Source organism: Ectorhizobium quercum (assembly GCF_026552795.1).
Lineage (GTDB): Bacteria > Pseudomonadota > Alphaproteobacteria > Rhizobiales > Rhizobiaceae > Ectorhizobium > Ectorhizobium quercum.
In genome coordinates this window covers 566,285-622,693 of sequence record NZ_JANFPI010000002.1, presented here as the reverse complement: position 1 = coordinate 622,693, position 56,409 = coordinate 566,285, and the positions used below count along the sequence as shown (strand labels likewise).

General features: G+C 65.9%; 50 protein-coding genes and 2 riboswitches (2 of these 52 only partly in view). Of the genes, 23 read left to right on the top strand and 27 right to left on the bottom strand.

Going from position 1 to position 56,409, the window contains the following annotated elements:
- Positions 1–350, top strand: the end of a protein-coding gene (locus tag NOF55_RS07605; RefSeq protein WP_306410739.1) for a bifunctional diguanylate cyclase/phosphodiesterase. 2,335 nt of this gene lie to the left of the window's left edge; the window shows 350 of its 2,685 coding nt (coding positions 2,336–2,685); its start codon lies beyond the left edge, outside the window; its stop codon occupies positions 348–350.
- 86 nt (positions 351–436) lie between these two features.
- Here the strand turns inward: NOF55_RS07605 and NOF55_RS07600 are convergent, their stop codons facing one another.
- Positions 437–1,378, bottom strand: a complete 942-nt coding sequence (locus tag NOF55_RS07600) for a LysR family transcriptional regulator (RefSeq protein ID WP_306410738.1) — start codon at positions 1,376–1,378, stop codon at positions 437–439.
- A gap of 222 nt (positions 1,379–1,600) precedes the next feature.
- Here NOF55_RS07600 and NOF55_RS07595 point away from each other — a divergent pair, with 222 nt between their 5' ends.
- The 12 genes from NOF55_RS07595 (at position 1,601) to NOF55_RS07540 (ending at position 15,419) form a co-directional block, all read left to right on the top strand.
- Positions 1,601–2,809: an ABC transporter substrate-binding protein gene (locus NOF55_RS07595; protein WP_306410737.1), complete on the top strand. Its 1,209-nt coding sequence runs from the start codon at positions 1,601–1,603 to the stop codon at positions 2,807–2,809.
- An 11-nt stretch (positions 2,810–2,820) separates the two neighbouring features.
- The gene (locus NOF55_RS07590) at positions 2,821–3,606 is read left to right on the top strand and encodes an ABC transporter ATP-binding protein (protein ID WP_306410736.1); all 786 of its coding nucleotides are present in this window, start codon (positions 2,821–2,823) and stop codon (positions 3,604–3,606) included.
- A 1-nt stretch (position 3,607) separates the two neighbouring features.
- Positions 3,608–4,309 carry an ABC transporter ATP-binding protein gene (locus NOF55_RS07585; protein WP_306410735.1) on the top strand — a complete coding sequence of 234 codons (702 nt, stop codon included), beginning with the start codon at positions 3,608–3,610 and terminating at the stop codon, positions 4,307–4,309.
- Between the two features lie 3 nt (positions 4,310–4,312).
- A complete protein-coding gene (locus tag NOF55_RS07580; protein WP_306410734.1) occupies positions 4,313–5,200 on the top strand; it encodes a branched-chain amino acid ABC transporter permease in 888 nt (295 codons plus the stop codon).
- Positions 5,201–5,280: 80 nt separating this feature from the next.
- A complete protein-coding gene (locus NOF55_RS07575) occupies positions 5,281–6,210 on the top strand; it encodes a branched-chain amino acid ABC transporter permease (RefSeq protein WP_306410956.1) in 930 nt (309 codons plus the stop codon).
- 76 nt (positions 6,211–6,286) lie between these two features.
- The gene (locus NOF55_RS07570) at positions 6,287–7,882 is read left to right on the top strand and encodes a GMC family oxidoreductase (RefSeq protein ID WP_306410733.1); all 1,596 of its coding nucleotides are present in this window, start codon (positions 6,287–6,289) and stop codon (positions 7,880–7,882) included.
- A 10-nt stretch (positions 7,883–7,892) separates the two neighbouring features.
- On the top strand, positions 7,893–8,777 hold the full coding sequence (gene mmsB, locus NOF55_RS07565; RefSeq protein WP_306410732.1) for a 3-hydroxyisobutyrate dehydrogenase: 885 nt from the start codon (positions 7,893–7,895) through the stop codon (positions 8,775–8,777).
- The gene (locus NOF55_RS07560) at positions 8,774–10,729 is read left to right on the top strand and encodes an acetoacetate--CoA ligase (RefSeq protein WP_306410731.1); all 1,956 of its coding nucleotides are present in this window, start codon (positions 8,774–8,776) and stop codon (positions 10,727–10,729) included. The genes mmsB and NOF55_RS07560 overlap by 4 nt, the downstream gene beginning before the upstream one ends.
- A gap of 3 nt (positions 10,730–10,732) precedes the next feature.
- Positions 10,733–11,524 carry a 3-hydroxybutyrate dehydrogenase gene (locus tag NOF55_RS07555; RefSeq protein WP_306410730.1) on the top strand — a complete coding sequence of 264 codons (792 nt, stop codon included), beginning with the start codon at positions 10,733–10,735 and terminating at the stop codon, positions 11,522–11,524.
- 538 nt (positions 11,525–12,062) lie between these two features.
- Positions 12,063–13,430, top strand: a complete 1,368-nt coding sequence (locus NOF55_RS07550) for a sensor domain-containing diguanylate cyclase (RefSeq protein WP_306410729.1) — start codon at positions 12,063–12,065, stop codon at positions 13,428–13,430.
- A 187-nt stretch (positions 13,431–13,617) separates the two neighbouring features.
- Positions 13,618–14,517 (top strand): amino acid ABC transporter substrate-binding protein, encoded by a 900-nt coding sequence (locus NOF55_RS07545; RefSeq protein WP_306410727.1) that lies wholly within the window; start codon positions 13,618–13,620, stop codon positions 14,515–14,517.
- Positions 14,514–15,419 carry an amino acid ABC transporter substrate-binding protein gene (locus NOF55_RS07540; protein ID WP_306410726.1) on the top strand — a complete coding sequence of 302 codons (906 nt, stop codon included), beginning with the start codon at positions 14,514–14,516 and terminating at the stop codon, positions 15,417–15,419. The genes NOF55_RS07545 and NOF55_RS07540 overlap by 4 nt, the downstream gene beginning before the upstream one ends.
- 92 nt (positions 15,420–15,511) lie before the next feature.
- Here NOF55_RS07540 and serA read toward each other — a convergent pair whose 3' ends face one another.
- Entirely contained in the window at positions 15,512–16,750 is a 1,239-nt protein-coding gene (serA, locus tag NOF55_RS07535) for a phosphoglycerate dehydrogenase (RefSeq protein ID WP_306410725.1), read from the bottom strand.
- A complete protein-coding gene (locus NOF55_RS07530) occupies positions 16,747–16,974 on the bottom strand; it encodes a hypothetical protein (RefSeq protein ID WP_306410724.1) in 228 nt (75 codons plus the stop codon). The genes serA and NOF55_RS07530 overlap by 4 nt, the downstream gene beginning before the upstream one ends.
- A 25-nt stretch (positions 16,975–16,999) precedes the next feature.
- Positions 17,000–17,102: riboswitch (TPP riboswitch) on the top strand.
- A gap of 118 nt (positions 17,103–17,220) precedes the next feature.
- Here NOF55_RS07530 and NOF55_RS07525 point away from each other — a divergent pair.
- The gene (locus NOF55_RS07525) at positions 17,221–17,964 is read left to right on the top strand and encodes an ABC transporter permease (RefSeq protein ID WP_306410723.1); all 744 of its coding nucleotides are present in this window, start codon (positions 17,221–17,223) and stop codon (positions 17,962–17,964) included.
- A 28-nt stretch (positions 17,965–17,992) separates the two neighbouring features.
- Positions 17,993–18,931 (top strand): ABC transporter substrate-binding protein, encoded by a 939-nt coding sequence (locus NOF55_RS07520; RefSeq protein ID WP_306410722.1) that lies wholly within the window; start codon positions 17,993–17,995, stop codon positions 18,929–18,931.
- 79 nt (positions 18,932–19,010) lie between these two features.
- On the opposite strand, the gene NOF55_RS07515 is transcribed toward NOF55_RS07520, so the two are convergent.
- The 8 genes from NOF55_RS07515 to NOF55_RS07480 form a co-directional block, all read right to left on the bottom strand.
- Positions 19,011–20,624 (bottom strand): GMC family oxidoreductase, encoded by a 1,614-nt coding sequence (locus NOF55_RS07515; protein WP_306410721.1) that lies wholly within the window; start codon positions 20,622–20,624, stop codon positions 19,011–19,013.
- 13 nt (positions 20,625–20,637) lie between these two features.
- Positions 20,638–21,456, bottom strand: a complete 819-nt coding sequence (locus NOF55_RS07510; RefSeq protein WP_306410720.1) for a shikimate dehydrogenase family protein — start codon at positions 21,454–21,456, stop codon at positions 20,638–20,640.
- A gap of 46 nt (positions 21,457–21,502) precedes the next feature.
- Positions 21,503–22,312: a 3-oxoacyl-ACP reductase FabG gene (gene fabG, locus NOF55_RS07505; protein WP_306410719.1), complete on the bottom strand. Its 810-nt coding sequence runs from the start codon at positions 22,310–22,312 to the stop codon at positions 21,503–21,505.
- Position 22,313: 1 nt separating this feature from the next.
- A complete protein-coding gene (locus tag NOF55_RS07500; RefSeq protein WP_306410718.1) occupies positions 22,314–23,018 on the bottom strand; it encodes an ABC transporter ATP-binding protein in 705 nt (234 codons plus the stop codon).
- Entirely contained in the window at positions 23,005–24,822 is a 1,818-nt protein-coding gene (locus NOF55_RS07495; RefSeq protein ID WP_370868940.1) for a branched-chain amino acid ABC transporter ATP-binding protein/permease, read from the bottom strand. The genes NOF55_RS07500 and NOF55_RS07495 overlap by 14 nt, the downstream gene beginning before the upstream one ends.
- A gap of 8 nt (positions 24,823–24,830) precedes the next feature.
- Positions 24,831–25,718, bottom strand: a complete 888-nt coding sequence (locus tag NOF55_RS07490; protein ID WP_306410717.1) for a branched-chain amino acid ABC transporter permease — start codon at positions 25,716–25,718, stop codon at positions 24,831–24,833.
- A gap of 94 nt (positions 25,719–25,812) precedes the next feature.
- Positions 25,813–27,015, bottom strand: coding sequence for an ABC transporter substrate-binding protein (locus NOF55_RS07485; protein ID WP_306410716.1), 1,203 nt, complete (start codon positions 27,013–27,015; stop codon positions 25,813–25,815).
- 78 nt (positions 27,016–27,093) lie between these two features.
- Complete coding sequence (locus tag NOF55_RS07480) at positions 27,094–28,095, bottom strand: NAD(P)H-quinone oxidoreductase (protein ID WP_306410715.1); 1,002 nt, start codon at positions 28,093–28,095, stop codon at positions 27,094–27,096.
- 403 nt (positions 28,096–28,498) lie between these two features.
- Here NOF55_RS07480 and NOF55_RS07475 point away from each other — a divergent pair, with 403 nt between their 5' ends.
- Positions 28,499–29,215, top strand: coding sequence for a GntR family transcriptional regulator (locus tag NOF55_RS07475; protein WP_306410714.1), 717 nt, complete (start codon positions 28,499–28,501; stop codon positions 29,213–29,215).
- An 18-nt stretch (positions 29,216–29,233) separates the two neighbouring features.
- Here NOF55_RS07475 and NOF55_RS07470 read toward each other — a convergent pair whose 3' ends face one another.
- A complete protein-coding gene (locus NOF55_RS07470; protein WP_306410713.1) occupies positions 29,234–30,187 on the bottom strand; it encodes a KpsF/GutQ family sugar-phosphate isomerase in 954 nt (317 codons plus the stop codon).
- Between the two features lie 217 nt (positions 30,188–30,404).
- On the opposite strand from NOF55_RS07470, the gene NOF55_RS07465 reads away from it, so the two are divergent.
- On the top strand, positions 30,405–31,382 hold the full coding sequence (locus NOF55_RS07465) for a threonine ammonia-lyase (protein ID WP_306410712.1): 978 nt from the start codon (positions 30,405–30,407) through the stop codon (positions 31,380–31,382).
- 2 nt (positions 31,383–31,384) lie between these two features.
- Here the strand turns inward: NOF55_RS07465 and NOF55_RS07460 are convergent, their stop codons facing one another.
- Positions 31,385–32,134, bottom strand: coding sequence for an SDR family NAD(P)-dependent oxidoreductase (locus NOF55_RS07460; RefSeq protein WP_306410711.1), 750 nt, complete (start codon positions 32,132–32,134; stop codon positions 31,385–31,387).
- Between the two features lie 134 nt (positions 32,135–32,268).
- Here NOF55_RS07460 and NOF55_RS07455 point away from each other — a divergent pair, with 134 nt between their 5' ends.
- On the top strand, positions 32,269–32,730 hold the full coding sequence (locus NOF55_RS07455; protein WP_306410710.1) for an Lrp/AsnC family transcriptional regulator: 462 nt from the start codon (positions 32,269–32,271) through the stop codon (positions 32,728–32,730).
- An 81-nt stretch (positions 32,731–32,811) separates the two neighbouring features.
- Here the strand turns inward: NOF55_RS07455 and NOF55_RS07450 are convergent, their stop codons facing one another.
- The 6 genes from NOF55_RS07450 to NOF55_RS07425 all read right to left on the bottom strand — a co-directional run bounded on the left by NOF55_RS07450 (position 32,812) and on the right by NOF55_RS07425 (position 42,520).
- Entirely contained in the window at positions 32,812–34,068 is a 1,257-nt protein-coding gene (locus NOF55_RS07450) for a D-amino acid dehydrogenase (RefSeq protein ID WP_306410709.1), read from the bottom strand.
- A gap of 14 nt (positions 34,069–34,082) precedes the next feature.
- On the bottom strand, positions 34,083–35,234 hold the full coding sequence (alr, locus tag NOF55_RS07445; RefSeq protein ID WP_306410708.1) for an alanine racemase: 1,152 nt from the start codon (positions 35,232–35,234) through the stop codon (positions 34,083–34,085).
- Positions 35,235–35,391: 157 nt separating this feature from the next.
- Positions 35,392–35,871 (bottom strand): chemotaxis protein CheW, encoded by a 480-nt coding sequence (locus tag NOF55_RS07440; RefSeq protein ID WP_306410707.1) that lies wholly within the window; start codon positions 35,869–35,871, stop codon positions 35,392–35,394.
- Between the two features lie 159 nt (positions 35,872–36,030).
- On the bottom strand, positions 36,031–40,194 hold the full coding sequence (locus NOF55_RS07435; protein WP_306410706.1) for a translocation/assembly module TamB domain-containing protein: 4,164 nt from the start codon (positions 40,192–40,194) through the stop codon (positions 36,031–36,033).
- A 28-nt stretch (positions 40,195–40,222) separates the two neighbouring features.
- Complete coding sequence (locus NOF55_RS07430; protein WP_306410705.1) at positions 40,223–42,148, bottom strand: autotransporter assembly complex protein TamA; 1,926 nt, start codon at positions 42,146–42,148, stop codon at positions 40,223–40,225.
- A 105-nt stretch (positions 42,149–42,253) separates the two neighbouring features.
- Positions 42,254–42,520, bottom strand: coding sequence for a YMGG-like glycine zipper-containing protein (locus NOF55_RS07425; protein ID WP_306410704.1), 267 nt, complete (start codon positions 42,518–42,520; stop codon positions 42,254–42,256).
- Between the two features lie 377 nt (positions 42,521–42,897).
- On the opposite strand from NOF55_RS07425, the gene hemA reads away from it, so the two are divergent.
- Positions 42,898–44,112: a 5-aminolevulinate synthase gene (gene hemA / locus NOF55_RS07420; RefSeq protein ID WP_306410703.1), complete on the top strand. Its 1,215-nt coding sequence runs from the start codon at positions 42,898–42,900 to the stop codon at positions 44,110–44,112.
- Between the two features lie 48 nt (positions 44,113–44,160).
- Here the strand turns inward: hemA and dxr are convergent, their stop codons facing one another.
- Positions 44,161–45,333 (bottom strand): 1-deoxy-D-xylulose-5-phosphate reductoisomerase, encoded by a 1,173-nt coding sequence (gene dxr / locus NOF55_RS07415; RefSeq protein ID WP_306410702.1) that lies wholly within the window; start codon positions 45,331–45,333, stop codon positions 44,161–44,163.
- 143 nt (positions 45,334–45,476) lie between these two features.
- Here dxr and NOF55_RS07410 point away from each other — a divergent pair, with 143 nt between their 5' ends.
- Complete coding sequence (locus NOF55_RS07410) at positions 45,477–46,178, top strand: META domain-containing protein (protein ID WP_306410701.1); 702 nt, start codon at positions 45,477–45,479, stop codon at positions 46,176–46,178.
- Between the two features lie 30 nt (positions 46,179–46,208).
- Here the strand turns inward: NOF55_RS07410 and NOF55_RS07405 are convergent, their stop codons facing one another.
- Both NOF55_RS07405 and ftsH read right to left on the bottom strand, forming a co-directional pair.
- Entirely contained in the window at positions 46,209–46,400 is a 192-nt protein-coding gene (locus NOF55_RS07405; protein WP_306410700.1) for a hypothetical protein, read from the bottom strand.
- 113 nt (positions 46,401–46,513) lie between these two features.
- The gene (ftsH, locus tag NOF55_RS07400) at positions 46,514–48,328 is read right to left on the bottom strand and encodes an ATP-dependent zinc metalloprotease FtsH (protein WP_306410699.1); all 1,815 of its coding nucleotides are present in this window, start codon (positions 48,326–48,328) and stop codon (positions 46,514–46,516) included.
- A 191-nt stretch (positions 48,329–48,519) separates the two neighbouring features.
- Here ftsH and NOF55_RS07395 point away from each other — a divergent pair, with 191 nt between their 5' ends.
- Positions 48,520–49,281, top strand: coding sequence for a siderophore-interacting protein (locus NOF55_RS07395; protein WP_306410698.1), 762 nt, complete (start codon positions 48,520–48,522; stop codon positions 49,279–49,281).
- 190 nt (positions 49,282–49,471) lie between these two features.
- On the opposite strand, the gene NOF55_RS07390 is transcribed toward NOF55_RS07395, so the two are convergent.
- The 5 genes from NOF55_RS07390 to NOF55_RS07370 form a co-directional block, all read right to left on the bottom strand.
- Complete coding sequence (locus NOF55_RS07390; RefSeq protein ID WP_306410697.1) at positions 49,472–50,908, bottom strand: NAD-dependent succinate-semialdehyde dehydrogenase; 1,437 nt, start codon at positions 50,906–50,908, stop codon at positions 49,472–49,474.
- A gap of 252 nt (positions 50,909–51,160) precedes the next feature.
- Entirely contained in the window at positions 51,161–51,988 is an 828-nt protein-coding gene (gene thiD / locus NOF55_RS07385) for a bifunctional hydroxymethylpyrimidine kinase/phosphomethylpyrimidine kinase (RefSeq protein ID WP_306410696.1), read from the bottom strand.
- Positions 51,985–52,623, bottom strand: coding sequence for a thiamine phosphate synthase (gene thiE, locus NOF55_RS07380; protein ID WP_306410695.1), 639 nt, complete (start codon positions 52,621–52,623; stop codon positions 51,985–51,987). The genes thiD and thiE overlap by 4 nt, the downstream gene beginning before the upstream one ends.
- On the bottom strand, positions 52,620–53,432 hold the full coding sequence (gene thiM / locus NOF55_RS07375) for a hydroxyethylthiazole kinase (RefSeq protein ID WP_306410694.1): 813 nt from the start codon (positions 53,430–53,432) through the stop codon (positions 52,620–52,622). Before thiM ends, thiE begins: the two co-directional genes overlap by 4 nt.
- A gap of 56 nt (positions 53,433–53,488) precedes the next feature.
- Positions 53,489–53,590: riboswitch (TPP riboswitch) on the bottom strand.
- A 61-nt stretch (positions 53,591–53,651) separates the two neighbouring features.
- On the bottom strand, positions 53,652–54,767 hold the full coding sequence (locus NOF55_RS07370) for an acyl-CoA dehydrogenase (protein WP_306410954.1): 1,116 nt from the start codon (positions 54,765–54,767) through the stop codon (positions 53,652–53,654).
- Between the two features lie 175 nt (positions 54,768–54,942).
- Between NOF55_RS07370 and NOF55_RS07365 the strand changes: the two genes are divergently transcribed.
- Positions 54,943–55,866, top strand: coding sequence for a LysR family transcriptional regulator (locus tag NOF55_RS07365; RefSeq protein WP_306410693.1), 924 nt, complete (start codon positions 54,943–54,945; stop codon positions 55,864–55,866).
- Positions 55,867–55,946: 80 nt separating this feature from the next.
- Positions 55,947–56,409 carry the start of a serine hydrolase domain-containing protein gene (locus tag NOF55_RS07360; protein WP_306410692.1) on the top strand. Its footprint extends 722 nt past the window's final position, so the window shows 463 of its 1,185 coding nt (coding positions 1–463); its start codon is at positions 55,947–55,949; the stop codon falls past the right edge of the window.

The window sequence follows — 56,409 nt, the reverse complement described above, 5'->3', positions numbered from 1 at the left end:
GCATCGAGATCGACGATTTCGGAACCGGCCACGCCTCCATCGTCAATCTTCTCGATCTGGCGCCGGACAGGCTGAAGATCGACAGGAAGCTGGTCGCCTCCGTCGAGGCGTCCGGCGCGCGCTGCCGGCTCGTCGCCTCGATCATCGAAATGGGACGGGCGCTCGGCATCGGCACCGTGGCCGAGGGGGTGGAAACCATGCCGCAGGCGAAGGTGCTCGGCGATCTCGGATGCGACGCCTTGCAGGGCTATGCGCTTGCGAAACCGATGCAGGCCGAAGACCTCTACCATTTCGTGGTTGGCGGCGAGGCCGTTTCGCTGAAGGCTGTTGCCGGCGGTTTTTCCGTTTAGAGCATTTGCGGTGAAACGGGATCATCTCCAATGCTCTATCTGTTTGTTTTTGCGCAATTCCGGATGCTCTAGCCGGGCGCGGGCGATCACGATTGCGGACGAAGGCTTGCGGGGGTCGTCGCCTGCGCCGGCGGCATGAACAGGCGCTCGTTCTCCCGGGTCGTGGTCAGGATGAAATCCATGATGGTGCGGATGCGCGGCACATCGGCGAGATCCTGATGGCAGGTCAGCCAGTAGCCGCGCCGCAGCTCGACGTCGCCGGGCAGCACCATTTCCAGTTCGGGAAAGCGCTCGGCGATGAATTTCGGCAGGATGCACAGGCCCCGCCCGCCGCGGGTCGCCGTCAGCTGCGCGAAGATGCTCGACGACTGGAAGCTCGCCCGCAGGCCCGAATGCACGTCGCGCAGATAGTCGAGGCCGGGCGAGAAGATCAGGTCCTGCACGTAGCCGATGAAGAAATGGCCGAGCAGGTCCTCCCGCTGCCGGATCGGCGGACGGCTGGCGAGATAGGAGCGCGTCGCATAGATATGCAGCGTGTAGTCCATGATCCGCTCGCTGATATAGGGTCCGGCCTTGGGCGGATCGAGCGTGACGGCCACATCCGCCTCCTTGCGCGAGAGCGCCATGATCTGCTGGATGATGATGAGTTCCACCGTGACCTGCGGATGGGTGAGGGCAAGCTCCTTCAGCTTCTCCACGAAGAAGAAATTGGAAAAGCCCTCCGGCGCGGTCAGCCGCACCACGCCGCGCAGCAGGCTGCCCACGGAACAGATGTCGGCTTGCAGCCGGTCGGTTTCCGCCTCTATGCGTTCGGCCATTTCCACCAGGCGCCGCCCCACGGTCGTCAGTTCGTAGCCGCGCGGGTTGCGCTCGAACAGCTTCACCTTCAGCATGTATTCCAGCCGATCTATGCGGCGCGAGACGGTGGCGTGGCTGGTGCGCAGCGAACGGGCGGCGCCCGAAAGCTGGCCGGTGCGCGCCACGGCAAGAAAATGTTGCAGGTCGTCCCAGGTGAATGCGCTCGTCATGATCCCGTCTGTTCAGAAATGAACGAAGCCTGTTCGCAATTTGATGATGCCCCGCTCTTGTGTCAACGCCGGATTTCCTGAACTCTAGGCGTTGGATGCGCTGCTTTGAGGAGGGTGGCGCTCCACCCGGTTGCCTTGGCGCGGATGCCCCGGATCGGGCATCCGTGCGCAATCGCACCGATCGGATTTTTTGCACGCAATCGATCTCTGGGAGGAGAAGTCATGCGTAACGGTATTCTATTGTCCACGGCCATCGCTCTGGCCGCGGGAACCGCTGTCCATGCCGCCGAAATTTCGGACGGCAAGGTGAAGATCGGCATCCTGAACGACCAGTCCGGCGTCTACGCCGACTTCGGCGGCAAATATTCCTACGAGGCCGCGCGCATGGCGGTCGAGGACTATGGCGGCACGGTTCTCGGCGCACCCGTCGAGGTGGTGACGGCCGACCACCAGAACAAGGCCGACGTCGCGGCCAACATCGCCCGGCAATGGTACGATACCGAACAGGTCGATTCCATCATGGAACTCACCTCGTCGTCGGTTGGCCTCGCCGTGCAGGCGCTTTCGGGCGAGAAGAAGAAGATCACCATCAACACGGGTGCTGCGACGACCGAACTGACCGGCAAGCAATGCACGCCCTACGGCTTCCACTGGGCCTACGACACCTATTCGCTCGCCGTCGGCACCGGCGGCGCGCTGGTGAAGGAGGGCGGCGACAGCTGGTATTTCCTCACCGCCGACTATGCCTTCGGCTATTCACTGGAAGAAAACACCGGCGATTTCGTCAAGGCGAATGGCGGCACGGTGCTCGGCGCGGTGCGCCATCCGCTCGGCACCACCGACTATTCGTCCTTCCTGTTGCAGGCCCAGTCTTCCGGCGCGAAGGTCATCGGCCTGGCGAATGCCGGCCTCGATACGTCCAACGCCATCAAGCAGGCGGCGGAATTCGGCATCGTCGCCGGCGGCCAGCGGCTTGCAGCCCTTCTCTTCACGCTGGCCGAGGTGCATGGGCTCGGTCTCGAGGCCGCGCAGGGCCTGACGCTGACGGAAGGCTTCTACTGGAACCGCGACGACGAGTCCCGCGCCTTCGGCGAGCGCTTCAAGGAACGCACGGGCGCCATGCCGAACATGGTGCATGCCGGCACCTATTCCGCCGTCCTGCATTACCTGAAAGCCATCGAGGCGGCCGGCACGGACGATGCCGACGCCGTCGCCAAGGCCATGAAGGAGGCGCCGGTCAACGACGTCTTCGCCAGGGACGGCAAGGTGGCCGCCAACGGCCGCATGATCCACGATATGTACCTCATGGAAGTGAAGAAGCCGGGCGAGAGCGAGACCCCGTGGGACTACTACACGGTTCTCGCGACGATCCCCGGCGACGAAGCCTTCATGGACCCGGCCAAGAGCGGCTGCCCGCTGGTCACGCAGTAAAAGAGGCCGCCATGACGATCGCTCCCGTCCTTCGCACCGAAGAGGAACCCCGGGTCGTACTTGCCGCCCGCGGTCTTTCCAAGAGTTTCGGCGCCTTCGCTGCCGTGAAGAACGTCGATCTCGACGTCCGTCATGCAAGGGTGCATGCGCTGATCGGTCCCAACGGGGCCGGCAAGACCACGGTCTTCAACCTCTTGACCAAATTCCTCCAGCCGACGGGCGGGACGATCACCCTCATGGGGACCGACATCACGAAAACGCCGCCGGACAAGGTGGCGCGCATGGGTCTCGTGCGCTCCTTCCAGATTTCGGCGGTGTTTCCGCATCTCACCGTGCTTGAGAACGTGAGGGTCGCGCTTCAGCGGCCCAACAACCTCGCCACCCAGTTCTGGCTGCCCATGTCCTCGCTCGACCGGCTCAACGCCCGCGCCGAGGAACTGCTGGCCGCCGTCGGGCTGTCGCGCGAGAAGCATGCGCTGGCCGCCGATCTGTCCTATGGCCGCAAGCGCGTTCTGGAAATCGCAACGACGCTCGCCCTCGATCCCGAGGTGCTGCTGCTCGACGAGCCGATGGCCGGCATGGGCGGCGAGGACGTCGCCCATGTCTCGGACCTGATCCGCGAGGTGGCGAAGACCCGCGCCGTGCTGATGGTCGAGCACAATCTGACGGTCGTCGCGGATATCTGCCATCACGTCACCGTGCTCCAGCGCGGCGAAATCCTCGCCGAGGGCGATTATGCCGAGGTCGCGGCCGATCCGCGCGTGCGCACCGCCTACATGGGCACGGAGGAGGCCTGACATGAGCGCGCTTCTCGAAGTTTCCAATCTCGAAGCCTGGTATGGCGAAAGCCAGGCGCTCCACGGCGTCGACCTGACGGTCGGCGAGGGCGAGACGATCACCATTCTCGGCCGCAACGGCGTCGGCAAGACGACGACGCTGCGCACCATCATGGGCCTCATCCGCAGCCGCAAGGGAACGATCCGCCTTGCCGGCAAGGACCTGATGCCGGTGCCGCTGCACAGGACGGCGAAATACGGCGTGGGCTTCGTGCCGGAGGAGCGCGGCATCTTCGCGACGCTGACCGTCGAGGAAAACCTGATGCTGCCGCCGGTGGTGGCGCCCGGCGGCATGAGCCTCGACGAGATCTACGAACTCTTCCCGAACCTTCACGAGCGGCGCGGCAGCCCTGGCACAAAGCTTTCCGGCGGCGAGCAGCAGATGCTGGCGATGGCGCGCATCCTGCGCACCGGGGTGAAGGTGCTGCTGCTGGACGAGCCGACCGAGGGGCTTGCGCCCGTCATCGTGCAGCGCATCGGCGAGGTGCTCGGCAAACTCAAGAGCCGCGGCATGACCGTGGTTTTGGTCGAGCAGAATTTCCGTTTCGCCAGTCGCATTGCGGATCGCTTCTACCTGATGGATCACGGCCAGATGGTCGGCGACTTTCCGGTGGGCGAGCTTTCCGACCGCATGGGCGATCTCAACAGGGTGCTGGGGGTTTAAGCGATGACCATGATCTTCGGCATTCCGGTCCAGGCGCTTCTCGGGCAATTGCTGGTCGGTCTCATCAACGGCTCCTTCTATGCCATGCTGTCGCTGGGGCTGGCCGTCATCTTCGGCCTGCTGCGCGTCATCAATTTCGCCCACGGCGCGCAATACATGCTGGGCGCCTTCGTCGCCTATATCGGCTTGCAGCATTTCGGCATGAATTTCTGGGTGGCGCTCGTCGTCACGCCGATCGTCGTGGCGATCCTCGGCGCGATCGTCGAGCGGCTCCTGCTGTCGCGGCTCTACAAGGTCGATCCGCTCTACGGCCTGCTGTTCACCTTCGGGCTGGCGCTGGTCATCGAGGGTACGTTCCGCTGGATCTACGGTGCGGCGGGGCAGCCCTATTCCGTGCCGGCGGCGCTTTCGGGCGGAACCAATCTCGGTTTCATGTTCCTGCCGAACTACCGCGCCTTCGTGGTCGTCGTCTCGCTTCTCGGCTGCATCGCCACCTGGGTGCTGATCGAAAAGACCCGGCTCGGCTCCTATCTGCGCGCGGCCACCGAAAACCCGACGCTGGTGCAGGCCTTCGGCATCAACGTGCCGGTGCTGCTCACGCTGACCTACGCGCTGGGGGCGGGTCTCGCCGGCTTCACCGGCGTGCTGGCCGCGCCGATCTACCAGGTCTCGCCGCTGATGGGCATGAACCTCATCATCGTCGTCTTCGCGGTGGTGGTGGTCGGTGGCATGGGCTCCATCATGGGGGCCATCGTCACCGGCTACATGCTCGGCATCGCCGAGGGCCTCACCAAGGTCTTCTATCCGGAAGCCTCCAACATCGTCATCTTCGTCATCATGGCGATCGTCCTGCTCATCCGCCCCGCCGGCCTGTTCGGAAAGGACGCCTGATCATGTCCAAAGCCATCGATACCAATCCGTCCCGCGCCATCGTTCCCGCCGAGGCGCCCGCCGGCTTCGGCCCGGTGAAGATGGTGCTCATCGGCGCGGGGCTCGCAGCGCTGATCGCCGCGCCGATGTTCATCTACCCGATCTTCATCATGAAGGTCCTGTGCTTCGCGCTGTTCGCCTGCGCCTTCAACCTCCTGATCGGCTATACGGGGCTTCTTTCCTTCGGCCATGCCGCCTTCTTCGGCGGCGCGGCCTATTTCACCGCGCATGCGGTGAAGGTCTGGGGCGTTCCGCCGGAGATCGGCATCCTGATCGGCATGGCGGGGGCGGCCGCGCTCGGCCTGGTCATCGGTTTCGTCGCGATCCGCCGACAGGGCATCTATTTCGCCATGATCACGCTGGCCTTGTCGCAGATGTTCTATTTCTTCTGCCTGCAAGCCCCCTTCACGCACGGCGAGGACGGCTTGCAGTCGGTGCCGCGCGGCCACCTGTTCGGCTTCATCGACCTCAACGTACAGACCAACATGTACTACACGGTTCTGGCCGCCTTCGTGATCGTGCTTCTGGTCATCCGGCGCTTCGTCCACTCGCCCTTCGGCATGATCCTGAAGTCGATCCGTGAGAACGAGCAACGCGCCGTCTCGCTCGGCTACAGCGTGCAGCACTACAAGCTCGGCGCCTTCGTGATGTCGGCGACGCTCGCCGGTCTCGCCGGCGGGCTGAAAGCGCTGGTCTTCCAGTTCGCCACGCTGACGGACGTGACCTGGCAGATGTCGGGCGAGGTCATCCTGATGACGCTGCTCGGCGGCATCGGCACCATGATCGGCCCGATTTTCGGCGCGGGTCTGGTGGTGACGCTCCAGAACTACCTCGCCACCTCCGATTTCCCGGTCACGATCATCACCGGCCTCGTCTTCATGGCCTGCGTGCTGGTGTTCCGCCGGGGGCTGGTCGGCGAATTCTACGCCTCGCGGCTGGGGCGGAAGCTCGGCTTCGAACACCGCAGGTAACGTTGCAGGACATGGAGCGCCCGACCCGCGTCCGGCGACCCCGGAACGCGGGCACGGCACCCTCCCGGAGAAGAACATGGGCGACTACGACTACATCGTCATCGGAGCGGGCAGTGCAGGCTGCGTTCTGGCAAACCGGCTGTCGAAGGACCCGAACAACCGCGTGCTGCTTCTCGAAGCGGGCGGCAGCGACAACTACCACTGGGTCCATATCCCGGTCGGCTATCTTTACTGCATCAACAATCCGCGCACCGACTGGTGCTTCACGACGGTCGAGGAGCCGGGGCTGAACGGCCGCTCGCTCCTCTACCCGCGCGGCAAGGTGCTCGGCGGCTGCTCGTCCATCAACGGCATGATCTACATGCGCGGCCAGGCGCGCGACTACGACCAGTGGCGGCAGATGGGCTGCGAGGGGTGGGGCTGGGATGACGTGCTGCCGTGGTTCCTCAAGTCAGAGGATTTCTATCGCGGCAAGAGCGACGTGCACGGCACGGGCGGAGAATGGCGCGTGGAAAAGGCCCGCGTGCGCTGGGACGTGCTCGACGCCTTCCAGAAGGCGGCGGCGGAGGCGGGCATTCCCGCGACCGAGGATTTCAACGGCGGCGACAACGAGGGCGCCGGTTACTTCGACGTCAACCAGCGCTCCGGCTGGCGCTGGAACACGGCGAAGGCGTTCCTGAGGCCCGCCCGCAACCGGGCCAATCTGACGGTGCTGACCAAGGCGCATGTGAAGCGGCTCATCATCGAGGACGGCGCGGTCAAGGGCGCCGAGTTCCACCATGACGGCACGTTCAGGACGGTCAGGGCGCGCCGGGAAACCGTGCTTTCGGCCGGCGCCGTCGGCTCGCCGCATATCATGGAACTGTCCGGCGTCGGCCGGGGGGACGTGCTGCAAAAGGCGGGCATCGAGGTCCTGCACGAGGTCGGCGGCGTTGGCGAAAACCTTCAAGACCATCTGCAATTGCGCATGGTCTACAAGGTCGCCGGCGTGCCGACGCTCAACGAGCAGGCCTCGACGTTGTTCGGCAAGGCGCGGATCGGCTTCCAGTATGCGCTGAGACGGTCCGGGCCGATGTCGATGGCGCCCAGCCAGCTCGGCGTCTTCACCCGTTCCTCGCCGGAAAAGGAGACGGCGGACCTCGAATATCACGTCCAGCCGGTGTCGCTCGACAAGTTCGGCGATCCGGTCCACGCCTTCCCGGCCATGACGGCGAGCGTCTGCAATCTCCGGCCGGAAAGCCGCGGTTCCGTGCATGTGAAGGGCGCCGATTTCGCCATGCAGCCGGATATCCGGCCCAATTATCTTTCGACGGAGAGCGACCGGCAGGTGGCGGTCAACGCCATCCGTCTCACCCGCCGCATCGTGGCCCAGCCCTCCTTCGCCTGCTTCGATCCGCAGGAATACAGACCGGGCCCGGCCTATGAAAACGACGAGGACCTGATGCGGGCCGCCGGCGACATCGGCACGACGATCTTCCATCCGGTCGGCACGATGCGGATGGGCTCGGACGAGGAGAGCGTGGTCGATCCGCGCCTGCGCCTGCGCCGCCTGAAGGGGCTGCGCGTGGCCGACGCATCCATCATGCCGACGATCACGTCCGGAAACACCAATTCGCCGACCATCATGATCGCGGAAAAGGCCGCCGACATGATCCTCGCGGACAATCGATAGGGAGGCTCTCATGCGCAACATCGCTTTCATCGGTCTCGGAAACATGGGCCTGCCGATGGCGGCCAATCTCACCCGTGCCGGCTATGCCGTAAAGGGGTTCGATCTTGCCGAAGCGAGCCGCCGCGCGGCTGCGGCCGAAGGGGTGACGGCCGCCGCGACGCTGGAGGCGGCGGTCGCCGGCGCCGATGCGGTGGTGACGATGCTGCCGAAGGGCGAGCATGTGGTCGCGGTTCACGGCGACCTCGTGAAGCTCGTGCCCGAGGGCACGCTCCTGATCGACTGCTCGACCGTTGACGTCGCAAGCGCCCGCAAGGCGCACGGCCTTGCCGCCGCGCTGCGCTGCCTGTCCGTCGATGCACCGGTTTCCGGCGGCACCGGTGGTGCGAAGGCCGCGACGCTGACCTTCATGTGCGGCGGTTCGCAGGCCGCCTTCGCGGCGGCGACGCCGATCCTCGAGACGATGGGCCGGAAGATCGTGCATTGCGGAGGCGCGGGTGCGGGACAGGCGGCGAAGATCTGCAACAACATGATCCTCGGCATCTCGATGATCGCCGTTTCCGAGGCCTTCGTGCTCGGCGAGCGTCTGGGGCTTTCGCATCAGGCGCTGTTCGACGTGGCCTCCACCTCGTCCGGCCAGTGCTGGGCGCTCACCTCCTACTGCCCGGTGCCGGGGCCGGTGCCGACGACGCCCGCCAACAGCGGCTACCGGCCGGGCTTCGCCGCGGCGCTGATGCTGAAAGACCTGAAGCTTGCCCGCGAGGCGGCCTCCGCCTCCGGGGCGATGACGCCGCTCGGCGCCGCGGCGGCCGGTCTCTACGAGACGTTCATCACCGGCGGCAGCGGCGACCGCGATTTTTCCGCCATCGTCGAAATGCTGAGGGGAGGCGGGACATGAATGTGCTGGCGCCCTCCGATATTCTCTGGACGCCTTCCCGCGGGCGCCTCGAAGCCTCGGCGCTTTACGCCTTCGCGCAACGGACGGCGCGGTTGCACGGCGTGCGGCCGGACGACTATGCGGGGCTTCTGGACTGGTCGATTCGCGAGCCCGATGCCTTTCACGCCCTGCTGTGGGACGAACTCGGCATCGTCGGCGAGAAGGGCGTGGCGGCCTTCGCGCCGGGGGAGACGATCCGCCAGGCCGATTTCTATCCCGGCGCGCGGCTGAACTATGCCGAGAACCTGCTGCGCGACGCCGACGAGCGGCTGGCCGTGATCGCGCACCGCGACGACGGCACGCGCCGTACCATCACGCGCAGTGGGCTCTACGACGCGGTTTCGCGCATGGCGCAGGCGCTGGAGGCGGTGGGGGTGCGGGAGGGCGACCGGGTCGGCGCCATCGTCACCCACGATATCGAGGCGATGACCGGCTATCTGGCGACAAGCGCCATCGGGGCGATCTGGTCGTCCTGCTCGCCGGACTTCGGCCCCACAGCAGCCTCCGACCGGCTGTCGCAGGTCGCGCCGAAGGTGCTGATCGCCGTTGCGGAATACGGTTATGCCGGCAAGCGCATCGACGTCGCGCCAGCCATCCGGGCGGTCGCCGAAAGCGCGGGCCCTGAACGGATCGTGCTGATCGGGGAGGGCGTGCCCGAGGCGCTCGCCGATCTCGGCTGCGTCACGCTCGATGCGTTCCTCGCGCCGTTCACACCGGGGCGGATCGCGTTCAACCGCCTGCCGTTCAAGGCGCCGCTGGCGATCCTCTATTCATCCGGCACCACAGGCAAGCCGAAATGCATCACCCATTCCGGCGGCGGGCTGCTCCTCCAGCACATGAAGGAGCAGAAGCTGCAATGCGACATCCGCGAAGGCGAGCGCTTCTTCTACTTCACCACCTGCGGCTGGATGATGTGGAACTGGCAGGTCTCGGGTCTGGCGCTCGGCGCCACCCTCGTCACCTATGACGGCAATCCCGGCTATCCGGCGCCGGCGCGGCTGATCGACCTGATCGATGCCGAAGGGATCGCCACGTTCGGCACCTCGGCGAAGTTCATCGACGCCTGCCTGAAGGCGGGCGTGAGACCGCGCGAAAGCCACGATCTTTCGAGCCTGCGCACGATCCTATCCACCGGCTCGCCGCTGATCGGTCCGTCCTTCGACTATGTCTACCGCGACTGGAAGGCCGATGTGCATCTCGCCTCGATTTCCGGCGGCACGGATATCTGCGCCTGCTTTCTCGGCGGCAACCCGCTCCAGCCGGTCAGGCGCGGCGAGTTGCAGGGGCCGATGCTCGGCATGGATATGGACACGCTGGACGACGAGGGTCGTTCCGTTTCGGGCCTGCCCGGCGAGCTCGTCTGCCGCAACGCGCATCTGTCCATGCCGGTGAAATTCTGGGGCGACGCGGGCGGTTCGCGTTACCGAGCCGCCTATTTCGAGCGCTTCCCCGGCCTGTGGGCACATGGCGACTTCGCCGAGAAGCGTCCTTCCGGCGGCTATGTCATCCACGGGCGGTCCGACACGACGCTCAACCCCGGCGGTGTGCGCATCGGCACGGCGGAAATCTACCGTCAGGTCGAGACGGTGGAGACGGTCGAGGAGGCGATTGCCGTCGGGCAGGACATCGGCGGCGACCAGCGCGTCGTTCTGTTCGTGCGGCTGAAGGACGGCCGGGCGCTGACAGAGGAGCTGGAAAAGACGATCCGCGCCCGCATCCGCGCCGGTGCGACGCCGCGGCATGTGCCGGCGAAGATCGTTGCGGTACCGGCCATTCCGCGCACCCGTTCGGGCAAGATTTCCGAGATCGCCGTCAGGGATACGATCCACGGGCGGGCGGTGAAGAATGCCGGGGCGCTGGCCAATCCCGAATCGCTCGACTTCTTCCGCAACCTGCCGCAATTGAGGGACTAGATCATGGCGGACGCACCGGAACCCAAAATCGTGCTGGTGACGGGCTCGACGAGCGGAATCGGCCTCGCCATCGCCCGCCGCTACGCGCAGGCGGGCCATGTCGTGGCCGTCAACGGCATCGAGACGCCCGACGGGGCGGGTGCCGCCCTGGCGGAGATCGGAGCCGGTGCGCAATACGCACCGGCCTATTTTCCCGCCGATCTGGCCGATGGCGACCAGAGCGCGGCCCTTGCCCGGTCCGTCATCCAGCGGTTCGGCCGCATCGACGTGCTGGTCAACAATGCCGGCATCCAGAAGGTCGCGGCCATCGAGGACATCGCGCCGGCGGATTTCGCCCGCATCGTGTCGGTGTCGCTGGACAGCGCCTACCATACGATCCGCCTTGCCCTGCCGGGCATGAAGGCGCGCGGCTGGGGCCGCATCGTCAATGTCGCTTCCGCGCACGGGCTGCGCGCCTCGCCCTTCAAGGCCGCCTATGTCGCTACCAAGCACGCCGTCGTTGGCCTGACGAAGAGCGTGGCGCTGGAAGTGGCCGAGCATGGAATCACCTGCAATGCGATTTGTCCCGGTTATGTCTGGACCCCGCTGGTCGCCGCGCAGGTCGCCGATCAGGCGCGGGTCCACGGCATGAGCGAGGACGAGGTGATCAGGACGGTCATGCTCGCCCCGCAGCCGACCCGGCGCTTCGTGCAGACGGAGGAAATCGCCGAAATGGCGTTCTATCTGGCGGGCGATCCGGCGCGGTCGATCACCGGCACGACGATTTCCATCGACGGCGGCTGGACGGCGAAGTGAGGCCTTGCGCCGGCTGCCGTCTTCGCCGGTGGGATTCGGGTCGTCAGGGCAGGCGTATATGTGTTACGGCCGTCCCGGTTTCGCCACATTCGAGGCCTGCCTGTTGCGACGCATCGAAGCAATGCGCACGGAGGTTGTCCTGAAAGAGATCGGGCGTTTCCGGCCTGCCTGCCGGCTGCACGACCGGTTGCACCCGGTGTTTCGCCAACGATTCCTGCATCTTGCGGGAGATCGGTGCGCAAAGTCCCGTTAAAATCTGATATTAATCAAATTACGACTTAACGAGTCATCAACCAATGGTTATGGTTGCGGTGCGTCGAAATGGTTGTAACAATATTCTCCACCGACGTTAAGCGCTATGAAATGTGTGACGCCGCATGATGGTGAGGCGAGTGAACCCAGAGACGCATCAGGGCCGCAAATCATGAAGAGTGAGGCAGCGAAGGCTGCGGGCAACCCGCCTGAAAGCACACGCCCTGACAATGATCGGGCCGCGCCGCATTGGCGTCATTCCCTGCTTGGCAAGGCGGCAGTCTTCATGCTGCTCGGCGTCTTCGTCGCCTATGGCGCGGGCGCCGCCGCCGGTTTCCTGATGCTGGAACGCGGCATGCGCGAACAATGGCGCAACCAGGCGGAAATGAATGCGCAGATCGTCAGCTCGGTCATTCGCGGCATCTACACCGCGCTCGTCGTCGAGGCCGACGCGGAAGGGCAGGTCGTGCGCATCGTCAGCGAACTGCCGATCGGCGACGAGACCTCGATTCTGAGCACCGGCTTCAACCCGGTCGACGTGCTGGCGCTGGCCGCCGCGCAGACCCGCAACGAGGTCTGGCTGTTCCAGAAGAACGAGGACGGAAGCGGTTTCGTCTCCACCGCCGGGTCGGGCGACAATCATGCCGGCGTCCTCATCACCTTCGACGATTCCGACGCGCCGTCGCCGGATCGGGCCTCGTTCTTCGTCGGTTTCGCAACGGTGGACGGCGTGCAGCATCTCGTCAGCGCGCTGCCGGTCGTGGCCAGCAGGGGCGAGGTGCATGGGCTCGTCGTTTCCAGCATCGGGCAAAGCGCCGCTCTGTTCGAAACCCGCAACGCGCTCGTCAAGCAGTCGCTTCTCGTGCTGATCGCGGTGCTCGTCGTCACGACGGCCATCGTCGCCTTCCTGATGCGGCGCCTGTTCCGGCCGGTGCCGGTTCTCATCCAGGCGCTCACGCGCATCGCCAACAACGACACGGGCGTCGCCACGCCGTTCAGGGGGCGCAACGACGAGATAGGCTATCTAGCGGATGCCATCGAGACGCTTCGCGAGGCGGTGGTCGAGCGCGAGCATCTGCGCGAGGTCAGGGAGGCGACCCTTCAGTTCGAGCACATGGCGCATCACGACAGCCTGACGGGACTGCCGAACCGGGCCTATCTCAACAAGGCGCTGGCCAAGGCGACGGACAGCCTGTCGGACGGTCAGCGGGTCAACTTCCTGATGCTCGACCTCGACCTGTTCAAGCCGGTGAACGACACGCACGGCCATGCCGTGGGCGACACGCTCCTGGTGGCCGTGGCGAACCGCCTGTCGCTTCTGCTCGGCGCGGACGATATCGCCGCGCGGCTGGGCGGCGACGAGTTCGCCATTCTCCAGCATGTCTCCCATGACAGCGAGAAGGAAGGGCGGCGGCTGGCGGAACGGATCGTCGAAACGCTCGGCAGGCCCTTCGTCGTCGACGGGTTGCAGCTCAGCATCGGTGGCAGCGTTGGCATCGCCTGCGCCCCCGAGGCCGGACGCGACGCCCATGAACTGTTCACACGTGCCGATGCGGCGCTCTATGCCTCGAAGCGGCAGGGTCGCCGCACCTATGCATTCTACAGCGACACGCTTCTTGAAGACGAAGGAAAATACCGCGCCCTCGGCGCCTAGGTCCTGACCCTAGAGCATTTCCGCTTTTCCCCGGAATCGCGAAAATTCTCTAACTCTTTGTTTTTACGCATTTCCGGGCGCAAGATTGCTGCGCACTTCTGCTGGAAATGCTCTGGAAATACATCGCGGGACAGGCGGCTTCATCCGCCTCGACCCCCGCACCGGATATGAAGGGATATGCCTCGGAATGACGAGATTGACAGCCTTCTTTTCCCTGTTTTCCGTGGCCGTCCTGGCGGCTGGAGCGGTGTGTGCGGAGGATACGCTGGAGCGTATCGCCAGGACCGGAACGATCACGATCGGGCACAGGCAAGGCGAACTGCCCTTTTCCTACGTCTCGGACGGCGAGGTGACGGGCTATTCGACCGAGATCTGTCTCAACGTCATCGAGAGGATGCGCCGGACGCTCGGCCTCGGGCCGATCGACATCGCGTTCACACCCGTCACCACGGCCACGCGCTTCATCATGATCGGCACGGGCAAGATCGATCTGGAATGCGCGGCCACCACCAATACGGCGGAACGGCGCAAGCTGGCGGAGTTTTCCCATCCGCATTTCGTCACCGCGACGCGCTTCGTGTCCCGCCGCGTGGACGGTCTCGCGACGATTGCCGACCTGACGGGGCGCAGCGTGGTGTCGACGACGGGAACGATCAATGTCGAGCAGCTTAATGCGCTGAACCGGGAGCGCAAGCTGAACATTTCCGTGATCCTCAGCCGGTCGCATCAGGAAGCCTTCGACATGGTGAGTTCCGGCCGCGTGTCGGCCTTCGTGATGGACGACATCCTGCTGGCCGGGCTGATCGCGTCGTCGCCCGACCCTTCGGCATACGTGATTTCCCGGGAAGCCCTGAGCGAGCCTGAGCCCTACGGCATTCTGATGCCGCCGGGCGACTACGCCTTCAAGACGGCATTCAACAGGGAAATGCGGGCGCTGTTCGAAAGCGGCGAGATCAGGGAGATCTACGACCGTTGGTTCACGCAGCCGATGCCGCCGGACGGCCGGAACATGAACATGCCGCTCGCCAGCGAAATGAAGGAGGTGCTGGCGGCGGTGCTGAAAGACGATGGCGTGGAGGAGCGATGAACCTTATCTCCGGCCTGCAACCGCTCCGTTTTCTGCTGGCTCTGGCCGGTATTCTTCTTCTCACGTCCAGCCCGCCGGCGCAGGCCGATGCGACGGCCGGCACGCTGGATCGCATCCGCCGCGACGGGGTGCTGCGTCTCGGCTACGGAACGACGCCGCCCTTCTCCTATCGCGATGCCGACGGCAACGTGACCGGTTACTCGGTCGAGATCTGCAAGCTGGTGGCCGAGGATCTGAAGAGGCAGCTCGGCCTCGACGCGCTTGACATCGTTTACGTTCCCCGCACGCCTATCGATCGCGTCCAGTTGCTGAACGAGGGGGAATACGATCTGGAATGCGAGGCGAGCACCAACACCGAGGAGCGGCGCAGGAGCGCGGCCTTCGCGCTCAGCCACTTTTTCACCGCGACGCGCTTCGTCAGCCTGGCGAAGAACGGCCTGCACCGGATCGACGATCTGAGGGGGCACAGCATTGCCGCCGCGCTCGGCACCGTAAACATCGCGCAGATCGGCCGGATCAACCGTGAAAGGCGCCTGCAACTGTCCCTGATCCCGGTCGAATCCCTTCAGCAGGCCTTCGACATGGTGACGACGGGGCGCGCTTCCGCCTTCGTGATGGACGATATCCTGCTCGAAGCCATGATCCGCGAGACCGGCCAGCCGGCGCTGTACACCGTGTCGGACGATACCGTTTCGGCTATGCTTCCCTACGGTTTCATGATGCGCAAGGACGACACGCCGTTCCACGCGGCGGTCAATGCGGCTCTCGGCCGGATCTATGCGACGCCGCAGATCGACCAGCTCTACGACCGGTGGTTCAGGAACACGCTGCCCGGCCTGGCGTTCGGGCTCGATATTCCGATGAGCCGGGAACTGACCGACTATTTCGCCATGTTCCGCTGAGACGCGGGCGGACGGGCGCATCACTATGGCGGTCGGGTATGGGCGAAAAAAGCGCCCGCCCGGTGGGAAAAACCGGGCGGGCGCGGGATCTGTCAGTACAGCAGGCGGCTGCGGATCGTGCCCGGTATGGCGCGCAGCGCCTCCAGAACCTCGTCCGCCCTTTCGCTGGCGCCTTCGGCCTCGATCACGACATAGCCGGTCTCGCCGTCCGTTTGCAGGAACTGGCCGACGATGTTGAGACCGCGTGACGAGAAGACCGTGTTGAGGCTGTTGAGCATGCCCGGCCGGTTCTCGTGGACGTGGATGAAGCGCGTGCCGTTCGGGCGCGGCGGAAGCTGGACCTGCGGGAAATTGACCGCGCCGAGCGTGGAGCCGACATCCGAATATTCGATCAGCTTGCGGGAGACTTCCGTGCCGATGCGTTCCTGCGCCTCCTCGGTGGAACCGCCGATATGCGGCGTCAGGATCACGTTGTCGACGCCCTGGAGAGGGGTGTCGAAACGGTTCTTGTTGGAGGCGGGCTCGACGGGGAAGACGTCGATGGCCGCGCCGGCCAGGTGGCCGTCGTCGATCACCCGGGCCAGAGCTTCGAGGTCGACGACCGTGCCGCGGGAGTTGTTGATGAGCAGGGCGCCCTTCTTCATCTTCCGCAATTCGGCTTCGCCGATCATGTTCTGCGTCGAACTGTTTTCCGGCACATGCAGCGTCACGAAATCGGAAATGGCCAGCAGCTCGTCCAGCGTCGCGGTCGGCTCGGCATTCCCCTGGCGCAGCTTGTCGGCAATGTCGAAGTAGCGCACCCGCATGCCCATCGCTTCGGCCAGAACGGAGGTCTGCGAGCCGATATTGCCATAGCCGACGATGCCGAGCGTCTTGCCGCGCACCTCGCGGCTGCCGACGGCCGACTTCTCCCAGCCGCCGTCATGGGCCGCGACCGAGCGCGGGAAGATGCGGCGCGTCAGCATCACGATCTCGCCGATCACCAGTTCGGCGACCGAGCGCGTGTTGGAATAGGGGGCGTTGAACACCGGAATGCCGCGCTTGCGGGCGGCGTCCAGATCCACCTGGTTGGTGCCGACGGAGAAGCAGCCCACGGCGATCAGCTTGTTCGCGGCGGCGAAAATCTCTTCCGTCAAGTGGGTGCGCGAACGGATGCCGATGATGTGGGCGTTGGCGACCGCCGCCTTCAGCTCGGCTTCGTCGAGCGCCTTGGGCAGATGGATCAGGTTGGTGTACCCGGAGGACTTGAAATATTCCACCGCCGTCTGGCTGATGCCCTCGAGAAGGAGAACGGAAATACGGTCACGCGGCAGGGAAAGGCGTTGGGTCATAGCGATACTTCCAGCAGTGGATTGTCAGATGATGAACCAGGCGGCGACATGGCAACCGGTCGCTGGCGGTCCGATGGGCCGGAAGCGAAGCCGGGGATGCCGGGCTTGATCACGCGGTCCCAATAGCACCGGATATGCCGCGCGAACAGGTCTATCTGGCGGAAATTTGTTCCCCTTGCCGATTTTTTCGCCACGTCGTCCGCATCGCGGGCGGCGCTTGACATCCGTGCCCGCCTCGCGCATTTTCCAGATCATTCCGAGGGGAGCACCGAACGGTGCTGAGATGGCGGTGAGCCGGACCCTTGAACCTGATCCGGGTCATACCGGCGTAGGAACGGAAAAAGCGGCTCGCCTTCCCGCGGGTTTTCCCTCTTCTTCGCTCGTCCTGGATCTCCGTGGCCTTGTTGCAGGGAGATCGCCGCATGTCGTCCGTCACTCGTCCTTCGCCCCACTCCTCGGCGCGCTGAGTCATGCGAACGCTCGGCGCGTTTTTCCGCAATGCTGTTTTCCTGATCGGCCTCTGGCAGGTCGTGGTGTGGCTGTTTACGCCGCCGCGCTATATCCTGCCGGCGCCACAGGCGGTGGCCGAGGCCTTCCTCTCGCGGCCGTCCTTCCTGGCCACCCATGCACTGATCACGCTGTCGGAAATCCTCGCCGGTTTCGCCGCGGGGACGATGCTCGGGGTCATTACCGCCATCGGCGTCACGGCCCTGCCGAAAGTGGAACGGCTCGTCTGGCCGGCGGTGGTGATGCTGCAAAGCTTTCCGGTCTTCGTCATCGCGCCGCTTCTCGTGCTCTGGTTCGGCTTCGGCATGGCCTCCAAGGTGGTGATGACGACGATCATCATCTTCTTTCCGGTGGCCTCGGCCTTTGCGGACGGCCTTCGCAACATTCATCAGGACATTCTCGACGCGGCCGCGCTCACCGAGGCGAACCGCTGGCAGGCGCTGCGCCACATCCGCATTCCGCTCGCCTTGCCGGCGCTGTTTTCCGGCCTGCGCGTCGCCGCGCCGCTGGCGCCGCTCGGCGCGGTTGTCGGCGAGTGGGTCGGCGCCTCGGCCGGCCTTGGCTACGTGATGGTCGAGGCCAATGCCCGCATGCAGACCGGTACCGTCTTCGCCGCGATGGCGATTCTTGCTGCCGAAGCCATTTTCCTGCGCGCCGCCGTGAACCGCGCAGCCCCCTTTTTCATCCGCTGGGCGCCCGCCGCCTGAACCGATCCCATCCAAAGGAGGATTACCGATGTTTCGACCCATTGCACTGGCGCTGGCCTTCTGCCTCGCCACCGGCCCCGCGGCGCAGGCCGCCGACAAGCTGACCGTCCTGCTCGAGTGGTTCGTCAATCCCGACCATGCGCCGCTGGTCGTGGCGAAGGAGCGCGGCCTGTTCGAGAAGGCGGGCCTCGACGTCGAGCTTCTGCCGCCGGCCGATCCGTCCCTCGTGCCGCGCGCCGTTGCCTCCGGTCAGGTGGAGATCGGCATCCACTACCAGCCGAACCTGTATCTGGACCATGCCGCCGGCGTGAAGCTGGTGCGCTTCGGCACGCTGGTCGAAACGCCGCTCAATTCCGTGACGGTGCTGGCCGACGGGCCGATCAAGGCGCTGGAGGACCTGGACGGCAGGAAGGTCGGCTTTTCCGTCGCCGGGTTCGAGCAGGTCATGCTCGGGAGCATGCTGGAAAATGCCGGGCTGAGGATGGACAATATCGAACTCATCAACGTCAATTTCGCCCTGACCCCAGCGCTGATTTCCGGCCAGGTGGATGCGACGGTCGGCGGCTTCCGCAATTTCGAGCACACCCAGATGATGCTGGAGGGGCATCAGGCGCTGTCCTTCTATCCGGAGGAAAACGGCGTTCCGGTCTATGACGAACTGATCTACATCACCCGTCCCGAGCTTCTGGAGGACAATCGCCTGAAACGCTTCCTCGCGGCGGTCGAGCAAGGCGCGATCTTCCTGACCAATCATCCGGAAGAGGCGTGGGAAATGTTCATCAAGGCCTATCCGAACCTCGACGACGCCCTGAACCGGCAGGCGTGGAAGGATACGCTGCCGCGCTTCGCCAAGCGTCCCGCCGCACTCGATCATGAACGCTATGCCCGCTTCGGCGCGTTTCTCAAGGACAACGAACTGATCGAAACGGTTCCGCCCGTCGAGGAGATTGCTGTCGAGCTGCGCTGAAGTCATTCCGGGAAAAGCGTAAAGCGGTTTTCCGTCCGGAATTGCGCTAACAAAACGACCCGCGAAAGCCGCCCGGATATCAGGCGGCTTTCGCATCCTGCAAGATGAGGTCGGCCGCCTTTTCCGCGATCATGAAGACGGCGGCCTGCGTATTGCCCGAGACGATGTCCGGCATGATCGAGGCGTCGGCGATCCTCAGGCCGGCAATGCCGCGCACGCGCAGGTGCGGATCGGTCACGGACCGCTCGTCGCCGCCCATCCGACAGGTGCCGCAGATGTGGTAGATCGTCTGGCCGTCCCGGCGGGCGAAATCCAGCCAGTCCTCGTCCGTGCGGCAATCCGGGCCGGGGTTCATCTCCACGTCCCGGAGGGCGTCCATCGGGGCCTGGTCGACGATGTGGCGGGCGATCTTCATCCCCTCGATCATCGCGCGGCGATCCTCCTCCGCGGCGAGGAAATTGGGCCGGATTGACGGGGCGGCGAAGGGATCGGGTGCAATCGCGTGGATCGAGCCGCGCGATTGCGGGCGCATCTGCGAGACGCCGATGGTCATGCCCGGCTTGCGGTCGAGAACGCGCTCGGCGGCGTTGGCATAGCTCGCGTGCATGAAGAAATACTGCACATCCGGGCCTTCGAGGCCGGGGCGCGTGCGCACGAAACCGTGGACGAGACCAGTGCCGAGCGTCAGGATGCCCCGGCGCGTCGCCGCATAGCGCGCGACGGCGGTCAAAAGGGGCAGGCCGCGGGTCTGCTCGTTCAGTGTCACCGGCTGTTTCACTCGCCAGTTCATGCGGGTGCAGAAATGGTCGATATAGTTCTCCCCGACATCCGGCAGGGCATACCGCACGGGGATGCCGAGTGATTGCAGCAGGTCGGGATTGCCGATGCCGGAAAGTTCGAGAAGCTGCGGCGTCTGGGCGGCACCCGCCGTGAGGATGATTTCGGCATTCGCCCTGAACCGCCGGTTGGCGCCGCCGATGCGCACGGTGACGCCCGTCGCGCGCTGCCCGTCGAGATCGATCGACAGGACGTGTGCGCCGGTCATGACGCGCAGGTTGGGCCGGTTGCGGGCCGGTTTCAGGTAGACCGCCGCGGCGTCGGCGCGCCGGCCGTTTCTCTGGTTGACCTGATAATAGCCGAAGCCGTCCTGGCTTTCGGCGTTGTAGTCCGGATTGCGGGCGTAGCCTGCGGCCTGCGCCGCCTCGATGAAGGCCTCGCCGATCACCGGCCGTTCCGAAACCGTGGTGATCGGCAGCGGGCCGCCGTGGGCGCGCAAGGGGCCGGCCGGGCCGTCATAGTCCTCGATCCTGCGGAAATAGGGCAGGACGTCGTCGAAGCCCCAGCCGGTGCAGCCGCGCTGTGCCCAGCCGTTGTAATCCTGCGGCTGGCCGCGCACATAGATCATGCCGTTGATGAGCGTGGAGCCGCCGAGCCCCTTGCCGCGCGGCACGGCGATCACGCGGTTTCCCGTCGCTTCCTCCGGCTCCGTCTGGAAGCGCCAGTTGTAGACCGGGTTCACCAGCAGCTTCGAAAAGCCCGCCGGAACCCCGATCCACGGGCTTTTCGCCTCGCCGCCGGCTTCCAGCAGCAGCACGCTGTGGCGCCCGTTCTCGGTCAGGCGGTTGGCGAGCACGCAGCCCGCATTGCCGCCGCCGACGATGATGTAGTCGAATGTTTCTGGTGAGGTGGCCACGGCGGCCCTCCGCTCATTTCGGCAGGACGTTGAAATGTTCGATCATCAGATCGATCTGGCAGTCGAGCATCGGCTTGCCGAGCTGGATGCGGCAGCCTTTAGCCTTCGCCGCTTTCAGCAGCGGCGTCATCTCCGGCTCCATGATGGCGTCGCCGACGACCTGATCCTTGTGCAGCCTGTCGAAATCGAGTGGCGGGGCATCTGTCTCCTTCATGCCGAGCGAGGTGCCGTTGGCAATGAGGTCGTGATCGGCGACTGTGGACGGATCGGTGGAAATCGTAAGCGCGGGATAGGCGGCGCGGATGCGTTCGCCGAGCGCTTCAGCCTTGTCCGCCGTGCGGTTGGCGATGGTGAGATGGGCCGCACCCGCCTTGGCGAGCGCGAAGGCGATGGCCGAGGCCGCGCCGCCGGCCCCGGCCACGAAGGCGCGCCGGCCGTTCGGGTCGAAGCCGGTGACGGTCTTCAGCGCCTCCACGAAGCCGGTGCCGTCCAGCATGGCGCCGATCATCCGCCCGTCCGGATCGCGGCGGATGCAGTTCACCGCGCCGATGTGGCGGGCTTCCTCCGTCACCTCGTCGCACAGGTCGAGAATGGCCGGCTTGTGCGGTACGGTGGCGACGAGGCCGCCGAAATTCTCCGTCTGCGCCAGACCGGCGAGGACGGCGGCCAGCCCCGCAGGCTTCACATGGATCGGGATCATCACGGCGTCGATGCCGAGGCGTTCGAAACCGGCGTTGATCGCCTGCGGCGTCTTCACATGGTAGATCGGATCGGCGACGATGCCGAAGATGCGGGTGTTGCCGGTGATCTGGCGGGGGGAAGCGGTGGTCATGTCATTCTCCGGATTGTATGCGGGCCATGTCGGACATGCGGCGGGCTCAGGTCATGTAGAGGCCGCCGGCGACGTCGACGGTCTGGCCGGTGACGAAGCTGGATTCCGGCGAGGTGAGCCAGACGGCGACATCGGCCACTTCCTCCGGCTGGCCGAGGCGCCCCATCGGGGTCAGCCGCACCTGCTCCTCGTTCACCGGGCCGGCGACGCCGCGCACCATCGGCGTTTCGATCCGGCCGGGGGCGATGGCGTTGACGCGGATGTCGTGGGGGCCGAGTTCGGCGGCGAGGTGCTTGGTGAAGCCGATCAGCGCCGACTTGGTCGCGGCGTAATGGCTGGCAACCACCGGCGAATAGGTCTTGCCGGCCACGGAGGAGAGGTTGACGATCCAGCCGCGCCCGGCCTCGCGCATGGAAGGGGTCAGCGCCCGGATGGTGTTGAAGGCACCGGTGAGGTTGACCGCCACGACGCGGTTCCATTCCGCCGGGTCCATCTCCCAGACCTTGCGGGCGACGCCGTCATGCTTGGGCGAGATGCCGGCATTGTTGACGACGGTATCGAACGGCCCGCCCATCGCCTTCGCGGCTTGCGAAAGCGCTGCTTCGACCGCGCCGTAATCCGCGACGTCGAGGATGAGCGGCATGCCCTTGCCGTGGCCCGAGGCGTCGATCAGCAACACGGTCTCGGCGATATCGGCCTCGTTCACATCGGCGACGCCGACGGTGGCGCCGCGGGCGGCAAAGCCGAGCGCGATCGCCCGGCCGATGCCGCGCCCGGCGCCGGTCACGAGAACCCTTCGCCCGGCATGGCTGGGGCGGAGGGCGATTTCGGCGGGATTTTCTTCTCTTTTCGGCATGTCAGATACCCAGATAGGCTTGTCTTACGTGGTCGTTGGTCAGGAGCGCATCGGCGCTGTCGGAAAGCACGATCTCGCCGTTCTCGAGAACGTAGCCCCGGTCGGCGGCCTTCAGCGTGTGGAAGACGTTCTGTTCGACGATCAGCACCGTCGCCCCGGTTTTCACGATGGTATCGATGACGTCGAACACCTGCTGCACGATGATCGGGGCGAGACCCAGCGATGGCTCGTCGAACATCAAAAGCTTCGGTTTCGACATCATGCCGCGGGCGATGGCCACCATCTGCTGCTCGCCGCCCGAGAGCGAGCCGGCATTCTGGCCGAGGCGCTCCTTCACGCGCGGGAAGAGCGTCAGGACGTGATCGAGCGTTTCGTTCTGGGCGCTGCGGGCCGCCTTGCGATAGGCCCCCATCAGCAGGTTCTCGCGTACCGTCATGTCCGCAAAGAGCTGGCGTCCCTCGGGGATGAGGGTGATGCCGAGATCGACCGTATCGTGGGCGGAGAGCCGGGTGATGTCCGTGCCCTCGAAGGTGATCCGGCCTGCCGTGGGGGCGATCAGCCCGGCGACGGTGCGCAGCGTCGTCGTCTTGCCGGCGCCGTTTGCGCCGACGATGGTGACGACTTCGCCCGCAGCGACGGTCAGCGAGACGTCCTGGAGGATGGTCGTCGCGCCGTATCCGGCATGGATATTCTCAAGCGTGAGCATGGGTGAATTCCTTTCCGAGATAGGCTTCGATCACGGTCGGATCGCGCACCACGTCGTTCGGTCTGCCCTCGGCGATGATCTGGCCGGAGTTCAGCACGATCACGCGGTCGGACAGCGACATGACGGCCTGCATGACGTGCTCGATGGCGATGATCGACACGCCGGTGTCGCGGATGGACAGCATCAGGTCGATGGCGCGGCGCACGTCCGTCTGGTTGATGCCGGCCATCACCTCGTCGAGCAGGAGGATGCGCGGCTGCATGGCCATGACGCGGGCGACCTCCAGCCGCTTCAGTCCGCCGATGGTCAGGCCGCGCGCCTCGGCGTCCAGCCACGGAGCGAGGCCCATGCGGTGCGCGGTTTCCCGCGCCGCCTCGCGGGCGTCGCCCACGTCGCGGAAGCGGTGGAAGGCGCCGACCATGATGTTTTCCTCGACCGTCATGGCCGCGAAGGGCTGGACGATCTGGAAGGTCCGGCCGACGCCTATGGCGGCGAAGTCGCCGGGCGTGACCGGTGTCTGGAAGCTGCCGTCCGCATCCCGGACCCGGACCGATCCGCTGTCGGCGGCAAGGAAGCCGGACAGCATGTTGAAGACGGTGGTCTTGCCGGCGCCGTTGGGGCCGATCAGCGCGAGGATCTCGCCTTCCTTCAGGGAGAAACTGACGTCATTGGTCACATGCAGGCCGCCGAAATGCTTGTCGAGGCGTTCCGCGACCAGGATGTCGCCGCCGATGGGCGGGCGTTCGGCGGCGCGCGGGGCCGCCGCCACGGCGCCGGCCTGAACGCCACGTTGGGGATCGGCCTTGCCGGTGAGGCGTTTCAGCGCGCCCATCAGGCCGTTCGGCATGAACAGCACGACGAGCACGAGGACGACGCCGTAGACGAAGCCGTGCAGGCCGAGCGCATGGGCGCCCAGCCAACCGCGTGACAGTTCGGAGATCGGCACGAGAAAGACCGCCCCGATCAGCGGGCCGAACACGGTGCCGATGCCGCCGATGAGCGCGAACATGGCGATCTGGATGGACATGGTGAGCGAGAATACGGCCGCCGGCTCGATGAAGGTCAGGTACATGGCGTGGAACGTGCCGATCATGGCGCAGAGTGCTGCCGAGACCGAGACGGCGACGAGGCGGACCCTGACCGTCGAGACGCCCGCGGCCTGGGCGGCGCTTTCACGCTCGCGCGTGGCGACCAGATAGAATCCCAGCCGGTGCGAGCGGATCCACCAGGCAGCGGCAAGCGCCACTAGCATCATGCCGAAGGCGATGATGAGCGCCGGCAGGCGTTCGCGGAACACCATCCATTCCCAGCCGAACCTGAGCGGGATCATCAGGCCCGTCGCGCCGCCGGTGAAATCACGGAAATGCAGCGCGAGGACGCGGAACACTTCGAGAAAGGCGATCGTCGCCAGCGCGAAGAACGGTCCCTTGAGGCGGAAGCACGGGTAGGAGATGACGACGGCGGCAAGGACGGCGACGGCGGCACCGACGAACATGCCGATCCAGGGCGAGATGCCGTGGTTCATCAGGATGATGCCGGCATAGGCGCCGATGCCGTAGAAGATCGCGTGGCCGAGCGAGAGCTGGCCGGCAAAGCCGCCGACGATGTTCCAGGCGGTGGACAGGCCGGCGAACAGGCAGATGGTGATGAAGACGTGATAGATGAACTGATCGCCGATCACGACGGGGGTGATGAAGATCGCGGCCAGGAACACGGCGAGCGCTGCGAGATGAAGACGCGGCATGCCGGCTAGGCCGGTTTCCCCGGCGGCGGCCGGGACGTTGGCGGCGGTGGTATCTGTCATGGGCTTCCTCATGGCGATACGTGCGAGAGATTGAGGTTCTTGCCGAACAGGCCGGAGGGCCTCAGGATCAGGATCAGCAGGAAGACACCGAAGACGGCGACTTCACGCAGGTCCGAACCGATGTAGAAACCGGCGAAGGCGTCGATCAGCCCGATGACCATCGCGCCGGCGAAGGCGCCGCCGATGGAGCCGAGGCCGCCGAGCACCACGACCACGAAGGCCGTCAGCACGAAATAGGTGCCGATGTTCGACGAGGTGGGGTAAAGCGGCGCGATCAGCGAGGCCGCCAGCCCGACGCAGGCCGCGCCGATGCCGAAGGTCAGCACGTAGATGCGGTTGACGTTGATGCCCATGAGCTGGGCGGCGGCGCGGTTCTGCGCCACGGCGCGGATGGCGCGGCCCGTCTGGGTCTTTTGCAGGAACAGGTGCAACCCGATGACAAGTGCGACGGCGGCCGCCAGGATGATGAGCTGGCCGCTGAGGACGCGCACGGGGCCGAGCAGGATCGGCGTGCGCAGGCCGCCGGAGGGCGTGTTGGCGATATCCGCGCCGAAGATCAGAAGGGCGAGGTTGATCATGGCGGTCGAGAGGCCGACGGTCGCGAAGATCTGGATATGGTCGTCGCGGGCGTTCATCAGCGGCTGGATGATGAAGCGCTGCGTGGCCGCGCCGGCGACGAACAGCAGCGGCGCGACGAGGGCGACCGTATAGAGCGGGTGAATGCCGAGCCAGGTGGTGATGACGAAGGTCAGGTACATGCCGGCCATCAGGAATTCGCCGTGGGCGAAGTTGACGACCTTCACGATACCGAAAATCAGGGTCAGGCCGATGCTGACGATGGCGAAGAGCGCCCCGAGCATCAGACCGTTGGCGAGCACTTGCAAGAAGGTTTCCATCACGCCTCGCTGCCGGTTGTGCGAAGGCCCCGAAAGGCTTCGCGCGGTTGACGGTGAGCGGGGCGGCACCATCGGGCGCCGCCCCGCTGTGCGCTTAGTTGCCGAGCTTCATCGGCGCGGTGGCGGCGGCATCCGGATAGACGGTCACGAGCTTGCCGTCCTGCCACTGCATGCCCATCATAGAGGCGCGTTCGTTCTGGTTGTTCTCGCCGAACTTGAGGCCGTAGCCGGTCGAGGTCGTGCCGTCGGGGATGTCGATGGCCTTGACGGCTTCCACGATGGTGTCGGGTTCGAAGCCCTCGGCGCCGTTGATGGCCTCGAGGATCGCCTTCGAGCCCATGTAGTTGGTCAGCGAGTGGCCGGAACGCGGGAAGATGCCGTACTTTTTCCTGTAGGCTTCCACGAATTCCTCGAGGCCGGGGGTTGCCGAGGTGTTGACGAGATACTGGGTGAAGTCGACGTCGAGGACGCCTTCGATCTTGTCATGGCCCACCGCATCGGCGGTCTGCTGGATGGAATAGCCGCCGCCGCCGCCGATGACGGCGCCGGGCTGGAAGCCCTGTTCGCCGGACTGTTGCAGGAACAGGACGGCATCGTTTTGGTAGGCTGTCTGCAAGACGACGTCGACGCCGGCCTGTTTCAGTTCGAGCACCAGCGAGGACATGTCCACCGTGTTCGAGGGGTAGCCGGAGTAGACGGCGACGTTCAGCCCCTTTTCCCTGGCGTAATCCTGCTGGTGCCTGGCGACCGAGGTGCCGTAGCTCGAATCCTCGTAGATGATGCCGATCTTCAGGTCTTCCGGGGCCTTGCCAAGCGCCGGGGCGACCTTCTCGACCGTCATCTCGATGATCATCCTGCCCATGTGGAGGGCGTAGGGGTTCGTGCGGAACAGGTATTGCAGGCCGCGTCCCGTCACCTCGTCGGCAACGGCGCCGAGTTCGAAATAGGGAATGCCGGACAGTTCGGCCACCTGGCTGGCGGCGATCGACCGGGCCGAGGAATAGGAGCCGAAGATGGCGGCAACGTTCTCCAGCGAGATCAGACGGCGGGCTTCGCCGATGGCCTGATTGTTGTCCACGGCGTCGCCGCGCACCAGAACGATCTTCTCGCCCTGGAGGCCGCCGGCGGCATTGAGTTCGTCGACCGCGATTTCGAGGCCGCGGGCGCTCTCCTCCCCGAGAAGCGCAAGCTGGCCGCTGAACGGAAAAAGCGCGCCGATCTTGACATCGGCATGCGCGGCGCTGGCCGTCAGCACGACGGCCGCGGCGGTGGCTTTCAGCAGATACGACAGTTTCATGTTCTCCTCCTTGAACAGGGTCGCAAGCGGTGAATGATGCTCAGTGCCCGGTGGGCTTTGCGGGGCCGGGTGCCGGGATCATGCGGTTTCGTCCATCACGAGCACGATCTTGCCGACATGCTCGCCGCGATCCATGCGGGCATGCGCATCGGCGACCTTCTCGAACGGGAAGGTGGAATCGATCAGCGGGCGGGCGCGGCCGGCGGCGAGCAGCGGCAGGACCTTCTCCTCCAGTGTCGCCGCGAGTTTCGCCTTCATGGCCAGTGGGCGGGCGCGCAGCGTCGAGCCGGTCAGCGTCACGCGCTTCATCATCAGCGGCATGAAATCGACCTCCGCCTTCGAGCCCTGCTGGAAGGCGATCTGGGCGATGCGGCCGTCGACGGCGACGGCCTGGAGATTGCGGGCGATGTAGTCGCCGCCCACCATGTCGAGGATCACGTCCGGGCCCTTGCCGTCCGTCAGGTCCTTCACGGCGGCCACGAAGTCCTGTTCGCGATAGTTGATGGCCGCATCGGCGCCGATCGCGAGGCTGGCCGTGCATTTTTCGGCCGAGCCGGCGGTGACGATGACTTTGGAGCCGAAGGCCTTGGCCAGCAGCGTCGCGGTCGTGCCGATGCCGGACGTGCCGCCGTGAACGAGCAGGGTTTCGCCCGGCTTCAGCCCGGCGCGCTCGAAGACGTTGCTCCAGACGGTGAAATAGGTTTCGGGCACCGCGCCCGCCTCGATCATCGACATGCCGTCGGGCACGGGAAGCGCCGAGGCCTCCTGCACCACGGCCCATTCGGCATAGGCGCCGGAATGGACGAGCGCCATCAGCCGGTCGCCGGCCTTGAAACGGGCAACGCCGGGACCGGCCTCGACGACGGTGCCGGAAAGCTCCAGTCCGAAGACGTCGGAGGCGCCGGGCGGCGGCGGATAGTTGCCCTGGCGCTGCATCACGTCCGGGCGGTTGATGCCGGCGGCGGCAACCCGCACGAGCAGTTCGCCTTCCCCGGGAACCGGGCGCGGGCGGCTGACGATTTCAAGCGCTTCCGGGCCACCGGGGCGGGGGGCGATCACGGCGCGGGTTTCGGCGCTCATGGACGTTCTCCTTGACTGCGGGGATGATGGGGGACCTGCACGGGCCGCTGCCGGCAGGCGTGTCCGACGCTTTCGGCCTGCGGCCGGCGCGGGGTCGTCATGTGGGTGAGGGGGCGGATGAGGGGAATGGCGAAGCCGGGTGTCCCCATGCGTGCAGGCATGGCACCGTGGCCGATTCCGGGAATGATGCGATGTCCCGCCGGCGCTTTTGGCCCGGCAGGCGAAACACGTTCCGCGCCGAAAGCGGTCGCGGCTTCTCCCAGCGCAATCATGCTGCGCCTCCTCCCTGTCGATAACCCGATTTCCCAGGCCTCCCTGCCTGTTTGCCCGTGCATTTTCGGTTTCGCACGGACCGGAAATCGTGATATGTAATTTGTTATAACAAACAGCCGATGGGGTGACGATGTCAAGACCTACTTTTCAGATTGGCGAAACTTCATCCGAAAACGGCGACTGGGCGCGGCCGCTGGTGAAGGAAAATCTGAGCGAGCGGGCCTATCTCGATCTGCGCAGCGCCCTGATGCGCGGCCAGCTTCGTCCGGGGGAGCGGCTGCGGCTGCGGCCCATGTCGGCACGGTTCGGAATCAGCGCGACGCCGATGCGGGAGGCCCTGCTCAGGCTCGTCAGCGAGAAGGCGCTGACACTCGACCAGCGCGGCACGGTGGTCGTTCCGTCGCTGACGCTGGCGCAATTGCTGGAAATCCGGGCGATCCGCATGGATCTGGAAGGCCGGGCGGCGGCGCAGGCGGCTCAACTGGCCGACAAGGCGGAGACCGATGCGCTCGAAGCCATTCAGGATCAGATCGCCGTCTGTCACCGCGAGCGGGATTTTGTCCGGGCAATCGATCTGAACACGCAGTTTCACCTGACGCTGTGCAGCCTCGGCGGAATGCCCGTCCTTTACGATATCGTCGAAAGCCTGTGGGTGCGTTGCGGCCCGATCCTGTCGCATCTCTACGATGCCGGCGTGCCGGACTGGGAGCCGCATCCCCATGTCCTGGTGGTCAAGGCGCTGAGGGAGCGGGATTCAGAGGCGGCGAGCGCGGCGATCTGCTGCGATATCGAGAACGGCGGCAAGGGCCTGCTCATCCATGCCGAGCAGACCAGCGGCGAGGCCTGAGCCCCGCTGCCGTGGTTCTCAGAACTTGCGGTTGACGTCGTAGATCTGGAGCACGCCGAGAACCCTGTCGTCGGCGCCGGTCACGACCAGCGAGTTGATCTTCTGGTCGAGCATCTCCTGCTCGGCCTCGGCGAAGCGCTTGTCGGGCGCGACCGTCTTCGGCGTGCGGGTCATGATCATGTCCGCCGTGATGGCGGTGATGTCCTCGAAACGGTCGAAGGCGCGGCGCACGTCGCCATCGGTGATGATGCCGCGCAGCGCGTCGCCGTCCATGACCAGCACCAGGCCGAGCCGCCCCTGGCCGATCTCGTTGACGATGGCGCGGAAGCTCGCATCCGGGGAGCAGACCGGCAGGGCCTCCTTGTGCATCACGTCGCTCACGCGGGTGAGCAGCTTGCGGCCGAGGCTGCCGCCGGGGTGGAAGCGGGCGAAATCTTCCGGGCGGAAGTTGCGGCGGTCGGCGAGTGCAATCGCAAGGGCGTCGCCCATGACGAGTGTCGCGGTGGTGGAACTGGTCGGCGCGAGATTGTTGTTGCACGCCTCGCGCTCGACGAAGACGTCGAGCACGACATGGGCATTGCGTCCGAGTGTCGAGGATGCCTTGCCGGTCATTGCGATGATCCGGTTTTCCTGATGCTGCATGAAGGGCAGCAGGCGGATGACCTCCTCCGTCTCGCCGCTGTTGGAGATGAGCAGCACGACGTCGATGGGCTTGATCATGCCGAGATCGCCGTGGAAGGCCTCGCCCGGATGGACGAAGAAGGACGGTGTGCCGGTGGAGGCGAGCGTCGCGGCGATCTTCTGGCCGATGATGCCGGACTTGCCCATGCCGGCGACGATGACGCGGCCGCGCGCCTCGACGATGATATCGATCGCCTTCTCGAAATTGCCGTCGAGACGGCCCATCATTGCGTCCAGCGCTTCGATTTCATTTCGGATCGTCTGGCGGGCGATATCGAGAGAATTGCTCACAGTTGAAAGCCTTTCATGCACGGGCCGGCGTCCGGACGCCATCTTTGCCGGGTAATGACACCAGTGGGCTCCGAACGCAAGACGGGTTCGCTCCACGGCGGCACTTGCGTTCCGTTTTGTCTCCGCGACAATCGCCGGCTGGACAAGCCCGCGGCGAGGCAGCACCTTACCGGCCGGATCTTTTCCATGTCCTATCCTGCCGAGACCCGGAGCCTCCATGACCAGCCTTGCCATGATCGAAGCCGCAGCGGACCGTCTTGCCGGCCGCGCGCGCCGCACGCCCCTTTTGTCCTCTCCGTTTATCGACGAGATCGCCGGGCGGCGCATTTTCGTCAAGCCGGAATGCCTCCAGCACACCGGCTCGTTCAAGTTCCGCGGCGGATGGTCTGCGGTGTCCGCTCTCGATCCCGAGGTGCGCCGGCGCGGCGTGATCGCCTTTTCCTCGGGTAATCACGCGCAGGGCGTGGCCTATGCGGCGAAGCTGCACGGTATTCCCTGCGTGATCATCATGCCATCCGATGCGCCGAAGCTGAAGATCGACAACACCCGCGCCTTCGGGGCCGAGGTGGTGCTTTACGACCGGGCGCGGGAAGACCGCGACGCCATCGGCGCGCGACTGGCCGCCGAACGGGGACTGACGCTGATAAAGCCCTTCGACGAGCCGCAGGTGATCGCCGGACAAGGCACCATCGGGCTGGAAATCGCCGAACAGGCGGCCGGGGAGGGCATTTCGGCAGCGGAGGTGCTGGTGCCTTGCGGCGGCGGCGGGCTGACGAGTGGCATCGCGCTTGCGCTCGAGGCGAAAGCACCCGGCTTCACGGTGCGGCCCTGCGAGCCGGAAGGGTTCGACGACGTGGCCCGGTCGCTGGCAGCGGGGACGATCCAGCGCAACGCGCGGCTTTCGGGCTCGATCTGCGATGCGATCATCACGCCGCAGCCGGGCGAGATCACCTTTCCGATCCTGAAGCGGCTGTGCGGGCCGGGGATCGTGGTTTCCGAGGAGCAGGCGCTCGATGCGGTGACGCTCGCCTTCAACCGGCTGAAGATCGTCGTCGAGCCGGGCGGCGCGGTCGCCCTGGCGGCGGCGCTGTTCCATCCGGACGCGCTTGCCGGGGAGGCGGTGATCGTTGTCGCCTCCGGCGGCAATGTGGACGGCGCGATGTTCCGCGCCGCCCTCGAGCGTCAGGCGGCCTGAGATCAGCCTTCGCGGAAGACCTGGAAGCCGGCGAAGGACTGGTTCACCGGCATCAGTTCCAGCGCGTTGACGTTCATGTGGGCGGGCAGCGTCGCCACCCAGTAGAGCGTGCCGGCGATGTCGGCGGGGGTCAGCGGGTTCACGCCGCGATAGAGGCCGTCGGAGGCTTCCTTGTTGCCGCCGGTGCGCACGAGCGTGAATTCCGTCTCGCACATGCCCGGCTCGATGGAGGTGACGCGCACGCCCGTGCCGCTGAGGTCCGAGCGCAGGCCGAGCGAGAACTGCCGGACGAAGGCCTTGGTGCCGCCATAGACGTTGCCGCCCGTATAGGGATAGGTCGCGGCGACGGAGGCGATGTTGATGACGGCGCCCTTGCGCTCGATCAGCGTCGGCAGAAGGTGATGGGTGATCGTGACCAGCCCGGTGACGTTGGTGGCGATCATCGTCTTCCATTCGGACAGCTTGGTGCCGGGCGCCGGCGCGGTGCCCAGCGCAAGGCCGGCATTGTTGATCAGGAGATCGATGCCCTTGAACGTTTCCGGCAGGGTTTCGAGGGCGGCAAGGATCGCCTCCTCGTCGGTAATGTCGAATACGGCAGGATGGAAGGCGTCGCCCAGTTCGTCCTTGAGGCCCTGAAGGCGGTCGGCGCGGCGGCCGGTTCCGATGACGTTCCAGCCGTTTTGGGCGAAAAGGCGGGCGCTGGCGGCGCCGAAGCCGGCGGTGGCGCCGGTGATCAGAACGGTCTTGGTCATGCTTCGATTCCTGTGGTGGTTGCGGGTGTTGGACGGGTGTGCGAAAGATTGGCCAATTGTTTTAAAAGCCTGCGACCGGATGGCAAGTCATAAAGCCCCGGCAGGGCAGTATTCGCCGTATTGAAAGCCTTTCCATGTCCGGTCTCGACGCCATCGACCGCAACATCATCCGCCTTCTTCGCCTGAATGCGCGGATGAGCAATGCCCGGCTTGCGGAGGAGGTGGGGCTTTCGCCTTCGGCCTGCCTGAGACGCATCCATATCCTCGAACAGGAAGGCATCATTCGCGGTTATACCGCAATCGTCGCCAGCACCGCGGGCGGCGACGGCATCGCCGTCATGGTGCAGATCACCCTCGACCGGCAGACGGAGGAATATCTGAACCGCTTCGAAGCGGCCGTGCGCAAATTCCCGGAAATCCGCGAATGTTACCTGATGACCGGCGATTCCGACTATTTCCTGCGGGTCGAGGCGGAAAGCGCCCAGGACTTCGAGCGGATCCACAAGGAAATCCTGTCCGGCCTTCCCGGCGTGTTGCGCATCCACTCGTCCTTCTCGATCCGCAACGTGCTGGCCGCGCCGAAGAGGGCGCGGTGAGAGCGATGGAGCGCAACGGAGTCAACCGCCGGAGCGGGCGGATGGAAAGAGAACCCGCCCCGGCTGGCCGCAACGCAGCGATCAGGCCGCGTAACGGCTGATTGCGAGGTCGGACGCCTCGATTTCCGGCTTCACGCCTGAAATCAAATCGGAAAGGACGCGGGCCGAGCCGCAGGACATGGTCCAGCCCAGCGTGCCGTGGCCGGTGTTCAGGTAGAGGTTTCCATAGCGCGTCGGGCCGATGACCGGCGTGCCATCCGGTGTCATCGGGCGAAGCCCGCTCCAGAAAACGGCCTGCGACTGGTCGCCGGCGCCGCCGAACAGGTCCTCGACCGAAAGGGTCAGGGTTTCCTGGCGGGCCTTGGGCAGGTCCATCTCGAAGCCGGCGATTTCCGCCATGCCGCCGACGCGGATCCGGCTGCCGAGGCGGGTGATCGCCACCTTGTAGGCTTCGTCCATGACGGTGGAGACCGGCGCCTTCGTCTCGTCGACGACTGGCACGGTGATCGAATAGCCCTTGACGGGATAGACCGGCAGATCGAGGCCGAGCGGCTTGAGGAAGGCCGGTGTGTAGCTGCCGAGCGCGCCGATGAAGATGTCCGCCGTCACGTCGCCCATCGAGGTTTCGACGGCCACGATGCGGTTGCCGTCGGCGCGGGCGCGGTTGATCGCGGTGTTGTAGTGGAACTTCACGCCGAGTGCGGCGGCCTTTTCGGCGAGCGCGGTGGTGAACATGTGGCAGTCGCCGGTCTCGTCGCCCGGCAGGCGCAGGCCGCCGACCAGCTTGTGGCTCGCGGCCTTCAGGCCCGGCTCGGCGGCGACGCAGCCTGCCCGGTCCAGCATCTCGAAGGGAACGCCGCCAGCCTTCAGAATCTCGATGTCCTTGGCGACGGCGTCTATCGCCTGCTGGTTGCGGAACACTTCCAGCGTGCCACGGGTGCGGTGGTCGTATTCGAGGCCGGTCTCCTCGCGCAGCGCGATCAGGCAGTCGCGGCTGTATTCGGCGACGCGCACCATCCGGCCCTTGTTGACGGCGTAGCGGGCCTGGGTGCAATTGGCCAGCATCTGCGCCATCCAGCGCCAGGCGGCAAGGCCGGCCCTGGGGCGGATGACCAGCGGCGCGTGCTTCTGGAACATCCACTTCACCGCTTTCAGCGGGATGCCGGGCGCTGCCCAGGGCGTGGAGTAGCCGGGGGAAATCTCGCCGGCATTGGCGAAGCTGGTTTCGAGAGCGGCTGCGGGCTGGCGGTCGATGACGGTGACGTCATGGCCGGCCTTGGCCAGATACCAGGCGGAGGTGACGCCCACCACGCCCGAACCGAGAATGACGATTTTCATGGCTGGAACCCTTTTCAAGCCTTGAGAGGCTGCGGATTGCGATAGACCCGGCGGTAGCGCTTGCCGAGCGAGGTGAGGATTTCATAGGAGATCGTGCCGGCATCGGCAGCGATCTGTTCCAGTGTCTGGTGGTCGCCGATCAGTTCGACCATGTCGCCGCGCTTCAGCGTGCCTTCCGGCAGGGCCGTGATGTCGAGGATGATGCTGTCCATCGACACGCGGCCGGCGATCGGCAGGCGCACGCCGTCGTACCAGGCCGAGCCCCGGTTGCTCAGCGACCGCGGAATGCCGTCGGCATAGCCGGCGGAGATGACGGCGAGGCGCATCGGCCTGTCGGCGACGAGCGTGCCGCCATAGCCGATGGCCGTGCCGGCGGGCACTGTTCGGGCCTGGACGACGGCGACGGAGAGCGTCACCACGGGTTTGCCGGGGTTTGCCGCGCCGTTCTGCGGATTGCCGCCATAGAGCGCGATGCCGGGACGGCAGAGCGCGCCGCGATAATCCGGCGACAGGAACAGGCCGCCGGAATTGGCGAAGCAGACCGGCGTTTCCGGAAAGAGGGCGGCGGCGGTCAGCATGGCGGCAAGCTGGCCGGCATTGGCGGCGTTGTCCGGCTCGTCCGCGCAGGCGAGATGGCTCATGACGATTTCGAGGCGGATGCCTTCGAGGCCGGCCGGGTCGGCGGCAAGCGCCCGTGCCTCGTCAAGGGACAGGCCGAGACGGGCCATGCCCGTGTCGAATTGCAGGGCGGCCGGCAGAACCGCGCCCCGGTGTTTTGCCTCGGCCTTCCACGCCTCGACCTGTTCGAAACCGTTGAGAACCGGGATCACGCCTGCGTCGGCGCAAACGGGCTCGTCGCCCGGCAGCAGGCCGTTCAGAACGAAAAGGCGGCAATCCTGACCGATCAGCGGCCGAAGCCTGAGCGCTTCGGAAAAATGGGCGACGAAGAAATCGCGGCATCCGGCGTCGAGAAGCACCGGCACGACCTTGTCGGCTCCAAGGCCGTAGGCGTCCGCCTTGACGACGGCGGCCGCCCGGGCCGGCGCGGCGCGGCGGTCGAGCGCGATGTAGTTTTCCCTCAGCGCGCCGAGATCGATGGTGAGAAGGCCCGCGGCCCCGAGCGCGGCCGGAAGGTCGGCGCTCACGCTACGCATCGTGTCGTTCATGGTTCTTGTTCCCGCGAATTGTTCCCCGCAAGAACACTATTGGAAATATCGTCGAATGATTCATCATAAGGCCGATGAAACTTCGAATAATTGCGTGAAAATCGCAATTTCAAGCGATAGAATCGTTGAAAATTCTATCGCTTTCATGATTGCCGCATCAGGCGGCGATGTCGTCCAGTTCCTTGTCGCGGAACAGTCGCTGAAGGTTCAGGAAGCAGATCATGCCGCTTTCGGCGGCGATGATGCCCTCGGCGAAGGACTTGTCGAAGGAGGTGGAGATTTCCGGGACCGGCTGCATGCTGGACGCGGCCACGGTGAGGATATCGGAAACGCGGTCGACCAGCATGCCGACGACCATGTTATGGACCTCGCCGACGATGATGGCGCTGCGTTCGTGGGAGGTGGTCGAGCCCATGCCGAGCTTGCGCGACAGATCGATGATCGGGATGACCGAGCCGCGCAGGTTGATGACGCCGAGCATTTCCGGCGGCGACTGCGGAATGGGCGTGGCCGGGGACCAGCCGCGGATTTCCCGGATGGACGTGGTGCGCATGCAGAATTCCTGATCCTGAACGCGGAACGCGATGATTTCGAGCGGTTCGCCCGTGTTGCTGGCAGTGCTTGGTGTCGCGACCATAGAAACCTCCCTGTTGCGCCGGCTGGCGATGCGGTGCGCGCGATGCGCAAGCAGCGGCAATGCCGGGAAGGCCGCCCGCAGACCGTGCGATCATGCAGCAAAGACCTGAAGGATTCCTATACGAAGCGGCGGCCGGATGCGATTGCCGGCCGCATGGCTTCAGTATTCGCGTTCGTAGAACACGCCCGCCGCGCCGGAACCGTCGGCCCCGGCCTCGCCGCGCAGCTTCACGCCCCGGCCGACATCGAGATTGATGATTGCCTTGCTGCCGGAGGAGCCGCTCTGCTCGATCTGGATATAGGTGCGCTCGTTGAGGTATTTGCCGGCGGAAACCCTGGCGTCGCCCTTTTCGTCCGTCGAAATGTCGAGATCGTCGACGCCGAGATTGCTGCGCAGCGATTCGAACAGCGACGACGAGCGACCGCCGGCGAGCTGGCTGACGGCGTCGGCGAGCTGGGCGATCTGCAACGGCGACAGTTTCGACATGGACTGGCCGAAGATGAGCTGGGCGATGACTTCATCCTGCGGCAGCGCCGGCGAGGAGGAGAAGACGATGGCGGGATCGTTGGCAAGCCCGGTCACGCCCACGGTGATGGTGGTGGAATTGACCGTGCTCGTCGCCTCCAGATTGAGGACGGGGATCATGGCGCCGCCGAAGGTGATGGTGCCGGAGGAGAAATCCAGCCGGCGCGCCAGGATCGTCAGGCGTCCGCGCCGCATGGTGAAGGCGCCGGAGACGACGGGGTCCACCGCCGTGCCGCGGATGGTGAGTTCGCCGCCCAGTTCGGCGTCGATGCCCCGGCCGCGCACGAAGATGCCGGAATTGGCGTTGACGACCAGATCGAGCCCGATGGTGGAGGAGGAGCCGCCGGCTTCCCTGCTGCCGCCGATGTCACGCATCTGGGCGGTCACGCCCGGCGGCGCATTCCGGTGGCGGATGTCGATTTCCGCAAGCGAGGCCGGCAGTTTTTCCGGAATGGTGATCGAGGTATTGGCAAGCGTGATGCGCCCGGAAAGGACCGGATCGCCAAGCAGCGGCCCCCTGAGGGCCAGGTCGCCGGTGGCCGAGGTCGTGAACAGCGTGCCGTCGGCATAGGTCGCGCGGTTGAGCCTCACGGTGATATCGGCCGGGAAACCGCTTTGCGGCGTGATGCCGATGGTGCCGCTGGCGCTGACCGTTCCGCCGCCGCCGAGCTGGCCCGACAGCGAGGTGATCGTCGCCTGCTGGCCGTCGAAGCGCACCGTGCCGGTAAGATTGTCGAGCGTCAGGTTGCGGCGCAGGTCGATGACCTTGGCGCCGTTCAGCGTGACGGTGCCGGTGACGAGGGGCGCGGCCGCCGTGCCGGCGATGGTCACATCGACATCGGCGGCGCCCTCGGCCGTAACGCCCTGCTGGGTGAGTTGCGCCTGGAGGGCGGCCATCGGGACCCGGCCGCGGAAGGTGAGGTTGAGCGCGCGGTTGCCCGCCGTCTCGACGCCGCCGCCGCCGGTGATCGTGAGGCCACCACCGCCATCGACCGCGGTGTCGAGGCCGAGCCTGCCGCCCGCAAAGGTGCCGTTCGCCCGGATCGAAAGCGGGGCGAGACCGGCGCTGCGCGTCTGGCTGGTGGCGGCGCTGCCCCAGTCGAGCCGGTAGGCGACGGAGGGGTTGGAGACCGCGCCGCTGGCTTTGACCTCGCCCGAGATCGCGCCCTCGGCGGCAAGCCCCGGCACGAAGGTATCGGCGAGGCTGGCGGGCAGGGCGGCAAGCGCCGCCGTGACGTTCAGCGTGCTGCCGGCGCTGCCGTTCACCGTAACCGTGCCGTTGCCGGTGGCGATGCGCAGGCCGTCGAGGAAGGCGGTGCCGTTTTCGACGCGGATCGTGGTGGGCGCGGCAAGCCTGACCGGTATCTGCTTCGGCGCGGCGGAGAAACTGTCCAGCCTGACCGTGACGACGCCGGCGTTCTGCGTCAGGTCGCCCTTCAGCGCGACGGGCGCATTGTCGTAGCGTCCGCCGAGGGTGAAGCCGGTGCTGTTGCCCGAATGGGCGATGTCGAGCCTCAGGTTCTGGATGGCGGCGTCCGGCGTGCCGGCGCGGGCCGCCGACAGCACGCCGTCGATGGCAATGGAGGTGATGTCTGGCATCGACAGGTCGAGCGCCAGCCCTTCGAGCGATGCGCCGGCGCTGGCGACGCTGCCCGATGCCTTGGCCGTCAGACCCGTCACGCCGTTAACGACATTCAGTGCGGCATCGCCCGTCAGGTTGCCCGATGCGGTCTGGCCGGCCAGCGCCGCCAGAAGCGACACGTCCGGGAAATTGAAATCGACGCGGCCCTCGCGCGGCTGGAAATCGGGCGAGAGGCGCAGCGCGCCGGTCAGGCGGTTGGGACCCGCTTCCAGGCTGAGGCGGGGGATCTGCGGGCCTTCCGGCGTCGAGACGAGGCTGGCGGCGGCCTGGAGCGTCTGGCCGTCGAGCGTGCCGTTGGCCGTCACTTCGGCACTCGGAGCGGACCGGTCGGCGGAGCCTTCCGCTGTCACCGAAAGCCGCTCCACCGTCTTGCCGGCCAGCACGGCGTTCTGCGTGTCGAGGTTAGCCCGGAAGCCGAGGGCGTCGAGCGGGCCGGTTGCCGAAAGATCGAACGTACCCGTGCCGGAGGCGTCGGAGAGGAATTTGCCGATATCGGGCAGGGTGCCCTCAAGGGCGGCATCGAGTGTATTGTCTTGCAGCGCTACCGATCCCGACAGGCCGACGATGTCGGATGTCACCGTCAGCCCGGTAAGCGCGACAGAGCCGTTTCCGGCCGCGATCCGGCCTTCGGCGGCGATGGTCGTCGAGAGCTTTTCGGCCATGCCGGGCGGCAGCACGCCGGGAAGCGCGAACAGACGGAAGTCGCCGGTGAAGTCCTGTGCCGACAGCGCGTAGCTGCCCGTCAGCGAACCGCCGATGGAGGCGCTCTCCAGCCCGGCGCTCTCGATCGCAATCGCATCGCCGGCCAGCGCGAGCGGCACGTTCAGCCTGATCGGCGCGCGGACGAGCCGTTGCAGGTTCTCGTCGGAAAACGTGCTTCCGCCGGCCGTCAGTTCGGCGAGGATGCGGCCCGTGCGGCTGGCGAGGTCGAGGTTTTCGCCCGTTGCCGTGAATCGCAGGTCGCTCAGGCTGCCGGGCGGCAGGGCGGTCGAGTCGACATTCGCCGTCACGCTCAGCCGCGCCGCGTCGGAGGGGCCGGAAAGGGAGAAGCCGAAATCGCGGATCAGCGCGCGAACCTCGCCGTTTTCCAGCGGCCAGCGGAAGTCGATCGGGCCGTTCACGCCGGTGAGCGCGGCTTGCAGGTCGTTGGCGCCGCCGGCCGGGTCATAGGTGCCGGCGGCGTTCAGGCCGAAGGATTCGTTTTCGATGTGTCCCGTGTCGATGCGCAATCCCCCGTCGCTCTTGAGGAGGGCGGCGATGTCGATGCGGGTCTCGCCGGCAAAGAGCGGGCGGAAGACGGGCGGTAGAAGCTCCGAGGGCGTGCCGCCGCCGCTGACCGTGACGGCGTTGCCCTCGTCCGTCAACCGGTGCCGGCCTTCGAGGGCCAGAACCTGCTCGCCGGCGACCGTGCCGGTCAGGCGACCGCTCCAGTCGGAAAGCGGGCCTTCGCCGGTCAGGTCGAGGGCCACGGACGGCGTGCCGGGAAGATTGGCGAGGCGCGCCAGCATGCCGCCTTCCGGTTCCGCGACGGAGGCTTCGAGCGTCAGCCGGTTTTCCGCGGGAGCGTAGACGATGTTGGCCGAAGCACGGGCATCCTGCTGCGTGCGGCTGGCAATGTCGAGCGTCAGCCCGGCGGATTCGTTGTTCGCGTCGACGGCGCCGGTCAGCGCCAGCGCGAAAGGCTGGCCGAGAACGGCCTCGGCGATGGCGATGTCGGGCACGGAAACCCGCTCGATCTCGATGGCGAGAGGAAGCGAGAAGCCGGTGCTTTCGCTGGTCGTTTCGGAGGGCAGCGGCCGGCGCGACAGCGATATGCTTTCGGCCGAGACGAGGCTGGCGCGGAAGGCGCCGCGAACGAGCGACAGGGGCGACCAGTCGACGGCGAGATCGCGGATTTCGGCATAGGTGCCGTCGCGGTCGCCGACGGTGATGGTTTCGATGCGCAGCCTGCCGGTGAGAAGGCCGCTCGGCGGCGAGATGGTGACGGACCGCTCCTCGTTGGAGGCGAGCGACGAGACGAGGCCGGCAACGAGCTGCCCGCCGACGGGCAGCAGGCCCGTCAGCGCGACGACCAGGACGACGATTGCCAGAATGGACGCCAGGACGATGCCGGCGATTCGCGCAAACCGGCCTGCGCGGCGCGTTTGAGAAGCCATCTAACCCGTTCTTTTCGCTCTCTTGCGGTCAGAATGCCTGACCGATCCCCGCATAGATACCGTATTTGGTGCCATTGTCGTATTTGTTCAACGGAACGGCAACATCAAGGCGAAGCGGGCCGAAAGGTGTCGAATACCGCACGCCGAGACCGGCGCCCGCGCGGATGTCGGAGAAATCGGGCACCATTTCGGTCGAGACGGTGCCCGCGTCGATGAAGGGAACGACGCCGATCGTCTCCGTCACCTTGATGCGCACTTCGGCGGAGGCAAGCGCGTAGGAACGCCCTCCGGTTGCGTCGCCGGCATCGTTGTAGGGCGATATCTCCTGATAGGAATAACCGCGCACCGAGCCGCCGCCGCCGGCGAAGAAGCGCCGTGTCGTCGGGATCTTCGCAAGATCGTCGGTGCCGATGAGCGTGCCGAGCGCGCCTTTGCCGGCCAGCACCACGCGGTTGTTCTCGCCGAGGCCCTTGTAACCCGTCACCGTGCCCTCGACCGACGAGAAGAAGGTTCCGCCGTTGATTTCGTAGCTCGGCTTCGCCGCCAGCGAGACCGTATAGCCATTGGCGGGGTCGAGCTTGTTGTCGCGGGCGTCGCGCTTGGCCGTGACCGGCAGGGACACGGTCAGGTATTCGTTTTCGCCGAAGGCGTCGGTCGTCTTCGACCAGTCGATTTCGCCGCCGCCGCTCACCGTGTCGCGGTCGTTGAGTTCGTAGGTGATGCTTGTCGCGGCGGTGATCGAGTTCGCCTCGTAGGTATCCGGGTGCTCCGTCTTGGCGATGATGCTGGCGTCGAGGCGGGCTTCGGGCACGAAGATGCCGGGCTTGGAGAACGTGACGCCCGCCAGATAGTCGAGGCCGGTTACGTCGGTCGTTTCGCCCAGACGGGACACGGAGCCTTCGAATTTCAGCGTTTCGGCCTTGCCGAACAGGTTGCGGTGGCCCCAGTAACCGGACAGGCCGGCGCCATCGGTCGTCGACATCTGGGCGCCGAAGCCGAAATAGCGGTGCTTGCCTTCCGCGACCTCGATGCTGACCGGGATGGTGCCGTCCGGGGCGAGCGCGTTCGCCTCCTTGATGGTGACGCTGGAGAAAACGCTGAGGTTGCGCAGGCGATCCGCCGCTTTCTTCATGTCTTCCGGGCTGAAGGGTTGACCGGCGTTGAGGCGCGAATAATCCCGCACGAACCCGCTATCGACCTTCTCCGTGCCGGTGACGGTGACGCTGCCGACCGGCGCGACCGGCCCGCCGGTTGCGGCAAGCGTCACGTCCACCGTCTGCGTCGCGTGATCGGCCACCACTTCACGCCTGTCGAGCCTGGCAAGCGGACGGCCTTCGTTGCGGAAGGCGGCGACCAGGCGCTCGCCGGCGCGCAGGATGCGCAGCGAACCGGCTTCGCCGCCGGGCTCAAGCCCGAGATCCACCGGATTGCGGCCCGCCGCTTCCCCTTCCAGATGGATGTGGCCGAGCCGGAAGACGGGGCCTGGCTCCACCGTCACACGTACCGGAACCGGGCGGTTTCGCGGAAAGGTCGGGTTCGGCGGCAGCGAATCGATATCCTGACCGGCGACGCTGACCCGCACCACGCCGCCGTAGCGGGCATTTTCATACAGCGCCGCGATCAGGCGCTCGCGGTCGTCGCGCGCCTTCACGACGACGCCGAGGTCGCCGGAGACCGGGTCTTCGCGGCCGTTGTAGAGTTCGGAGGCGTTCTGGAGCGTTTCGAGGAGATCGCTCTCCGCGCCGGGCGCTTCGAGCGTCAGCTCGTAATGCACGGGGTCGGAGACCACCACCGCTTCCTCGCGTTTGCCGAAGAGGTGGATGCCGAACAGTTCGAAGGCCTGAACGGGCCGGGCAAGTGCGGGTGCCAGAAACACTGCCCCCGCGAGCGTGCCGATGAGGCCTGCCCGAGAATACGCATTACTCAAAACCGGACGTGTCCCTCTTTTCAGCATCAAGCCATTTATCCGTTCTGCGCATCATGCAGAAACAGCGCCTTTCGGCACGGGTGAAAGGACGCGCCTCCCATGAAGGCGCGTCCCTGTGGCTTATTTTTGTCGTCAGCGATAGCCGCGCGGGCAGGCGTCGATGTAACGGCGGCCGTAGCGGTCACGGTAGTAGCACTGGCCGGGCTGCTCGGAGACCGATCCGAGGACCGCGCCCGCAGCACCGCCAACGGCCGCGCCGACAGCGGCGCCACGCCAGCTATTGTCCACGGCACCGCCGATGATGGCACCGGACGCGGCACCGATCGTGGCGCCTCTTTCGGTTTGCGTGCAGCTTGCGAGCGTCAGGCCCGCCAGCACGACAACAAGAGCTTTCTTCATGTTACTCTCCTCAGGTGAAGCTCGATATCCTAACCTTCGTCCCCGCCTTTCAGCGTTGCTCCGATGCACGCATGGGCGTTTCTTCATGCCGCACGGTTGGTCCATAAATATCGTGCCTTTTATCGAAGTCCACTCAAACTAGGTTAATATTCTTAAAATTTGGCGTATCTCGCAGCGATTGCGTCTTGTTGCGATGCGGTTCACACAGAATCCGACCTTGATGTGAATCAATTTTTCTTCACTGTCTTTCGGCTAGGTTCCGTTTGGAATAATTCAAAAGCATGCGCCTTTTGCCGCAGGTGGCGGCCTTTCTGGTATCCGGACTTGACGTTCCGGCCCCCAGAATCGAAAACGGACGCCGAAGTTTGGAGACTGTCATGGATTTCGAAGCATTTTTCAAAAGCGAGCTGGATAGCCTGCACCAGGAAGGGCGCTACCGCATTTTCGCCGATCTCGAACGGCATCGCGGCAATTTTCCGAGGGCGACCCGCCACACAAGCGACGGCGAACGCGAAGTCACGGTGTGGTGTTCCAACGATTATCTCGGCATGGGCCAGCATCCGACCGTGATCGAGGCTATGAAACAGGCCATCGAGCACTGTGGCGCGGGTGCGGGAGGCACCCGGAATATTTCTGGCACCACTCACTATCATGTCCTGCTGGAGCAGGAACTCGCCGACCTGCACGGCAAGGAAGCCGCCCTGACGTTCACCTCCGGCTACGTGTCCAACTGGACGGCGCTCGGCACGCTCGGCGCGAAGGTCCCCGGCCTCATCATCTTTTCCGATGCGCTGAACCATGCGTCGATGATCGAGGGCATCCGCTACGGCAAGTGCGAGCGCGTGATCTTCAAGCACAACGATCTGGCCGATCTCGAGGAAAAGCTGCGGCTTGCCGATCCGGCGGCGCCGAAGCTGATCGCGTTCGAATCGGTCTATTCGATGGACGGCGACATCGCGCCCATCAAGGAAATCTGCGACCTTGCCGACAAATACGGCGCCATGACCTATCTCGACGAGGTTCATGCGGTCGGCATGTACGGCCCGCGCGGCGGCGGCATCGCCGAGCGCGAGGGGTTGATGGACCGCGTCACCATTCTGGAAGGCACGCTGGGCAAGGCCTTCGGCGTCATGGGCGGCTTCATCACGGGCTCGGCCGCGGTGTGCGACTTCATCCGCTCCTTCGGCTCCGGCTTCATCTTCTCGACGGCGCTGCCGCCGGCGCTGGCCGCCGGCGCGCTCGCCTCGATCCGCCACCTGAAGGTCAGCCAGATGGAACGCGCCCGCCATAAGGACCGGGTGCGCAAGCTGCGTGCCGCCCTCGAGGCCAAGGGCATTCCGCACATGCCGAACCCGAGCCACATCGTTCCGGTGATGGTCGGCGATGCGGCGAAGTGCAAGTGGATCTCGGATATCCTGCTGGACGACTTCAATATCTACGTGCAGCCGATCAACTTCCCGACGGTGCCGCGCAAGACGGAGCGCCTGCGCTTCACGCCGACGCCGCTGCATACGGATGCCGATATCGAGCATCTGGTCGGCGCGCTGCACAGCCTGTGGTCGCGCTGTGCGCTTTCCCGGGCGGTTGCCTGAAACCACTCACGACGAGACCGGCCGGAAAGCCCCGAAGGCCTCCGGCGATTACAGAAGCCCGGCGGCCACCTGCCGGGCTTTTTCGTCGGCGGCGAACACATCCTCTATCGAGGCGGCGGCGGGCATCTGCGACAGCATCGCCATCGTCCGCTCGACGATGCGGGGCATGTCGAGGAAGCGGATGCGCTCAGCGATGAAGGCATCGAGCGCCACTTCCTTGGCGCCATTCAGCACGGCGCCGGCCACCCCGCCGGCTTCCATCGCTTCCCGGGCAAGGCGCAGGGCGGGAAATCGCTCGGGATCGGGCGCTTCGAAATCGAGCCGGGCGATCCGGGCGAAATCCAGCCGCTCGACGGGCAGGGCGGTTCTCCGCGGATAGGTCAGCGCATAGCCGATGGCAGTGCGCATGTCCGGACAGCCGAGCTGGGCAAGCACGGAACCGTCGGCATAACCCACCATCGAGTGGATGACCGATTGCGGATGCACGACGACCTCGATCTGGTCAGGCCTGAGACGGAAAAGCTGCTGGGCCTCGATCATCTCCAGCGCCTTGTTGAACAGGGAGGCGCTGTCGATGGATATTTTCAGGCCCATCGACCAGTTCGGGTGGGCGCGGGCCGTTTCGACGGTGACGGATCCCATCTGCCGCAAGGTCCAGTTGCGGAACGGGCCGCCCGAGGCGGTGAGGATGATGCGCTCCAGCGCGTGGCGCTGGTTTTCCTCCAGCACCTGGAAAATCGCATTGTGCTCGCTGTCGACCGGCAGGAGCCTGCCGCCGCCCTTGCTGACGGCCTCGACGAACAGCCGGCCCGCCGAGACGAGGCATTCCTTGTTGGCGAGCGCGATATCCGCGCCGCGCCGCGCCGCGGTCAGCGTCGGGGCAAGACCGGCGGTGCCGACGATGGCGGCCATGACCCAGCCCGCGTCCGCGGCGGCGGCTTCCGCCAGACCGGATTTGCCGGCGGCGACCGCAATGCCGGTGCCGGACAGGGCATCCTTCAGGTCGGCGTAATGGTCGTCGCTGGCGGTGACGGCGAGGCGGGCGCCGAAGGTCTTCGCCTGTTCGGCGAGCAGGCGGATATTGCCGTTTCCGGTCAGGGCCATCACGTCGAACGCCTCGCGGCCGCCGAGGCCGGCGACGACATCGAGCGTATTCGTGCCGATGGAGCCCGTGGAGCCGAGGATGGTGATCCGGCGCCGGGAAGATGCAGCCTCAGTCATGGGAAAATACCGTCTGCTTTGCTTTTCGGCCCCGATCTAACCCCGATACGGGCGTCCCACAAGGCGAAAGTGCGAATTTCAGGCTTTGACTTTCGCGCGCCGCGCCCCACATCTGCCCGGACACGTAACCGAAGGAATGCCCCATGAAGTCCGTTCTCGCCGTTTGCCTCGGCCTGCTTGCCGCCTCGTCGGCCGTCGCCGCCGATGTTCCCGCCACGCTGCAAGGGCGCTGGCTTGCCGAGGATATCGGTGGCGGCGGTGTCGTCGACCGGTTGCAGACGACGCTGGAGATTTCCGCCGACGGCACGTTTTTCGGCCAGGGCGGCTGCAATCGCTACCGCGGCCAGTTGACGGCGGAAGGTGCTGCGATCGACTTCGGTCCTGCGGCGGCGACGCGCATGGCCTGCCCGCCGGCGGCGATGGACCAGGAGGCGCGGTTCTTCGAGGTTCTGACCGGGGCTGCCGGTTTTTCCTATGACGAGGAAACCCGCAAGCTGACGCTTTCCGACGATGCAGGCAAGCCGCTGGCCGTTCTGGCACGCAGCGACGAGCGGGCACAGATCTCGATCGCGGTGCCGGGCGCGGATGCCGTAGAGCGCAACCAGGTCGCCTATCGCTGCGGCGAGGAAACCGTCATCGCCGATTATATCAATGCCGGCGCCGTGTCGCTGGTGACGCTGACGCGCGGCGAGACCTTCACCGTCGCGGCGAACGTCATCGCCGCCTCCGGGGCGAAATATGCCGGCGATGCGCTCGTCTGGTGGGTGAATGGAGACGACGCCACCCTGTTCGACCTCACGAAGGGCGAGGACGATCCGGGCATCCCCTGCGCGCCCGACGCCTGACGCGGAAGCGGAAGATCGCAAAACCAAGTTTCAGGCGTTGAAGAGATAGACGCCGAGCGCTGCCGTCATGAACGTGCCGACCGTGAACGGGTGGCGCGTCAGGATCGAGACACGTTCCGCTGCGGCAGTCTCGCTGCGGTCGGCGAAATAGCGCGCGGCATAGGGGATCGCGGCGATCAGGATCGCGAGATAGAGTGCGGGTGACGTCACGTCCGGCAGCATGGGGCTCCTCCTCTCCATGTCGGGCGGGCACTATAGGACGACCGCCGGCCGGTGCATACTGCGACTTTCCGGGAAGGGTGTCGCCAACCGGCGACCCCTTCGACGGCGAAGCGTCAGGCGCTTTCCCCCATCAGGTTCTTCAGGTCCGCGGCGTCCAGCGTTTCCTTGGCAAGCAGCGCCCGGGCGGTCTTTTCCAGCAGTTCGCGGTGTGCCTTCAGCAGCCGGACGGCATGGTTGAAGGCCTCGTCGATGATGCGCCGGATCTCGCCGTCGATCGCATCGGCGGTCTCGTCGGAGTAATCGTGCTGCGGCTGGCCATAGGCGGCCTCGCCCTGCTGGAGGAAGGACTGGCGGTCGCGGTCGAGCGCCACATGGCCGAGCTTTTCCGTCATGCCGTAGCGGGTGACGATCGCCCGGGCGATATCGGTGACGCGGGCAAGATCGTCGGCGGCGCCGGTCGACAGGTGATCGTAGACCACCCATTCGGCGGCGCGGCCGCCAAGCAGCACGGCCATCTTGTTCTGCAATTCCTCCAGCGTCATCAGGAAACGATCCTCGGTCGGGCGCTGGATCGTGTAGCCCAGCGCGCCGACGCCGCGCGGGATGATGGAGATCTTGTGAACGGGGTCTGAACCGGGCAGCAGGCTTGCCACCAGCGCATGGCCCATTTCGTGGTAGGCGACGATCTCGCGTTCGCGCGGGTTGAGCAGGCGGTTGCGCTTTTCCAGGCCGGCGACGATGCGCTCCACGGCGTTGTTGAAGTCCTCCATCGTCACGGCGTCGGCGCCGCGGCGGGTGGCGAGAAGCGTCGCCTCGTTGACGAGATTGGCAAGGTCGGCGCCGGTGAAGCCCGGGGTCAGGGCGGCGATCTGTTCGGGATCGACATCGACGCCGAGCTTCGCCTTCTTCAGATGCACCTCGAGGATCTGGATGCGGCCCTTCTTGTCGGGCCGGTCGACCAGAACCTGCCGGTCGAAGCGCCCGGCGCGCAGAAGGGCGGGGTCGAGAATCTCGGGACGGTTGGTCGCGGCCAGCAGCACGAGGCCGGAGCTGGAATCGAAGCCGTCGAGTTCGACCAGAAGCTGGTTCAGCGTCTGCTCCTTCTCGTCGTGGCCGCCGGCGAAGGGTCCGATGCCGCGGGCGCGGCCCACCGCATCCAGCTCGTCGATGAAGATGATGGCCGGCGCCCGGGCGCGGGCCTGTTCGAACAGATCGCGGACGCGGGCCGCACCGACGCCGACGAACATTTCGACGAACTCCGAACCGGAGATCGAGAAGAACGGCACCTTCGCCTCGCCGGCCACGGCCTTGGCCAAAAGGGTCTTGCCGGTGCCGGGCGGGCCGACCAGCAGCACGCCCTTGGGCATGCGCCCGCCGAGCCGTCCGTAGCCGTCCGGGTCGCGCAGGAAGTCGACGATTTCCTTCAGTTCGTCCTTGGCCTCGTCGACGCCGGCGACATCGGAGAAATCGACGCCGGTATCCGCCTCGACATAGACCTTGGCCTTGCTCTTGCCGATCTGCATCAGGCCGCCGCCGGCACCCGCGCCCATGCGTTGCAGGATGAACATCCAGATGCCGATGAAGAAGACGGCGGGGATGATCCACGACAGGATGTCGCGCAGGAAGGTGCTTTCGATGCGGCCGGCGAACCTGACGCCGTACTGGTCCAGCTTTTCGGCGAAATCCGGTTCGACACGGGTGGCGATGAACTGCGTCTGGCCGCCGGGAAGCGCTTCCTTCAGGGTGCCCTGGAGGTAATTGTCCGAGACCGCGACTTCGGCGATCCTGCCTTCCTTGAGGTATCTCTCGAAATCGCTGTAGGGAACTTCGGCGACCTGCTGGGCCGTTACGAAGACGTATTGCAGCATGAGAATGCCGAAGAAGGCGGCGATCCAGTACCAGATGTGGAATTGCGTCTGTTTGTTCATGTCAGTCCAATGATCTTTCAAGCCGGGCAAGCGTCGCCCCGGACTTTGCGACAGAGCGCCGCAAAGCTCAACCGCGGATGGAGCGCACGGCGTCGATTTGCCGCCCTCGCGCAAATTTAACCGTCCGGCGGCGTGCGTTTGTGCATTTTCCGTGATACGTCCGGTGTAAAACATGAGTAAAGGAGGAAAGTATGAACCAGATCGTTGCCGAACCGGCCGGCCGTCGTCCGGGCGGGCGCCCCAATCTTCCGTCATGGACCTTCATCGTCACCGACGCCTTCGACATCGGCGGGTCTTTCCGGCGGGTCCTGTTCACCACCGCCAATATCGCCGAACTCGCCTACAAGCCGGGTCAGGACTTCGCCTTCTTCCTGCCGCTGGGCAATGGCGAGGTCGGCCGCCGCCATTACACGGTCCGCAGTATCGACCGGGAGAAGGGCGAGATCGCCGTCGATTTCTTCATGCACGGCGCAACGCCGGGACCCGAATTCGCGCGCAACGCCAAAGCCGGCGACGTGGTGGCGGCGAAGGGTCCGCGCGGGCGCACCGTCCTGCGTGAGGACGCCGACTGGCACCTGTTTTCCGGTGACGAAACCTGCCTGCCGGCGATCCTGCACATTCTGGAAACCATGCCTGCGGGAAGCCGGGCGTTCGTCTTCCTGGAGGTCCGGTCCGAAGCCGACATCGAGGAGATAACGTCTGCTGCCGACGTCACGGTGGAATGGGTCCTGCGCGGCGACGTTCCTGCCGGGCCGAACGAACTGATCCTCGCACGGCTGAAGACCTTCGAACTGCCGGAAGGGCAGGGGCAGGCCTATATCATCGGCGAGACCAGCAATGTCCGCGCCCAGCGCCACCATCTCGTGTCGCGCGGCATGACGAAGGACCGGATCGCGTCGGAAGGCTACTGGCGCCCGGGCCGCGAGGGCGGCCACGACCATGTGGACGACTGAAGCCGGTTGAAACCGGGCAAGGAAAAGGCGGGAAGATCGCTCTTCCCGCCTCAGTGTTTCGACAACCCCATCTCCTTCGTCACCCTCGGGCTCGAGTCCCAAGGCTCCACGCCGCGAGCGGCGCGGTGGATGGTCGGGGCAAGCCCGACCATGACGGAAAAGAGCCTTTCTCATGCCCGGTCAGGGCAAATCAGCTTGCCATCGTGACGAAGCGGGTTTCGAGATAGGCCTCGACGGCTTCCGAGCCGCCTTCCGTGCCGTAGCCCGAATCCTTGACACCGCCGAAGGGGACTTCCGGCAGGGCGAGGCCGTTGTGGTTGATCGTCAGCATGCCCGCTTCCACCTGCTGGCCGAGGCGGTGGGCCGTCTGGGTGGAGGTCGTGAAGGCATAGGAGGCGAGGCCGAAGGGCAGGCGGTTCGCTTCCTCGATGGCATCGTCCACCGTCGAGAAACGGTTGACGATGGCGACCGGGCCGAACGGCTCCTCGTTCATGATGCGCGCCGTTTTCGGCACGTCGGTCAGAACGGTCGGCTCGAAGAAATAGCCCTTGTTGCCGATGCGCCGGCCGCCGGTCTTCAGCGTCGCGCCGTGTGAAACGGCATCGTTGATGAGCGTTTCGAGGGCGGGAATGCGCCGTTCGTTGGCGAGCGGCCCCATGACCGTTTGCGGGTCGAGGCCGTTGCCGATCTTCGCTTCCGCCAGGATCTTGGTGAAGCCTTCGGTGAAGCGGTCCGCCACGCCTTCCTGCACGAGGAAGCGGGTGGGCGAGACGCAGACCTGGCCGGCATTGCGCAGCTTGGTGGCGCCCATGACGCTAATCGCCTTCTCGACGTCGGCGTCGTCGAAGATCATGACGGGCGCGTGGCCGCCGAGTTCCATCGTGGCGCGCTTCATGTGCAGGCCGGCGAGGGCCGCGAGCTGCTTGCCGACCGGCGTGGAGCCGGTGAAGGTGAGCTTGCGGATGACCGGATGCGCGATGAGGTATTCGGAGATTTCCGCCGGCACGCCGTAGACGAGGCCGATGACCCCGGCCGGAACGCCGGCGTCGACGAAGGCGCGGATGAGTTCGGCCGGGGAGGCCGGGGTTTCTTCCGGGGCCTTGACGATGATCGAGCAGCCGGTGGCAAGGGCTGCGGACAGCTTGCGCACCACCTGGTTCACCGGGAAGTTCCACGGCGTGAAGGCGGCGACCGGGCCGACCGGCAGCTTGATCGCCATCTGCGAGACGCCGGCGCCGCGCGGCGGGATGATCTGGCCGTAGGTGCGGCGGGCCTCTTCGGCGAACCAGTCGATGACGTCGGCGGCGCCGGCGAGTTCGGCCTTCGACTGTTCCAGCGGCTTGCCCTGCTCCAGCGTCATCAGCACGGCGATATCGGCGCTGCGTTCACGCAGGATGTCGGCAGCGCGGCGCATGATTTTCGAGCGTTCGAAAGCGGAGGTCTCGCGCCAGAGCTTGAAGCCCTTGGACGCAGCGGCCAGGGCGGCGTCGAGATCGGCCTTTTCCGCATGGGCGACGGTGCCGATCTTCTCTTCCGTGGCCGGATCGAAGACGGAAATGGTGCGGCCGCCGATGGCATCGCGCCATTCGCCGTCGATGAAAAGCTTTACGTCAGGATAGCTAGGCATGAAGGAACCCCTTGTGTTGTATCGGATTTCCGGCGAACGCGCTGTTGCGCATGCCGGGTAAGGCGTTTGGCGGACAGGGAACGCGGGCTGCCGGGTCCGGAAGGGAGCGCGGCTGCCACGTTGTCGGGATTTCAGCGATATATTGTGTATATTCCCGGTGCTGGCAACCGTCTTGGCCCGAAAAAACACGTTTCGAAAGCCGTTCCCGCAAGGCGTGCATCCGAACGTGACCCATGCGCGAATTTCCGCGCGTCATGGGTCGCCTTTGCCATCCGGCCCGGCGTTCCAGAGGGCGTGGAAATGATGAACCGGCCCGTGGCCCGAGCCGACCGTCAGGTCGCCGGAGCGGGCGACGGCCTGCGCCAGCCACGCCTTGGCGCGGGCGACCGCTTCGGCGGGACTTGCGCCCTTCGCCAGTTCGGCGGCGATGGCGGAGGAAAGCGAGCATCCGGTGCCGTGGGTGTTTTTCGTTTCGGTACGAGGGGCCTCGAACCAGTGTTCGCCTTCGGCGCCGACGAGAATGTCGGGGCTGGCCGGGCCGCCGAGATGCCCGCCCTTGACCAGCGCCAGCGCCGGGCCGAGGGCGAGGATGGCGCGGGCCTGGCGGGCCATGCCGTCGCGGTCGGCGGCTTCCGGCAGGCCGGTCAGCGCCGCGGCCTCCGGCAGGTTGGGCGTGACCAGCGTGGCGAGCGGCAGAAGCCGGCGCTTCAGCGTGTCGACCGCCTGCGGATCGAGAAGGGCGGCGCCGCCCTTGGCGATCATCACCGGATCGAGCACGACCGGAACGCCGTGTTGGGGGGCGAGCGCCCCGGCCACGGCGTCGGCGATTTCGGCATTGGCGATCATGCCGATCTTCACCGCATCGACGCGGATATCGGCAAAGACGTCGCGGATCTGCCGGGCCACGAAGTCGGGCGGCAGGACATAAACGGCGGATACGCCTTGCGTGTTCTGCGCGGTCAGCGCCGTCAGGGCAGCCATGCCGAAAACGCCGCGCGCCGAGAACGCCTTGAGATCGGCCTGGATGCCGGCGCCGCCCGAAGGGTCCGAGCCGGCGATGGAAAGAACGTTGAATATCATGAGCGCACCTTTCGGATGGCATCGGCAAGAAGACGTGCGGCGGCTTCGGGGTCCGGCTGGCCGCAGATGGCGGACACGACGCAGAGACCGGCGGCGCCGGCGGCGAAAACCGGGCGGGCGTGGTTCGCCTTGAGACCGCCGATGGCGACGGCGGGAACCGGAGCGACGGCGACCATCTCCGCAAGGCCGGGGAAGCCGACGGGTTCCTTGTGTCCGGGCTTGGTGGCGGTGGCGAAGACCGGGCCGGCGCCGGCGTAGTCGACGATGGAGGGATCGATGGCGGCGGCCAGTTGGGGCGTTTCGACGGAGAGGCCGAGCACCATGTCCGGGCCGATCATCCGCCTTGCCGCTAGCGCGGTCATGTCGTCCTGGCCGATGTGCAGGCCGTCCGCCTCAAGCGCGATGGCGGCCTGCACATCGTCGTTGACGATCAGGCAGACGCCCGCGCCGGCAAGTGCCGCCTTCAGCGCCCGGCCGGTTTCCACCAGATGGGCGGTATCGGCCTTCTTGTCGCGCAGTTGCACGGCGGTCACGCCGCCGGCGACGGCGGCGCGGGTGGTTTCCACCAGACCGTGGACGGCGCAGAGATCCGGGTCGAGCACGAGATAGAGCGAGAGGTCAAGCGGTACCCTCATGCGGCGTCGATCCGGGCGCGGGCGTCGAGTTCCTCCGGTGTCAGGGCCGCGAGGGCATCCGAAAAGCGCCAGCCGAAGGAGCCAGGACCGTCCGCCCGTTCGGCGGCGGTTTCACCGGCGACGGCGTAGAAGGCAAGGGCGGCGACCGTGGCCTCGAAGGCGTCCTGCGTGGTGGCGGCGAAGGCGCCGACGAGGCAGGTCAGAGAGCAGCCGAGCGCCGTGACCTGCGGCATGAGGGGCGAACCGCCGTGGATGCGCACGGCGCGGAAGCCGTCGGTGACGAAGTCGGTCTCGCCGGTGACGGCGACGACCGCCTTTTGCCCGGCCGCGAGGGCGCGGGCTGCCGCTTCGGCAGCGTCCACCGGATCGGCGGCATCGGGGCCGCGCGCCGCGCTGCCGCCGCCGGAAAGCCCGATGATTTCGGAGGCGTTGCCGCGGATGACGGCGGGGGCCAGCGCCAGCAGTTCCGCCGTCACCCCGGCGCGATAGGCCGTTGCGAAATGGGCGACGGGATCGAAGACCCAGGGCGTTGCGGCCTCGTTCGCGCTTTCCGCCGCGCGCTTCATGCCCTCGACCCAGTGCGGGGAAAGCGTGCCGATATTCACCGTCAGCGCGGCTGCGATGCGGGCGAAGTCGCCGGCCTCCTCGGGCGTGTGGATCATCGCGGGCGAGGCGCCCGCGGCCAGCAGCGTGTTGGCCGCGACGTTCATGGCGACGTAGTTGGTGATGCAGTGAACGAGCGGCCGGGCGGCGCGCATGGCCGTCAGGGCAGCGCCCGGTGTGGTGTGGAGTTCGCTCGGGATTGTCATTCTCGCCCCTTTTCAGGCGGGGGCGGCCGGGCGGTCCTTCGGGCGCCGGATGCGCCGTGAAGACCCGTCAGACTCCCTCCGCCGGCATTATCCGGTTCAGGTTCGAAGGGTGCTTCTCAGGTCGCTCGTCTTTCAAGCAACCGCCCCTGTCTCAACGAAGCCTTTATCGCAGAGGCCGGGGCGATTGTCATCCCTTGCGTTTCATACGGCCCTCAACGCTCAGAAGAAGGCCTGAATGCCGGTCTGGGCGCGGCCGAGGATCAGGGCGTGGACATCGTGCGTGCCCTCGTAGGTGTTCACCGTTTCGAGGTTCTGGGCATGGCGCATCACATGATACTCGATCTGGATGCCATTGCCGCCATGCATGTCGCGGGCCTGACGGGCGATATCCAGCGCCTTGCCGCAATTGTTGCGCTTGACGATGGAGATCATTTCCGGGGCCATCCTGTCCTCGTCCATCAGGCGGCCGACGCGCAGCGACGCCTGAAGGCCGAGGGTGATTTCGGTCTGCATGTCGGCGAGCTTCTTCTGGTAGAGCTGCGTGGCGGCGAGCGGCTTGTTGAACTGCCTGCGGTCGAGGCCGTATTGCCGGGCGCGAAACCAGCAATCCTCGGCGGCGCCGAGCACCCCCCAGGAAATGCCGTAGCGGGCGCGGTTGAGGCAGCCGAACGGGCCCTTGAGGCCGGAAACGTTCGGCAGCAGGGCATCCTCGCCCACTTCCACGCCGTCCATGACGATCTCGCCGGTGATCGAGGCGCGCAGGGAAAGCTTGCCGCCGATCTTCGGTGCGGAAAGCCCCTTCATGCCCTTTTCGAGAATGAAGCCGCGGATCGCGCCGCCGTGGGCCTCGGACTTCGCCCAGACGACGAAGACGTCGGCGATCGGCGCGTTCGAGATCCACATCTTGGTGCCGCGCAGCCGGTAGCCGCCGTCGATCTTCTCGGCGCGGGTCTTCATGCCGCCCGGATCGGAGCCGGCATCCGGCTCTGTCAGGCCGAAACAGCCGATCAGCTCGCCGGACACGAGGCCCGGCAGATACTTGTCGCGCTGTTCCTCGGAGCCGTAGGCGTGGATCGGGTAGATGACCAGCGAGGACTGCACGCTCATCATCGAACGGTAGCCGGAATCGATGCGTTCGACTTCGCGGGCGACGAGGCCGTAGGCGACATAGCTGGCGCCGGCGGCGCCGTATTTTTCGGGAAGCGTGACGCCGAGCAGGCCCGCGCGCCCCATCAGGCGGAAAAGGTCCGGATCGGTCTCCTCATGCAGATAGGCCTCCTGCACGCGCGGCAGAAGCTCGGCTTCCGCAAAGGCGGCGGCGGCATCGCGGATCATCCGCTCGTCGTCCTGCAACTGGTCTTCCAGCAGGAAGGGGTCGTCCCATTTGAACGGTGCGAGAGTGCTCAACGTCGGTTCCTCCACATATTGAAGCGTGGGGCGACTATCGGAAAACGCCGCGCTTCGGACAAGCGATCTTTACTCATTTTTCTATTACATATAATCATATCGGATGAGCATCCTCAGCCGCAAGCTTCTCCCTTCGACCAGCGCGCTTGCCGCCTTCGATTCGGTGGCGCGGCTCGGCAGTTTCTCGGCTGCGGCGGATGAGCTTTCGCTGACGCAAGGGGCGATCAGCCGCCAGATTCAGACCCTGGAGCAGCAGCTCGGCGTTCGCTTGTTCGAGCGGACGAGCAGGGGTGTCGGGCTGACCCAGGCGGGCGGCACCTATGCGCGGGCGATCGGCGCGGCGCTCCTGGAAATCCGTGCCGCCTCGCTCAACGCCATGACGGGAATTCATAGCAACACGCTCAATCTCGCCATCCTGCCGACCTTCGGCACGCGCTGGCTCCTGCCGCGTGTTCCCGGCTTCGTCTCGGCCCATCCGCAGATCACCTTCAATTTCGCGACCCGCATCGGCGTCTTCGACTTCGACAGGGAAGGGCTGGATGCGGCGATCCATGTCGGCCAGCCGGACTGGCCGGGCGCGGAATGCGTCTATCTGATGGGTGAGACGGTCGCCCCGGTCGCAAGCCCCGCCTTCCTGGCGGAACACCCGATCACGGGCGCGGCGGATGTGGGCCGCCTGCCGCTTCTGCACATGGCCTCGCGGCCCGGCGCCTGGCGGCACTGGTTCGATCACGCCGGCCTGTCGTCGCCTCCGGCGCAGGGCATGCGTTTCGAGCAGTTCTCCAATGTCGCGCAGGCCTGCATGGCGGGGCTGGGCGTGGCGCTGATGCCGCTTTTCCTGATCGACACTGAATTGCGCGCGGGTCAACTGGTCATCGCCTGCGACCTGCCGGTCAGGAGCGCCAGCGCCTATTATCTGGCCGTTCCGCAGAAGAAGGCGGGCTACGAGCCGGTCCTGCGCTTCCGCGACTGGCTGCTGGACGAGGTGTCGCGCTACACGGCGCAGCAGGAAGTCGCGGCCTGGTGAGAAGTGTGTTTTTCCGCTTGCCAAGGGGGCGATAAGTGGAAAAGGTACGGACCTCTCCAGCCGATGCCCCGGGATCACGCATGACAGACCGCTTCTCCGAAACCTATGGATTTTCCCGCAGCGATGTGACGCTTGCCAGCTGGCGTACGACGCCCTACAGCCGCTTTGCCTTCCAGCATGTTTGCGAACTCGTGCCCTCCGCGCCGATTGCGGCGAAGAGGGAGGAAACCGAGGTCGCTGTTCCATCCGATGCCTTCCTCGCCTCGCCGGTTGGCGTCGAGGGGGAGGCAGAGCCGACGGTTCGCGCCTATCTGGAGGCGACCCATACGGATTCCTTCGTCGTGATGCGGCAGGGCCGGATCGTCGCCGAATATTATGCGCCGTGGTCCGGTCCGAATGCCGCGCATGTCGTCTTTTCGATCAGCAAATCGCTGACGGCGGTTCTGCTCGGCATTCTGGAAGGGCAGGGGCTGTTCGATCCGTCGCGGCCCGTGACGGATTACATTCCCGAAGCCGCCGGCAGCGCCTATGGCGATTGCTCCT

What these genes read in the sequence shown, in the direction of transcription:
- NOF55_RS07490 (WP_306410717.1), bottom strand. Translation starts at nt 25,718, where the DNA reads ATGGAAACCTTCTTGCAAGTGCTCGCCAACGGTCTGATGCTCGGGGCG.
- NOF55_RS07550 (WP_306410729.1), top strand. Translation starts at nt 12,063, where the DNA reads ATGCTGCTCGGCGTCTTCGTCGCCTATGGCGCGGGCGCCGCCGCCGGT.
- NOF55_RS07600 (WP_306410738.1), bottom strand. Translation starts at nt 1,378, where the DNA reads ATGACGAGCGCATTCACCTGGGACGACCTGCAACATTTTCTTGCCGTG.
- thiM (WP_306410694.1), bottom strand. Translation starts at nt 53,432, where the DNA reads ATGACAATCCCGAGCGAACTCCACACCACACCGGGCGCTGCCCTGACG.
- NOF55_RS07450 (WP_306410709.1), bottom strand. Translation starts at nt 34,068, where the DNA reads ATGAAAATCGTCATTCTCGGTTCGGGCGTGGTGGGCGTCACCTCCGCC.
- NOF55_RS07530 (WP_306410724.1), bottom strand. Translation starts at nt 16,974, where the DNA reads ATGTCAAGCGCCGCCCGCGATGCGGACGACGTGGCGAAAAAATCGGCA.
- NOF55_RS07570 (WP_306410733.1), top strand. Translation starts at nt 6,287, where the DNA reads ATGGGCGACTACGACTACATCGTCATCGGAGCGGGCAGTGCAGGCTGC.
- NOF55_RS07575 (WP_306410956.1), top strand. Translation starts at nt 5,281, where the DNA reads ATGGTGCTCATCGGCGCGGGGCTCGCAGCGCTGATCGCCGCGCCGATG.
- NOF55_RS07525 (WP_306410723.1), top strand. Translation starts at nt 17,221, where the DNA reads ATGCGAACGCTCGGCGCGTTTTTCCGCAATGCTGTTTTCCTGATCGGC.
- NOF55_RS07595 (WP_306410737.1), top strand. Translation starts at nt 1,601, where the DNA reads ATGCGTAACGGTATTCTATTGTCCACGGCCATCGCTCTGGCCGCGGGA.
- NOF55_RS07510 (WP_306410720.1), bottom strand. Translation starts at nt 21,456, where the DNA reads ATGACCACCGCTTCCCCCCGCCAGATCACCGGCAACACCCGCATCTTC.
- NOF55_RS07560 (WP_306410731.1), top strand. Translation starts at nt 8,774, where the DNA reads ATGAATGTGCTGGCGCCCTCCGATATTCTCTGGACGCCTTCCCGCGGG.
- NOF55_RS07495 (WP_370868940.1), bottom strand. Translation starts at nt 24,822, where the DNA reads ATGACAGATACCACCGCCGCCAACGTCCCGGCCGCCGCCGGGGAAACC.
- thiD (WP_306410696.1), bottom strand. Translation starts at nt 51,988, where the DNA reads ATGATATTCAACGTTCTTTCCATCGCCGGCTCGGACCCTTCGGGCGGC.
- NOF55_RS07405 (WP_306410700.1), bottom strand. Translation starts at nt 46,400, where the DNA reads ATGCTGCCGGACGTGACGTCACCCGCACTCTATCTCGCGATCCTGATC.
- NOF55_RS07465 (WP_306410712.1), top strand. Translation starts at nt 30,405, where the DNA reads ATGACCAGCCTTGCCATGATCGAAGCCGCAGCGGACCGTCTTGCCGGC.
- NOF55_RS07500 (WP_306410718.1), bottom strand. Translation starts at nt 23,018, where the DNA reads ATGCTCACGCTTGAGAATATCCATGCCGGATACGGCGCGACGACCATC.
- NOF55_RS07390 (WP_306410697.1), bottom strand. Translation starts at nt 50,908, where the DNA reads ATGCCTAGCTATCCTGACGTAAAGCTTTTCATCGACGGCGAATGGCGC.
- NOF55_RS07555 (WP_306410730.1), top strand. Translation starts at nt 10,733, where the DNA reads ATGGCGGACGCACCGGAACCCAAAATCGTGCTGGTGACGGGCTCGACG.
- NOF55_RS07365 (WP_306410693.1), top strand. Translation starts at nt 54,943, where the DNA reads ATGAGCATCCTCAGCCGCAAGCTTCTCCCTTCGACCAGCGCGCTTGCC.
- NOF55_RS07410 (WP_306410701.1), top strand. Translation starts at nt 45,477, where the DNA reads ATGAAGTCCGTTCTCGCCGTTTGCCTCGGCCTGCTTGCCGCCTCGTCG.
- fabG (WP_306410719.1), bottom strand. Translation starts at nt 22,312, where the DNA reads ATGCCGAAAAGAGAAGAAAATCCCGCCGAAATCGCCCTCCGCCCCAGC.
- NOF55_RS07425 (WP_306410704.1), bottom strand. Translation starts at nt 42,520, where the DNA reads ATGAAGAAAGCTCTTGTTGTCGTGCTGGCGGGCCTGACGCTCGCAAGC.
- NOF55_RS07485 (WP_306410716.1), bottom strand. Translation starts at nt 27,015, where the DNA reads ATGAAACTGTCGTATCTGCTGAAAGCCACCGCCGCGGCCGTCGTGCTG.
- NOF55_RS07430 (WP_306410705.1), bottom strand. Translation starts at nt 42,148, where the DNA reads ATGCTGAAAAGAGGGACACGTCCGGTTTTGAGTAATGCGTATTCTCGG.
- NOF55_RS07480 (WP_306410715.1), bottom strand. Translation starts at nt 28,095, where the DNA reads ATGAGCGCCGAAACCCGCGCCGTGATCGCCCCCCGCCCCGGTGGCCCG.
- NOF55_RS07545 (WP_306410727.1), top strand. Translation starts at nt 13,618, where the DNA reads ATGACGAGATTGACAGCCTTCTTTTCCCTGTTTTCCGTGGCCGTCCTG.
- dxr (WP_306410702.1), bottom strand. Translation starts at nt 45,333, where the DNA reads ATGACTGAGGCTGCATCTTCCCGGCGCCGGATCACCATCCTCGGCTCC.
- alr (WP_306410708.1), bottom strand. Translation starts at nt 35,234, where the DNA reads ATGAACGACACGATGCGTAGCGTGAGCGCCGACCTTCCGGCCGCGCTC.
- NOF55_RS07590 (WP_306410736.1), top strand. Translation starts at nt 2,821, where the DNA reads ATGACGATCGCTCCCGTCCTTCGCACCGAAGAGGAACCCCGGGTCGTA.
- hemA (WP_306410703.1), top strand. Translation starts at nt 42,898, where the DNA reads ATGGATTTCGAAGCATTTTTCAAAAGCGAGCTGGATAGCCTGCACCAG.
- mmsB (WP_306410732.1), top strand. Translation starts at nt 7,893, where the DNA reads ATGCGCAACATCGCTTTCATCGGTCTCGGAAACATGGGCCTGCCGATG.
- NOF55_RS07455 (WP_306410710.1), top strand. Translation starts at nt 32,269, where the DNA reads ATGTCCGGTCTCGACGCCATCGACCGCAACATCATCCGCCTTCTTCGC.
- NOF55_RS07395 (WP_306410698.1), top strand. Translation starts at nt 48,520, where the DNA reads ATGAACCAGATCGTTGCCGAACCGGCCGGCCGTCGTCCGGGCGGGCGC.
- NOF55_RS07435 (WP_306410706.1), bottom strand. Translation starts at nt 40,194, where the DNA reads ATGGCTTCTCAAACGCGCCGCGCAGGCCGGTTTGCGCGAATCGCCGGC.
- NOF55_RS07370 (WP_306410954.1), bottom strand. Translation starts at nt 54,767, where the DNA reads ATGATCCGCGATGCCGCCGCCGCCTTTGCGGAAGCCGAGCTTCTGCCG.
- ftsH (WP_306410699.1), bottom strand. Translation starts at nt 48,328, where the DNA reads ATGAACAAACAGACGCAATTCCACATCTGGTACTGGATCGCCGCCTTC.
- NOF55_RS07585 (WP_306410735.1), top strand. Translation starts at nt 3,608, where the DNA reads ATGAGCGCGCTTCTCGAAGTTTCCAATCTCGAAGCCTGGTATGGCGAA.
- thiE (WP_306410695.1), bottom strand. Translation starts at nt 52,623, where the DNA reads ATGAGGGTACCGCTTGACCTCTCGCTCTATCTCGTGCTCGACCCGGAT.
- NOF55_RS07460 (WP_306410711.1), bottom strand. Translation starts at nt 32,134, where the DNA reads ATGACCAAGACCGTTCTGATCACCGGCGCCACCGCCGGCTTCGGCGCC.
- NOF55_RS07440 (WP_306410707.1), bottom strand. Translation starts at nt 35,871, where the DNA reads ATGGTCGCGACACCAAGCACTGCCAGCAACACGGGCGAACCGCTCGAA.
- NOF55_RS07580 (WP_306410734.1), top strand. Translation starts at nt 4,313, where the DNA reads ATGACCATGATCTTCGGCATTCCGGTCCAGGCGCTTCTCGGGCAATTG.
- serA (WP_306410725.1), bottom strand. Translation starts at nt 16,750, where the DNA reads ATGACCCAACGCCTTTCCCTGCCGCGTGACCGTATTTCCGTTCTCCTT.
- NOF55_RS07540 (WP_306410726.1), top strand. Translation starts at nt 14,514, where the DNA reads ATGAACCTTATCTCCGGCCTGCAACCGCTCCGTTTTCTGCTGGCTCTG.
- NOF55_RS07520 (WP_306410722.1), top strand. Translation starts at nt 17,993, where the DNA reads ATGTTTCGACCCATTGCACTGGCGCTGGCCTTCTGCCTCGCCACCGGC.
- NOF55_RS07475 (WP_306410714.1), top strand. Translation starts at nt 28,499, where the DNA reads ATGTCAAGACCTACTTTTCAGATTGGCGAAACTTCATCCGAAAACGGC.